Below are 57,671 nucleotides of genomic sequence, written 5' to 3' on the forward strand. Positions count from 1 at the left end.
AACTTTCCTGAATTATGTGAAAAACTTGAGGATAATCTTGAAAAATATATACCCATAGATTCGAGTAAATACTATGAAAATTATATTTATAAAGTTGATATATCTTTTGATAAGGACAATGAAAATTATTTAATATTAAACGAAAGTGAATCTTTCGACCTTATCAGTAGAACAAAAAAAGATATTGAATATAATTCATCCTGTGTATTTGAAAAAGAGGACTACAAAGAAGAAATTTCTGACTACATAATGAAAGAATTTAAAGTAAATAAAAAAGTAATTGATTGTAAGGAACCACAATTAAAAATCGACAAAAATTATAAAGGCAAGAAAATTGTAGTACAACATATTAGAAGTTTAAGCGGTGAGAATAAATACTCTATAGAAAAAGAAGAATACAAAAGATATTCTCTAAAAGTTGAAAACACAAAAGCACATACTTGTTCTCATATATTTCACAACTATGTTTTGGAGGTTACGCATCCAAAAAATTTAGAAGTAAAATTTTATGAAAACGGAACATTAAACAATTTTGAGAAAAAACCTAATAGAGAAATTGGAAACTCTATTTTTCAAAGATTTGAATATCAAGGAATTATGTTTAAAAATCAAGGAACACGAATGATTTTTAGAGATTTAAGAAAATAATTATATATTTACATCGTTATTTAAAACAAAAAATTATGACAACTTACAGCATCAAAACAAATTATTCTTTAATAATTGAAGAAGAAGAATTCACTGGATAAATAACATTTTAAAACAAAATCACAAAAAAAAGTCTCTTAATTGAGGCTTTTTTAGTTTTAATAAATAAAAAAAAGCGTTGCCCAATAACCAAGTATATAACCTTACAATAAGTCAACCCCATATACCTTATTATCTAATCCATTCCTAAGAATAAGCATAAAACAACCGTTCGAGTATAATTCACAATCTTACAAATTCCTTCTGCTTTAAGTATTCTATACTTTTAGGGATTTTTAAACTCAGCGGAAAAATCAAATTGATTTTACTACATTTACAAAGATCTACAAAGATTGAAAAAAAAAATTGTAACAATTATAGCTATATGCGATATAAAAGCTATTAGGATATATACTTGTTGGCAACGATTACCAATCACACTCAAAAAGAATGACTGAAAAAACGATTAATATTTTAAAATCTCTGAAAATAGGGGAAACATATCCTGCACATAAGCCATTTGGAAAACAAGAAATTGAAGAACAAAGTGTTTTGAGTAAATTGTATAATTTAGAAATATTAAAACGTGTTAAATACTCTTATTCTGTTGGAAATATAAAGTACTTATCTAAATTCATTGAATTACAAGATTTTGAAAAGCTAACTGAATATATTGGAAATGCGAATGAATCAAAAAACGGAATGAAAAGCACATTAGAATATAAGATACTTAAATTCCTTAAAGATAATGAAAACGGAAAACCTATTAGTTTAGATAATTACCATAAAAACGAAAGTCTTTTAAAGTCAAAAATAGCTGAATTAGTAAAATTAAAATACATAACTAAAGTTGCTGAATTATCTCTTGGAACTGATTTTAGCGCTAAAGGTTTAAGATGTAAAATCACTACAAATGGAATTAAATACTTAAACGAAATAGAAAGCGAAAATAAAACAACAGTTAATATTGAAAACTTTATTGGTCGTGATAATTATGGAAATCAGTCATCTAACTTTTCTAATAGTACCATAACAACTAACAATAATGCAAATAGCCAACCAACTGAAAAAAAGAATTTAATAAGCAGATTTTGGAAACTTATATCTGAAAATAAACTTATTTCAGGAATATTATTACTTGTTATAATTTATGTTTTGAAAGTGTATTTTAATATTGACTTGAAAAATCCATAGTCTGAATAACACAGTTACCATCACCAAAAAAAAACAAATTGTAAAAAAAGAAGAATGAAGTATAAAAAAATACGAGAAGAAGAACTAAAAAACAAAGTAGGTGCAGACTGGTTTAAGCAATTTGACACCACCGAAATACTTGGAAATATAGACTTTACCGTTTTTCCAAAACAAGATAGTTTATTTGGTAGAACACCGCTTTTATGGGCAGAAGCCAAAACAGGCAATTTTGATATACCAACAATGTTTGTGCAACTCGTTTTAACCATTGGCAAAGCACGAACTTTTGATAAAACCCTGCCACCTGCTTTTTTAGGTGCTTTTGACTTCAAAAAAATAACCTTTGTAGATTATATAAATATTCAAGATATTTTTTATCTAAACGACTTTAACTGGAACGTTACACCAAGCAATCACGAAACCAAAGAATTTCAAATCATTAAAGAGCGTATAGTGACTGTCTTAAAAACTAAAACGTATGTTTTTGACTATCAAAAAGACGAAAAACTACTCAATACGTTTATTAAAAATAATGTAGCCAAGGCAACCACAAAAAGTAAAATAAAAATTGATAAAAACAATTTCATCCCCATTTATTTACGTTGGATAGAGATTGTTAAACCGATCATCGATGTTAATTGGGACGACTTAAAAAAAGCAAATATTTTTGATAGTGATTTTTATTTAGCAGACATTTTTGTTGATGACAGAGGCACACAAAATATTGACGATGATTTAACCATAAGAGATAGTTTATTTGTTGTCTATGAGAATCAAGGCTATAAAATAGCCAAAGAAAACATCAAGCAAATGTTTGATGCTACTATAAACATTAGAAATAAAGATGCTTATTTGCAATTCTGGAAACTCTACAAAAGACCACCTATAAAAGAGTTTCAAGATTACATTATTGAACGTAGAGATTTATTAGCTCCTCAAGATATTAGAGAACGCAAAGGAGCATTTTTTACCCCACGTATTTGGGTAGAACTTTCACAAAAATACTTAACCGATTATTTGGGCGAAGACTGGCAAGACGACTATTACATTTGGGATTGTGCAGCAGGAACCGGAAACCTTTTAGCAGGTTTATCTAATAAATATAACATTTACGCAAGTACATTAGACCAAGCCGATATTAATGTAATGCACGAGCGCATTGACCACGGAGCCAATTTACTAAAAAACCATGTTTTTCAATTTGACTTCCTAAATGATGATTTCATTAAATTACCACAAAGCCTTCAGGATATAATCAACGACCCAGAAAAACGTAAGAAACTGATTATTTATATGAATCCACCTTATGCAGAAGCAGATAGTCGTCTTGGTGATGGTAGAAAAGGAGTTGCAGAATCTTTAATTCATAAAAAATATTCTGACTTAATGGGATATACAAAACGTGAAATTTATATTCAGTTTTTCACAAGAATTCATTGTGAAATACCAAACGTTATTATTGCAAATTTTTCAAAGTTGAAAAATTTGCAAGCACCAAAATTTTCTCAGTTTAGAGCGTTTTTTAAAGCAAAACTTGAAAAATTATTTATCACTCCTGCCGCTACATTTGATAATGTTAAGGGAAAATTTCCAATCGGTTTTTTTATATGGAATACGAATAAAACAGAAAGTTTTAAGTATTTTAAAGCAGATGTTTTTAATAAAAACAAAGATTATTTTGGAGAAAAAAATATTTGGTCTTTTGACCACCTTAAATTGATTAATGATTGGGTTAAAACATTTCGAATTACAAAATCAGAATCTATTGCCACAATTATTGGAGTGGGCAGTGATTTTCAAAATCAAAGATTAGTTCGTTTTGGAGAACCATTTATGAAAGTTCCCGCTTCAAATCATAATTGGCAAATTTCAAAAGATAATTTAATTGAAAGTTCAATTTATTATACTGTTAGACACAATATAGATTCTAATTGGTTAAATGACAGAGATCAATTTTTATTTCCCAATGATAAATGGAAAAATGATGAAAATTTCAAAAATGATTGTTTAGCAAATACACTATTTAGTAATAATATATCTAGTTCTTTTGGAACAAACAACTGGATCCCCTTTACCGAACAAGAAGTAAATGCACAAGAAAAGTTTGAAAGCAACTTTATGACCGATTTCATTAAAGGTAAAATCAAAACAGAAAGCAAAGCCAACTTGTTTGGAACTGACACTAATGAAACATTAAAAAGAGAATTTTCAGAAGAAGCCAAAGAAGTTTTTGATGCAGGTAGAGAACTTTGGAGATACTATCATAGCCAACCAAACGTAAATGTAAATGCAAGTTTCTATGACATTAGAGCGCACTTTCAAGGCAGAAATGCTAAAGGCAGAATGAACTCAAAAAGTGATGACCTAAAATACATGGAACTTATCGGCGAATTAAGAAATACACTAAGTTTTTTAGCAGACAAAATAAAGCCGAAAATATACGAATACGAATTTTTAAAAGAATAAGAACAATTACTCACTTAAAATCTAAAAACAAAAATTATGAACGAAACCAAACCATTAAGACCAACTCCTAATACTAAACCTCAATCGCCACCAGGAGAAACTCACGGAATGCCAAGAACACCAAGACCTGTAAGACCTGTAAAACCTAAAAAATAAATAGGAAATATGTCATAATTAAAATTAACCCTAAAAACATAAATCCAATACTTAAATAGTTAAAAATATCCGTCCACTTTGAATACTTTTCGGAATTATTATCATAAGTATCTATTTGAATTTGTTCTTTTTTGGAAACTTTTTTACCTGCATCTATTTTGACTTGACACATTAAAAAATCTTGCTGATTTGTCTTATAACCAAAAACTTGTGAAAGAAAATTTATGATTATGCCAAAAAGGAATAGACCACCTGAAATTCTAATTAACAAATTCACGTCTAAAGATTTGTCTGAAAGGTATTTTATAGTTTCTAAACACACGTATATTCCAGCACCCGAAATAGAAACTATTAATAAATCTATTCTTTGAATACTATAAAACATTCCTTCCCAAGAAAGTTTTTGTCTCTCTTTTACTTCATTCATTAGTATATAATTTTTCATCGTAATTTACAAAATTATTTATTACTAAAAATTCCCCTCAGCAACTTGCAAGCATTTCAAACCTAATCTTCTCCATTTTTTTACCATCGAATTTCTATCTTCAAGAATAAAAGCTATTTCTTGCAATAAAATACCTTGATTGCTTAATTGCTCTGGCTTTACTTCTACATCGTGCCTTTTATCGCCATCGGGGCGCATAATTAATTTACCTGCAGGTAAATTATGTTTTAAAAGCCAGTCGGCTGTGAGCTTTCTTACCTGTTCTCTTCTGCCTGTGCAATATACAATTGTGTATTTCGATTTTAAAATAGTAACCAAATCTATCATTTCCTGAATAGGGTCATCATCAAAGCACGAGGCGTAAAACTTATCATAGTCTGGTTTTCCTTTTAAATATTTTAAGCGCTCTCCTGGTGTAGCGATGGTACCATCAATATCTACTATTACTATTTGTTTCATCCTATTTATTTTATCAATTTAAAACGAAGTCCATTTTACAACATTCAATAAAAAAAATTAAAACGTTTTTTTATTTCGGTGTTCTAAAACAAACCTACCCAACACTAGGCGCTCCCAAACTTAAAGGACCTCGTTGTCTTGTTAATTTTACCCATTCGGGTCTAAAGAAAAAATACTTTCCGGCATCCGAAAAATTGGTCGAATACATTGGCAATTGTACCAGGGGTAATTTTTCTGAAGATTTGTCTTTCTGTATAATGGTAGATCCTGTAGATCTGTGTTTGCTCAACTTTAATTTTGCCAATTTTAAAGACGAAATATAATTTTTGAAGCCAAATTAAGAATTCTAATTTTTGCCACATCAGCATTAGAAATTCCGAAAAAATGCTTCATCAAATTCAATTCTTTTTTCTCGAAGATGGTTGTTTGGTGCTTGTCCATTAAATTTAAGACCAACCTTCTTTTTTCTAATTCCTAGATTGGCCACAAGTGTGTAAACATCTTCTAGGCTTTAAATTCTAGAAGATTTTTGCTATTAACAACAGGAATATGATTAAAATCATATTTATCGTTTATCATTTTTTTAATCTTTGACAAAGAAATTTAAAATTAGGTACCATGAAAAAAAGAGTTGAGGTTTCAGAAATAATGAGTCGAAAATTAATTACATTAAATATTAGTAACACATTAGAGGATGCAAAAAAAATTTTTGAAGAGAACTCCATAAGACATATTCCTATTGTTGATGAAAAAAAAATTGTAGGAATGTTAAGTTATTCTGATATTTTAAAAGTGGGGTATGCAGATGCCACTCAAGATGAAAAAAATATAGAATTGACTGTTTTTGATTGGTTTACCATAAAACAAGTCATGACCAAAGAATTATATTCAGTGCCTTCAAATTCTACCGTTAAAGAAGTTGCGCGTATGCTTGCCGATAAAGAGTTTCATGCATTACCAGTGGTAGATGACGGAGAATTGGTTGGTCTGGTAACGTCTACCGATTTTATTCGTTTTTTAGCAGATAAATTATAATACTATAGCGATATTTTATAAAAAGAAGATTTTTAAAGAAATCTTCTTTTTATTGATATTCAGAGGTTAATTCATCTACAATGAAGCCATCTTCTAGCGTTTGTATAACGCCCAATGCAGCTCTCTCTCCAGAAATCATAGCCGCATTTAAGGAACCATTTAAGAGTTGGTCTCCTGCTAAAAATAGGGTAGATTTTAGTTTTGTTTCTGAACTCGAAATTTCATATTGCAAGTTGGTTAATTTCGGCAAGGCCTTTTTAATTTGATATCTTTTTAAGAAAGTAGTATCCGTAATGTTACAAAATTGACGGAGTTCATGCTGTACTTTTTGAATCAAATCTTCGGTATTCAAAGCATGGTTTTTTACAACCGTTACAGAAAGTAACTCGTTTTTACCTTTCGATGAAGTTTTGATACTTGTAGGATAAAAAATATTATTAATCAGCGAATTTTCATCAGCAATTAAACCGATTAAAGGTTTGTTAAGAACGCGATTTTTAGTCTCAAAATAAAGGGTGTCACAACTTTTCCATTCCGTTTCTTGATTGTTAAGATTCGAAATTAAAGCGCTCGCTTCTGTAGCAATAATGGTAAAATGAGTTTTAATTTTAGAACCATCCTCTAAAGTGATTATTGTGTTTTTTATATCTTTTACACGGGCATTAAATATAATTTGGGTATGCTTTAAATTGTTTTTTAGTTGATTCGAGATGGCTTGAATTCCGTCTTTTGGTATAACAGCCAATCCGTCGCCAAACATTTTATAGACAAACTCAAACATTCTACTAGATGTTTCGAGATTCGATTCTAAAAATATCCCACTAAAAAAAGGTTTAAAAAAGGTCTGAATAATTTGTTTTGAAAATCCGAAATCTTTTAAATATTGAAGGGTCGTTTTTTCATCCTCTTTAAAAATAGCAACGATTTTCTTCTTTTTAAGAAGGGTATTTAATTTCAATATTTTAATCTTATCAGAAAATAATCCTATAGATGACAACAATGTAGGCAATAATAAAGACAAGCTTCTTAAAGGATCTCCAATAGTTTGTTGTTTGCCATTTTTAAAAATTGCAGCGCCAGGTAATAATTTTTGAAGCCCTAAGGCATCATAATTTAAATATTTTTTTGCAGCTGGATAAGAAGTTAGCAAAACTTGAAAGCCATGATCTAAAACATATCCTTGCACACTATCAGATTTTACACGACCACCAATGGTGTCAGAAGCTTCTAGGATTGTTGGATGATACCCATGGTTTTCTAAAATTTGAGCAGCAATTAAACCACTAATTCCTGCACCAATAATATGAATTTTATATGCTGATTTTTCCATCTTCTATAGCTTTTAAATTTTCCTGTTTTTTGAGGTAAGCACCTATAATTCGTTGAATATCCTTGTTGTCTTTCTTAGGTTGCACAAAAAACTGATACTCGTCTGGATTGTCTAATTGTGCTGCTTGTAACGTATCTATATATCCAAAACCTCTGTAAATTCCGTCTAAAATTAAGGCAAAACCAATTTCGTTTTTAGTTCTTCCTTTTTCTTTGATGACCAAATTTTCGGCGCCGATTCCCACAGATTTTATCGCTTGTCTTACACGCTTATTATAATCTTCTACCGCTTCTTTATCGCAGCAAACACCTTTGCATTCTTTTAGTTGAAAATGAAAACAGCTAGACACATTGGTTTGCAAATGACAATATTTAGGACATAGTTCGAACTTTTTACATAAATACTCTAAATGATTTCTACATTCTGCCACAGAGTAATATTTCATCATAGCATTTGGGGCTAGTTTTAATCGGTTATATGCCAAATGAATAATCCCTTTTTGATCCTCATACGAAAATAAACCCACAGCTTCACCCGCTCTTCTTTGCGCTCTATTATATTTGGGATATCGATGTTTAATTTCAGCGGATTCATGCAAGAGTGCTAAGAGTTCGCTACCCGTTTTTGTAAAAGAAATATCGGCAGTTTCTAAACACATGTTCTGCTCTTTTCTTTTTTTGTCATAAAAATGACTAATAACGCGTTGTTTTATATTATTGGCTTTCCCTACATAAATAACTTCTTTCGCCAAATTTTTAAAGTAATAAACGCCATGTTCTTCGGGTAAGTTGTCCACTATTTTTTTATCTAAAAGTGGCGGTAAAGTGGCTTGTCTAGAACGTGGATTTAAAAATGAGTTGATGATAAAATGATCATCTCTTTCAATTAATCTTCTAAATAATTCTGTTGTGGCCTCTGCATCGCCTTTGGCTCTGTGTCTGCCGTTAATAACGATATTTTCATCAACACAAATATTTCCTAAACTATAGGATTTTAATCCTGGAATTATTTTTCTCGTTAACCGAACGGTGCACAGTTTTTTCCGTTTAAAATCAAATCCTAAACTCTTAAATTCAGCCTGAATTATATTGTAATCGAAGTTTACATTATGGGCTACAAAAACAGTGTCTTTGGTAATTTCTTCTACCTTTTTTGCCACCTCATAAAATTTAGGAGCATTTCTTACCATGGCATTGGTAATACCTGTAAGATTGGTGATAAAAGGAGGGATATTTTGTTCTGGATTTATGAGGGTTGTATATTCATCGAGTACTTTTTTACCATCAAAAACAAAAATAGATATTTCAGTTATTTTCTGACCTTTATAGCCATTTCCTGTGGTTTCTATGTCTACAACGGTATACTTCAATTACTCAATAATATTTTTTAAATCTGCAATCGTTTCTGTTGGATTTTCAGCACCAAAAACATAACTTCCTGCTACTAAAACATTGGCACCAGCTTCTATTAAAGCATTGGCATTTTTATTCGTAACGCCGCCATCAATTTCTATTTGGCAAGAAGATTCAGAGAAATCAATTAAATGTCTTAATTGATTTACTTTTTTATAGGTGTTTTCAATAAAAGATTGACCACCAAAACCTGGGTTTACACTCATAATACACACCAAGTCGAGATCAACAATAATATCTTCTAAAACAGCAATAGGTGTATGCGGATTTAAGGCAACCCCAGCCTTCATTCCGGCTGCTTTTATACCTTGAATTGTTCTGTGTAAATGCGGGCAAGCTTCATAATGCACTGTTAAAATATTGGCGCCTAAATCTGCAAAAGTTTGTATGTATTGGTCAGGATTTACAATCATTAAATGCACATCAATTGTTTTTGTAGCGTGTTTGGTAATTGCTTTTAAAACGGGCATTCCGAAAGAAATATTGGGTACAAAAACACCATCCATAATATCAATATGAAACCAATCTGCTTCACTATTGTTGACCATTTCGATGTCTCTTTGTAAATTGGCAAAATCTGCTGCTAATATTGAAGGTGCAATTAAGTTATTCATGCTATGATGCTTTTTTTTGTTGATTGTACAAAGATACTTAATTCGTTAATGACAAATTGGTGGAAGAAGTAATAAATTTTATGGACAGTTTTAGCCCTGATTGCAGCGGCATCCTTTTTGTTTTTCACAAAAAGATATAGCGGAAAGCAGGAAATAGCTTCCAATAAAAAACTCCCAAAAATAAATTTGAGAGTTTTTATAAATACATACTAAACGATTTCTTTTTCTTAAGATTGAAATACCAAAAGTAATCTGAGATTACTAGCCTAGGTATGTCATTAAGATTTTACTTCTAGAGGTATGTTTTAATCTTCTAATTGCTTTTTCTTTTATTTGACGAACACGTTCACGAGTTAAATCGAATGTTTCACCGATTTCTTCTAAAGTCATGGGTTGGTGTTCTCCTAAACCAAAATATAACTTTACAACATCTGCCTCACGAGGCGTTAATGTTTCTAAGGCTCTGTTAATTTCGATACGTAAAGATTCATGTAATAAAACTCTATCAGGATTTGGAGATTCTCCAGAATTTAAGACATCATATAAGTTAGAATCTTCACCTTCAATTAAAGGCGCATCCATAGAGACGTGGCGTCCAGAATTCTTCATAGACTCTTTTACGTCATTTACCGTCATGTCTAGTTTCTTCGCAATTTCTTCCGCACTTGGTGGGCGTTCATTTTCTTGCTCTAAAAAGGCGTACATTTTGTTAATTTTATTGATAGAACCAATTTTATTTAACGGTAAACGTACAATTCTAGATTGTTCTGCTAATGCTTGTAAGATCGATTGACGAATCCACCATACGGCATAGGATATAAATTTAAAACCTCTCGTTTCATCGAAACGTTTAGCGGCTTTAATTAAACCTAAATTTCCTTCATTTATTAAATCGGGTAAGGTTAAACCTTGGTTTTGATATTGTTTTGCAACAGATACAACAAATCTTAAATTGGCTTTCGTTAATTTTTCTAATGCTCTTTGATCACCTGCTTTAATTAGCTGTGCTAATTCTACTTCTTCATCTGCAGTAATTAAATCTACTTTTCCAATTTCTTGTAAATATTTGTCTAGGGATGCAGTTTCTCTATTGGTAACCTGCTTGGTAATTTTAAGTTGTCTCATCTAAATTGTTGTGCGTTTTAAAAGATTCATGTATGCCTACAAGTTCTTATACGTATAAATTTGTATTAATGTTACAAAAAGTATTATTTTTTTTAAAAGTGAAAAAATACACGTTCAACGAGGAGAACCTACAGATTAGCTTTTTTTTACTATAATATGTGACGTATTCCCTTTTTTTGTGTCTTAAAATTAAGAAGGATTGGAAGCTATTGTTTTACAGAAATTATCGGATGAAGAATTAGTCTTTGAAATTGCAACAACAAACAACGCAGCATTATTTGCTGTTTTATATGACCGATTTTCTAAACTAGTTTACAATAAATGTTATGGCTTTGCCAATAGTAAAGAAGAGGCAGAAGATTTAACACACGATGTTTTTGTAAGACTGTTTGTAAAATTGAAAACGTTTCGGGGAGACTCAAAGTTTTCCACTTGGTTGTATTCTTTTACTTATAATTTTTGTGTGAATTACGTACAAAGAAGTCATTATAAAAAGAAAGAAAAAGTTACGGTGGTCACAGATCAAATAAAAGAAGAAGATGTCTGGGAGGAAATAGAAGATGCACAGCTATATGAATTAAAATCTGCGAAATTAGCAAAGGCGATGTCTTTAATAGCACCTAAAGATAAAATGATCCTTTTAATGAAATATCAAGATGAAATGAGTATTACAGAAATCAAAGAAGCTTTAAATATTGGAGAAAGTGCGGTTAAAATGCGTGTTAAAAGAGCCAAACAAAAAGTGATTAGTGCTTATGAAGAATTGTAAAAATGAGTAATCCTTTTAAGAAAATAGTTTTGCAATATGAAGTGCCAAATGCATTAAAGCAAAAGGTGTTTGATGATATTTATAGGATGCAATTTGCCGAAGATACTACTCAATTAATGGTAGTAAAACACCTGAATACGATGGGTGATTTTTAAAGAAGAATACAGTATAGAAGATCTTTTTTTAAAAAAAAATTGATAAATTTAAGATTGCTTTTATAGAAATTGTAAACAGTGTATTAAAAATGTTGAATTAATTTTAATACAGAAAATATGATAGATACGTTGGGGGACTAGCTATCATATGTGATTTTTGATCACAAAAAAAAGAGACCGTTTTTCGGTCTCTTTTCTTTTTATTTTTCAAAGTATTAAAATAATCCATTAATTTGAGAATCTATTCTATCGATTACAAATCCTAAATCTTCTTGATTGGTTACAAAATCTAAATTATCTACATCAATAACTAATAGTTTTCCTTTTTTATAGGTAGAAATCCAGGCTTCATAGCGTTCGTTTAATCGGCTTAAATAATCGATGCTAATTGAGTTTTCATATTCTCTGCCTCTTTTATGTATTTGACCCACTAAAGTAGAGATGTCCGCACGCAAATAAATTAATAAATCTGGCGGCATGACCAAGTTTTCCATCAAATCAAAAAGCGAGCTATAATTCCCAAAATCTCGATTGGTCATTAAACCCATGGCATGCAAGTTGGGAGCAAAAATATGCGCATCCTCATAAATCGTTCTATCTTGAATAATGTTTTTACCCGTTTCTCTTAATTCTAATATCTGACGAAAACGGCTGTTTAAAAAATAGACCTGTAAATTAAAAGACCAGCGTTCCATTTCTGCGTAAAAATCGTCTAAATAAGGATTTTCATCTACCGCCTCAAAATGTGGTTTCCATTTATAGTGTTTGGCTAAAAGTTTGGTTAGTGTGGTTTTGCCAGCACCAATATTACCTGCAATTGCAACGTGCATATTATTTACATTCTTAAATTAACGAGAGACACAAAAGTAGTGAAAAATATAAGGTATCAATTATGAACAGATTAATTTATATCCGAAACCTCGCACATTTAAAATTTGAATGTTTGGATCTTCTTTTAATTTTTTGCGAAGTTTACTGATAAAAACATCCATACTTCTTGCAGTAAAGAAATCGTCATTTCCCCATAATTTATTTAAAATAAACGTTCTGTCTAATATTTTATTTTTATTTTCAACAAGATAAAAAAGTAGCTGAGCTTCTCTGTGAGTTAACGTTTCTAAAACATCAAAATAGGCCAATGTTTGTTTGGTATAATTAAAAATATACACCCCAATTTTTATCCTATCTACATTTATTTTTAATTCAATTCTATTCAGTAAAGCTTTAATTCTAACAATTAATTCTTCCATAGAAAAGGGTTTTTTTAAATAATCATTTCCACCATGCTTAAAACCTTCTAAAACATCGGAAGTTTGCGATTTTGCCGTGAGAAAAATAATCGGAATTCTTTTGTTTTCTAAACGGATTTCTTTCGCTAATGTAAAACCATCTTTTACGGGCATCATTACATCTAACACTAAAATATCGGGTGCTTCTTTTTGGTATATTTCTAAGGCTTCTTCGCCGTTTTCAGCATGAAAAACCTCGAAATTTCTAGATTCTAGACTCTCTTTTACAATCATGCCTAAACTAGCTTCATCTTCTGCTAAAAGTACTTTTATCTTACTCATTGGGCATTGTTATTTTAAAAACGGTTTGTTTTTTATCAGAATTTAAAGTGATGTTTCCAGCATGTTTATCGATTATTTTTTTACAGTAATACAAGCCAATTCCAAAACCTTTTACATCATGTGTGTTTCCTTTTGATACTCTGTAAAATTTATCAAAAATCTTTTCTTGTTGATTTTTTTCAATGCCATTTCCATCATCAGCAATCGTTATTTCTGTAGATTTTAAAATGGAATTTATATTGATTTCAATCCTATTTCCACCATATTTAATAGCATTATCAATTAAGTTAGAAATCACATTTTCAAAATGAAAAACATCAATATGCAAATAAATAGGTTTTAAATTTGATGAAAAAACAAGCTCTTTTTGATTGGCTAACATTTTATGCTTGTTTACCAATCTTTCGGTCATTTCAACAACATCAATCGTTTCTTTTTTTAAGAGTAATTGTTCACTATCTAAAGTTGCGGTTTCTAGTAATTTTTCCACCATTTGATGCAGTTTTTTCAACTGAACACCAGACATTGCCAAGTATTTTTTTGTTTTTTCTTTATCCTCTAAAACATTAAAATTTTCGATGGCTTCAATAGCTGTAGAAACGGTGGCAATTGGTGTTTTAAATTCGTGTGTAATATTGCTAATTAAATCGTTTTTTATGATGGCCAGTTCTTTTTGCTGATTGATAATTTTTAACAAATAAAACAAGCTAGAAATAATTAAGAGTGATAACAAAAGAGAAAGTGAAATGCCACCAAAACTTCTTTGTAAAGCCTCAAAATTCGGGTTATTATAGACCAATTCAAATCCTTGATCATCTTTCACATAAGTAGATTTTGATGTTACCACAAAGGTTTCCGAATCTAAAACTGAATCTTTGGTTTGATGAAAAAGTGTATCTTTTTTTATGTGGTGAAAACTTGTTTTTACGTCAATTCCTTTTTGTTTTAGTTGTAATGTTATTAAAGAATCTACTTTCTTATAGTTTATAGAATTATTAAAATAAGAAATAAACATGGGTTTTAAATTTTTAATCAACTTTAAACTATCCGCAGATTTTTTTCCTTTAAAATATTTTACAGAATTTTTTTTACCATTTTTATGAAGGTTAAACCCGTTTCTTGCATCTATAAACTGTGTAAATAGCAACGTAGAATCGCTTTTCTTTTTAGTATGATTTTTGGCAAACTCATCAGAATTTAATTCAATCGCCAATTTTTTCATATCAATCATCATCGAATCTAACTGCTTTTGAGATAGGTTTTCATCCGAAGTCATTTTAATACTATTAATGGTGAATTTTGGTTTTACACCTTCATTTTTCCCATTTTTAATATTCTTCATTAAAGAATCGAAAGGTGTCTCAGCAGAAAATTTAATGTCGATATTATCTTTACCAGGTTGTAAAATTGTTAAAAAGTCTTTTTTAGCCAAAGTTGCATAATATTCTTCTACAGCATTGTCTAAACTTAACTGAATTTCATTCCTAACTCGTTGTTTATTTTCTTCGTAATTTTTGAAGTTCCAATAGAATTGCACGCCAATTGTTGCAACTACTGTAACAGCAATTAAATAGAAAATCCAAGTATATTTTTTGTTTTTCATGGGTCAAATATAGGTAGTAATTTTAATAAAATTACTTGGTTAACACTCGTTAACGTTCGTTAACTTTAAAAAGTAAGTTGATGTTGCATCTTTGTAGTGTAATCAAATGAAAACAATATATCATGAAAAAAGTAACAACAGTATTCCTTTTATTATGTACCTCAATAGTATTAGCACAACATAAAAGTGTTGCAATAAATGAGTCTATAAAAAATACGAATACAGAGGTAAAAGTAACTTCTATGTCTTATAAAGTAGATTCTGTTAAAGAATTAAAAAATATAGATTGGGATGAGGTAAAAACGATCTTTGAAACAAATAAAGATGAGGAACTTATTAAAATGAGTTTTGGAATCGATTTAAAAAAAACTGAAAATCAAAAAGTTTCTATTGCTGGTAAATTTACTGTGGAAGGAAAATCAAAAAATTTAGATGATTTAATAGCTAAATCTAAAAAAGGAATTAATGGACTAATAAAATTATATAAAAAATACGAAAACGAATAAATTATGAGAGCAATTATAACAACACTGGCATTAGTATTTGCAACAGCCTTAAGTGCACAAAATTTTAACGGAAAAGCTACCTATAAAACAAGTAGAAAGTCCAATATACGTTTTGGCGATAACCAAAAAGGTGTTACCGATAAAATGCAAGAAGAGCTGCAAAAAAGAATGCAGAAGATGAATCAGAAAACTTTTATCTTAGAGTTTGATAAAACTACATCAATGTATAAAGAAGATGTAAAACTAGACGATCCTACTCCTCGAGCAGGTAGTCGTAAAATGGTTGTAATGTCTTTTGGTGGTTCAGGAAGTGCAGATTTATATTATAAGGATATAAAGGAAAATAGATTTGCCAACAAAACTGAAATTATGGGAAAACCATTTTTAGTGAAAGATGCATTAGAAAAATATGAGTGGGAATTATCTTCAGAAACAAAGAGTATTGGTACTTATACTTGCTATAAAGCTACTTTTTCTAAAGAGGTAGAAAATATTAACATGAGTATGATTAATGGCGAATCAAAAGAAACCAAAACGACAGAAAATGTTACTACGACTGCTTGGTACACTACTGAAGTGCCAATAAGTAATGGACCTGCCGATTACCAAGGGTTGCCAGGTTTAATTTTAGAAATAAATGATGGTAAAAATTTAATTGTCTGTACAGAAATTATCTTAAATCCAGAGAAAACAATAACCATAGAAGAGCCCACAAAAGGTAAAGAAGTTTCTAAGAAAAAATTTGATAAAATTCAGAAACAAAAAAATCAAGAAATGATGGAAAAAATGAAAGGTAGAAAAGGAATTGATTTAGGAAATGGCATTAATATAAAGATGGGCGGATAGATATGTTAAACTTTTCCCAAAGCCTTTAAACTTTTATGTTTTTTTTAAGTCCTACAGAGTATTAAAAAGATAATTTTGTCTCAAACTAATCTAAATTAAACTTAATGAAATCAATTATTACTGTATTAATCGCGCTGGTTGTTACCCTTACAACGTTTGCTCAAAAAGATTTTCAGGGGAAAGCCACTTATATGTCTAAAACAACAATGGACATGAGTGTGTTTGGCGATCAAATGAGCGAGCAACAAAAAAAACAAAGGATGGCTCGTATGAAAAACTTCTTAGAAAAAACATATACATTAACTTTTACGAAATCAACTTCTTCTTTCAAAGAAAATGTTGCTTTAGAAGCTCCTGGAGCTTCTGGTCCAAGTTGGGGAAGAAGCAATGGACAAGGTTCTATTTATAAAAGTACAAAAGATAAAAAAATGATTGAGGACGTAGAGCAATTTAGCAAACGTTTTTTAATTGTTGAAGAAATGGAGCAACCTCAATGGGAAATGGGTACAGAAACTAAAAAAATAGGAAACTATACTTGTTATAAAGCAACCTTAGTTATAGAAGATAAAAGTATAGATTGGGGAGGTATGTTTAGAAGAGGAAATCAAAAAGAAAAAGATTCTACCAATACTAAAAAGGATGAGAAAAAAATGCTAAACGTTACCGCTTGGTATTCTCCACAAATTCCTATAAGCGCAGGTCCGGATAAATACTATGGTTTGCCAGGTTTAATTTTAGAAATCAATGCAGGTAGAACAACCATGCTTTGCACCGAAGTTTCAATTAGTTCTGATGAGGTTTTAGAAATAGAAGAGCCAACCAAAGGAAAAGAAGTTTCTAGAGAAGAGTATAATGAAATCATTAGAGTAAAAACAGAAGAACTAAGAGAGCGCTTTCAGAACAACAGAAGAAGTGGCAGAGGTAGATTCTAATCTTACAAAATAACCAAATAATAACATGAAAAAAATACTACTTATCGCCATTTTTATGGTGACATTCATTACTAGTGCTCAAATTAAACTTTCCGGAATTGTAAAAGACTCTATCGGAGCGCCTTTAGAAATGGCAAACGTAATAGCTATAGACACCGTAGCAAAAAGAATTAGTTCTTTTGGTTTTACAGATGCTAATGGGAATTTTAAATTAGATTTACAGAAAAATAAAGTCTATAACATTAAAATTAGTTATGTTGGCTTTAAAGAAATAAGCGAATTTATAAAATCAAAATCAGAGAATATTACAAAAGACTATATCATGTTAGAAGATAACATGTTAGATGGTATAAATATAGTGTCTAAAATGCCAGTTACTATTAAAGGGGATACCATAATTTATAACGCAGATTCTTTTAAAAATGGTTCAGAAAGAAAGTTAAAAGATGTGCTTGAAAAATTACCTGGAGTAGAAATTAATGATCAAGGGCAAATAGAAGTAGAAGGTAAAGCTGTTGAAAAAATTATGGTGGATGGAAAAGAATTCTTTAGTGGTGATACAAAATTAGCTACAGAAAACATTCCTTCCAACGCTGTTGATAAAATTCAGGTTTTAAGAAACTACTCGAATGTTAGTCAATTAAGTGGCGTTCAAAATAATCAAGATCGAGTTGCTATCAATATTAAATTAAAAGAAGGTAAAAAGAACTTTTGGTTTGGAGATGTTTCTTTTGGTGGAGGTCAATCTCAAGATGAAACCCTTTATTTATTTCAACCTAAATTATTTTATTACACACCAAAATACACCATTAATATCATTGGTGATGTTAATAATTTAGGTGATGTTGTAATCAGTAGGAGAGATGCAAGAAGTTTTGGTGGTAGTTTTCAAAGTCAAAGTCCATCTAACGGAACAAATATTAACATTGCAGATGCCGGAATTGGGTTTTTAAATGCTGGAGCGAGAAATGCAAACAGAATAGAAAGTAAATTATCTGCTTTAAACTTTAGCTACTCACCAAATAAAAAATTAGATTTAAGTGGTTTCTTAATTTGGTCTGGTAATAGTAACGGCCAAAGAAATATATCTGATATTGATTATGTAGACCCTAATATTCCAGATGAATTTAGAGATACTAAAACAGACCAAACGAGTAATACAGGTTTGTTTCGTTTTAGCTCTATCTATAAAAAAGATTTTAACAATCAATTGAATTATAATGTTGCAGGACGTTTTTCGAATGAGTTTAGCAACCAAAGTATAGAGTCTAGAGTTTTAAGCGATATTGTTCAAGATGAAAATGCAACACCTTACACTATTAATCAAGACTTTAGTTATTTCTACACAGCAAGTGAAAAAAGTATTTTTGCCTTAGAAGTAAAGCATTTGCTACAAGACGAAGATCCGTTTTATGTAGCTTCTTTAGAAAATGACCCGAACAATAATGATGATGCCGATAATGATGGCTTTGATGATGCCGCAGAAAATTTAGGTTTAGACAGAACAAATATGTTCTATACATTAGAGCAAGATCGTAAGGTGAAAACCAATCAATTAGACGCAAAATTGGACTACTATTATATCTTAAATCAAAAAAGTAATTTAAACTTTGTGACAGGTACTATTTTAAGTTCGCAAAATTTTAATTCACGTTTTTTCCAAATTTTGGATAATGGTGCGGAATTAGATCCAAACCCAACAAATATAACCGGAATCGAAAATCCGGAAATAACAAACGATACCCAATATAATTTTACGGATATTTATGCAGGATTAAGATATCGTTTAAAAGCAGGTATTTTTACTTTTACACCTGGTTTTACTGTACATTCTTATAATTCGAATAACACACAATATGGTTTAGAAACTTTTACTGATGAATTTTTTAAATTTCTTCCAGAATTTGAAACGATTGCTCAATTTAAGAGAAGTGAAAGTTTAACGTTTACCTATAGACAAGAGGTTAATTTTACAGATGTAAATCAAATAGCTAGAGGTATTGTGGCAAATAATTATGATTCTTTTTTTGCAGGAAATCCAGAATTAATAAATTCAAGTTTTCATAATGTAAGTTTAAGATACAGTAGCTTTAATTTGTTTAACAATAGTAATGTATTTTCTAGAATTAATTACAGAAGAACGATTGATCAAGTAAATAGAAATACAAATTTTGCGCCAGGTTCTGTAGTTGCTAGTAGTACATCTATTAACTCTCCATTAGATAATGAAAGTTTTTCTGCGTCTTTATTTGCTGGCAAAAGAATTGGTAAAATACAAACTCGTTTAGGAGGTAGTTATAATTACAATAAGAGCTATCAATTCATTAATGAAGATGAAAACACAAACATTAATACGGGTTATGGTTTTAACACCAGAATTGGTACGAACTTTACAAAAGCACCAAATGTGACTTTAAGTTACAATGTAAACTTTAGTAATCAAGAAAACAGCTCAAGAGCGCAAGTTTTCAAGTCTGTAAATCATAGGCCCTCTATAAATTTTGATGCGTATATCTGGAATTCTGTAACCTTAACTTCAGATTTTTCTTTTAATGAACAAAGACAAAATGGCGTAACTACAAATACCTTTAGTATTTGGAATGCTAAATTAGCGTATAGAAAAGACAGAGATGCAAAATTGGAATATGAAGTTGTGGGTAACAACTTATTAGCAACAGGATCTGAAGCAGCTGTAAGTCAAAGCGTTTTTGCTTTTACTTTAAATGAACGTTTTATTTTACCAAGATTTATAAGTTTTAGAATTCGTTATCAATTGTAATACGTACTTTTTTGTATTTGTTAAAAATGGCTCAATTTTTTTGAGTCATTTTTTATTTACTTTATTTATTTTAGCCAAATGAGTGCAGTAACTTCACAAACTTTTTTTTCAGCATTCTTTAAAACGCTAGGAGTTTTATTTTTCTACATATTTTTCGGTCTTCTTATAGACAGTGTTTTTATGGTAGAGAATTATCAAGACTTGCAATGGTTTGCAAATTGGCTGATGGTGGTTATTTTTTCAATTACCTTTTTTAAAGGAAGTCCAAGAATTAAAGAGCAAATGCTGTATATTGTACTTATTGCAATCATCGTAGAATATACTTTTTCTATAGGAACGGGTATGTATACATATCGATTAGAAAATGTACCCCATTATATCCCTATGGGACATGCTTTGGTCTATGCAGCGGTTATCTATTTTACAAAAACACCCTACGCTAAAAACAATAAAAGGTTCTTAGAAAAAGTATTTACACTATTAATTATTGTAATCGCTACTACTTTTTTAATTTTTAAAAATGATGTTTTCGGATTTGTTTTAACAATCGCTACTTTACTGATATTAAGAAAGAAACCCAGAGAGAGAATGTTTTACTTAACCATGTTTATAGCCGTATCGTATTTAGAAATTGTCGGTACCGCTTTTGAATGTTGGTGGTGGCCAACTACCGCTTGGGATAACATTCCTTTTTTACCAAGTGCAAACCCACCAAGCGGTATTAGTTTTTTCTATTTTGGTTTTGATTTAGTTACTTTATGGTTGTATAAAAAGCGTCATAAAATAGCATGGCGAAGAATGAAAAATATTCGGAAGATGAGGTTACAAACATTAAAAATTGTAAACTAAATCAGCATAAAAAACGTTAATTACAAAACCAAATGTCAGGTTGAACCTTTCGCCTAAGCTAAATATATACGCTGTCGAAACCTAAAATATAAATAATTAAAATGTCTATAAAAGTTTCATCTCTTAGTAAAATTTACAACACTCAAAAAGCAGTATCGAACGTTTCTTTTTCTGCGGATAAAGGACAAATAATTGGTTTTCTAGGTCCCAATGGTGCTGGAAAATCAACCATAATGAAAATTCTAACAGGTTTTATACAACCCAACGAAGGTGAGGTTTTTGTGGATGAGATTGATGTTTTAAAAAACCCCATTGAAGCAAAAAGAATTATTGGGTATTTACCAGAACACAATCCTTTGTATAAGGAGATGTATGTGCGCGAATATTTGCAATTTCAGGCGGCTATTTATAAAGTCGATAAAAGTCAAATAGAAATTTGTATTGAAAAAGTGGGTTTAACGTCAGAAGCCCATAAAAAAATACATCAATTATCTAAAGGATATCAGCAAAGAGTAGGCTTAGCAGCAGCGATTTTGCACAATCCATCAGTATTAATTTTAGATGAACCTACAACAGGCTTAGATCCTAATCAATTGGTTGAAATTAGAGAACTAATTAAAGAGTTAGGTAAAGACAAAACAGTGTTGTTTTCTACGCATATTATGCAAGAAGTAGAAGCGGTTTGCGATCGTGTCATCATCATTAAAAAAGGAGAAATTTTGGTGGATAAAAAACTATCTGAACTCCAAAATAAGCAACAACAAATCATTGAAGTTACTTTGAATACTGGGGTTGATAAAAAGATATTCAATCAATTTAAGCATTTAGTTTTAGCAACAAATAGCGCGGAAAATACTTGGCAGTTAACGTTTAATTCTAAAGAAGATATGCGATCTACAATTTTTGATTTTGCTCAAGAAAACAATTTGAAAATTTTAGGATTAACGGCACAAACTAAAAATCTAGAGACCCTTTTTCGGGAGGTAACGACATTATAGTTTTTAAAATATTTCAATGCAGATTTGGTGTTATCTAGAAAGTAGAAAATAAAAAGAAACCTCTACAAATATATTTGCAGAGGTTTTACTTTTAATACTTACGAAAAAAACATTATTTTGATAAATACTGATAGGCTTCCAAAAGGGTTGGAAAAACCATTGTGCTTCCCGCTTCTTTTAATTCTTGTTCATCATATTGTGTTAGAATTCCAATGGGGTTCATGCCTGCTAATTTTGCTGCGGTTGTGCCGGTTAAACTATCTTCAAAAACCCATAGATTTTTAAAATCATCTTCTATAAAATCTAAAGCTTTTGCTAACGATATATAAGCTTCTGGCGCAGGTTTAGGTTTTTCATAATCTTGAAGTCCGAAAACAGTATTAAAATCTAATTCTAAATGATGAATGCTATTTTTTAAAAATTGTTTCGTGGCATTGCTTGCAATTCCATTAGGTATTTTGTTTTTATTTAAAAAAGCAACAATTTCATGCACACCTGGCAATAGCTTCGGAGTTTTAAAATAAATATCTAAATGGTTATCTTTTAATAAAAATAAATCTTCGGTTTGATTTCCTTTGCCAATAACACTGCAAAAATAATTCGCAATCACCATAGGTGATTTTCCTGACAAACTTTTAGGAAATGATGCGATCGGCTGCTTAAACAATTCTATAAAAGCAGAAGACCAAGCACTATTATGGCTTTCTGCACTGTCTACAACTACCCCATCAAAATCAAATAATACTCCTTTAGGCAATGACTTTTCTTGCATTCATTTTGCTTTTTTCGTTAACTAATTTGGCCAAATACGGATTTAAAAACTTATTAGTGGGATCTAATTCTCTTCTTAATTCTTTAAAAGCTTCCCATTTTGGATAAATTTTAGACAATTGTGCATCTTTTGCCTCAAAGCGTTTTCCCCAATGTGGCCTTCCGCCGTGCTTTAAGAAAACTTTTTCTACACTTTTAAAGGCTTCATAAGTATCTGCAGTGGCTGCATTTCTAGAAACACAACCCATGGTAACCGTGTCTTGCTGGTAAGCGTAACTTAACCAAGAATTATCTTTTTGTACAAAACGCACATCCATAGGAATATGAATAAAAGATTTATTAGACCATTTGTTAATTTCTGTTTTTAGTTCCTCAAAAACTTGTGGAAATTTATCTAAGGCGATGGTCCATTCTGCCAATTCTAAAGTAGAACCTCTAGATTTTGTAACCGTTGCTTGGTATAAAGATCCTTTATGCTCTTTTTTAGAGTTAAAAAATCCTCTGTATAGTAATTTATTGGCTATGGCAGTAATCCAAGGAAAAACGTGTGTGTACTTGTATAAAATTTTTGATGCCGTTCTTCGATGTTTCAAATAACTTGGCCCCATATTTTCTATAACTTCTTTGTTAGGATCAATTTTATCACCTGTAATTACATAGCCTTTATCTGTATGAGGTAACCATAAAATTCTTAAGAAATCATGTGTTTTAAGACGCTCTTTAATTTTTGGTAACCATTCTGAATCAGATTCTGGTCTTTCTTTTACATGCAGAGTGTATTCGGTTTCACACTTAAAAGTGATGGTAGACATAACTCCTAACATCCCCAGAGAAACACGAACAGCATCCATTAATTCATCTTTATCCGTAATTTTTTTTATGCTGCCATCCGCTAAAACCAAAGTACATTCCGTCATATACTCACAAAGTAACTTTCCACTTGTTCCATGAGTTCCCGTTGCTAGAGCACCACCAATTGTTATTGTATTGATGTCTGGTAAACACGGAATACACCAGCCAACCGCCTCGATTGCCTCTAATAATTCTCCTAATATCAATCCAGATTGAACAGTAATTGTTTTTTCATCATCATCATAGGACACAATTTTATTATATCCTGTCATGTCAATTAAAGAGTCTGTGCCCGCTGCAATATCAGATGAGGACTGTTTACTTCCAAAAAATCGAATTTTATCGTTTGTTGCTATTACTTCGCGAAGTTCTTCTTCTGATTTTATCTTGTAAAGCTTGTCGTAGTTATATTTTAAATTCTCATTCCAACTAACCCAAGTATTTTCTTTTTTTTGTTTCATGGTAACTTTAAATTGTTAAACAAAAGTAAATATTTATCTCGTTTAATCTTTACAAGATCTTGCTTTATTTTCTTTTTTAAAGTGAATTTAACGTATAATTAACTAGGAAAACGTTTTCGTAACAACTCTCAAGGTGCGTGTTTTCTTAAATGACAATAAGTTTTTAGAAATTATTGATGTTTCTGAGATGGAATCTTTATCAATTTAAATTTGGTAACGCAGAAAATTGAATTTGAATGGCTGATTTTACGGAATTCAATTTTTAGACAGACTCTTTAAAGCTATGGATAAATAAAAACAAAAATATAAGGACTCTAATAACCAAAATAAGAAAAAAACCTACTCATGGTATGATATCCATAAGAAGATCATTAACCGCAGTAGTAAAAGTTCATCTTTAGTTCAGTTTTAGTTTAGTTTAAAATTTATTTGCTGATTCTCTAACGTTGCCAACAATTCATTAGACACTTTTATTTTTGTATTTCTACTAGGCAAGCTTACTTCAATTTTTTCTTTGGCATCCCAAACGGTAAAGTTTAGAGATTGCTTTCCTGGATTATTTTTTAAAATGGTTTCTAAATTTAAAATCGTATTTTCCTGAAGGTCCTGTAATTGAATTTTAATGGTTATTTTTTTGCAGAGTTCATCCATAATATCGTGCAATAGTTTCATTTCTGTAAATTTCATTCTTGGTTCTCCAGCAATTCCTGTTTCTTTATTTGTCCATCCAGGCTGAATGGTGCAGCGCACAAATAAGAAGGAATTTGGCACTAAAAAGTGTTTCATTCTTAAATATTCTTCGCCAAAAATTCTAAATTCATGACTGTCACCATAATCTTCAATCGTAAACATTGCCCAACCTTTTCCGGCTTTAGAAACTCGATGTTGTACATCAGAAATTATACCTGCAAAAGACAAATTCATGTTCACATATTTACCAATATCACCCTTAAAATGTTTTAAGGAAGCGTTGCAGAAAATCATTTCATTTTTAAAATCGTCTAAAGGATGCGCAGAAATATAAATTCCGATGACTTCTTTTTCTTGTGATAAAAGTTCCATGGTTCCCCAAGTTTCACATTCAGGAATGTCTGGTTCTGGAAATTGTACGGTAGATGTTTCGCCAAACATAGAAACCTGTGCAGAATTTTTGTTTTCTTGATATTTACTTCCGAATTTCATGGCACGTTCTAAGAAAGTCAATCCCTTTTCATCGATATGAAAATATTGTGCTCTATGTGTGTCTGCAAAAGAATCAAAAGCACCAGCTTTTATCAAACTATCAAAAGATTTTTTGTTTGCAGCACGTAAATCTACTCTTTTTGCCAAATCAAAAATGGACGTATAATTGCCATTTTCTTCTCGTTCCTTAATAATAGCTCTTACCGCACCAGCACCCACACCTTTTACTGCCGCCATTCCAAAACGAACAGCACCATCATTATTTACAGAGAATTTTAAGAAAGATTCATTTAAGTCGGGTCCTAAAACTTGCAAGCCCATTCGTTTACATTCTTCCATAAAAAAGGAAACCGATTTAATGTCATTCATATTATTAGAAAGCACAGAAGCCATATATTCTGCAGGATAATGTGCTTTTAAGTAGGCTGTTTGATAGGCAATCCAAGCATAACAAGTAGAGTGAGATTTGTTAAAAGCATAACTTGCAAAAGCCTCCCAATCTTTCCATATTTTTTCTAACTTTTTTTCATCATGCCCATTTTCACCTGCTTGCTCTATGAATTTTGGTTTCATTTTATCTAAAACCGCAATTTGTTTTTTACCCATGGCTTTTCGTAAAACATCGGCTTCACCTTTGGTGAAATTTGCCAACTTTTGTGAGAGCAACATTACTTGCTCTTGGTACACTGTAATTCCGTAGGTTTCTGCCAAATATTCTTCCATGGCAGGTAAATCATATTCAATATCTTCAGTACCGTGTTTTCTGTTGATAAAACTCGGAATATATTCCATAGGTCCGGGTCTATACAAGGCGTTCATGGCAATTAAATCAGCAAAAACAGTTGGTTTTAGAGAGCGCATATGTTTTTGCATTCCTGGAGATTCGTATTGAAAAATACCCACTGTTTCTCCTTTTTGGAATAGTTCATACGTTTTTTCATCATCCAAAGGAAAACTATCCGGATCTAAATCTATATCATGTTTTGCTTTTACAATTTTAACAGTGTCTTTAATTAAAGTCAGCGTTTTTAATCCCAAGAAATCCATTTTTAACAAACCTGCAGATTCCACGACAGAGTTGTCAAATTGCGTAACATACATGTCAGAATCTTTTGCGAGTGCAACAGGAACATAATTGGTAATATCTCCTGGAGTAATGATAACACCACAAGCGTGAATTCCTGTATTTCGAACAGAGCCTTCTAAAATAGTTGCTTTGTTGATGGTTTCTGAAGTTAGATCATTTCCATAAGATAAATTTTTTAACTCTTCGACCAATTGTTTTTCTTCTGCTCTTAAATCAGCAACTTTACCTTTACTTTTTGCATCCTCCCCAAAAATATTTTTAAGTTTAATTAACGGAATTAATTTGGCAATTCTATCTGCTTCGAACAGTGGTAAATCTAGAACTCTAGCCGTATCTCTTATAGAAGATTTTGCAGCCATGGTGCCATAGGTAATAATTTGTGCAACCTGATTGGCACCATATTTATCGATGACATAATCCATGACTCGGCTTCGGCCTTCATCATCAAAATCAATATCGATATCGGGCATGGAAACACGTTCTGGATTTAAGAAACGCTCAAAAAGTAAATCGTATTTAATAGGGTCTATATTGGTAATCCACAAGCAGTACGCAACCACAGAACCCGCGGCAGAACCACGACCAGGACCTACGGAAACATCCATTTTTCTGGCTTCTCGAATAAAGTCTTCAACAATTAAAAAATAACCAGGATACCCAGTTTTTTCAATCACAGAGAGCTCAAAATCTAAACGTTCTTTGATACTTTCGGTAATTTCTCCGTAACGTTTCTTAGCACCCTCGAACGTTAAGTGTTTTAAGAAATTATTTTCACCACGTTTACCTTTGTCTTCCTCATCTTTTGCATCTTTAAATTTATCAGGAATATCAAAAGCAGGTAGCAAAACGTCTCTTGCCAAAGTGAAAATCTCAATTTTATCAACAATTTCTTGAATGTTACTAATGGCTTCGGGCAAATCAGCAAAAAGCGTTTTCATTTCAGCCGTCGACTTGAAGTAATACTCATCATTAGGCAAACCATATCGATAACCACGGCCTTTACCAATAGGAGTTGCTTGCTTCTCACCATCTTTTACACACAATAAAATATCGTGGGCATTGGCATCTTTTTTCTCTAAATAAAAGGTGTTGTTGGTCGCAATAATTTTAACATCGTGCTTTTTAGAAAATTTTAATAAAGTTTCATTGACAATATTTTCGTCTTGTTGATGATGGCGCATCAATTCAATATAAAAATCATCTTTAAATTGCTCTTTCCACCAAATTAAAGAATCTTCTGCTTGTTTTTCTCCAAGATTTAGAATTTTACTCGGAACTTCACCATATAAATTTCCCGTTAAAACAATAATATCTTCTTTGTATTTTTTGATTATTTCGCGATCAATTCTTGGAACATAGTAAAATCCGTCAACAAAAGCAATCGAAGACATTTTAGCTAAATTATGATACCCTTTTTTGTTTTTCGCTAATAAAACAACTTGATATCCATTGTCTTTTACGGATTTGTTCTTGTGATCTTCACACACATTAAACTCGCAACCCACAATCGGTTTCATGGGAGTTGCTGCAGTTTTATTATGGTTTAAAACAGCACTCACAAAATGAAAAGACGCCATCATATTCGCAGTATCTGTCATGGCAACTGCTGGCATATTATCTTTGGCAGCGGCTGCTACAATATGACCAATTTGCATGGTAGATTGTAAAACAGAATATTGTGTATGATTATGCAAATGCGAAAATTGTACGTTTTCTAATTCCGCTAAACCTACAGAAGTAGATTTAGTCGTTACGTTGTCTTTTAATTTTTCTAGACGTTTGCGAATTTTGTCACTTTCTTTCTTTAGGTTGATATGTTTTAAACCAATAACCTGAATCGGTTTTGGATTGATTTCAGAGAAATTTTTAAAATAATCTGCATCAACATCTAATTGTTCTTTGGTAAATTCTCGAAGACGAATTAACTCTAAAAAACAGCGGGTAGTTGCCTCTACATCGGCGGTTGCATTATGAGCTTCACCAAAATTAGTACCGAATAAATGTTTGTGTAATTCTGTTAAGGTTGGTAATTTAAATTTGCCGCCACGACCTCCAGGAATCTGACACATGGATGCCGTTTTTTCTGTACACGTATCTAAAATTGGGAGGGAGGTTAGGGTGTTTTCAATGCCTAGTCTATGAAATTCACAGCCCATAATATTGATGTCGAAATTCAAATTCTGACCTACAATAAATTTGGTCTTGCTTAAAACTTCATTAAATAAGCGTAAACTTTCGTCTAAAGTAATTCCTTGTTCTTCAGCTAATTCAGTAGAAATTCCGTGAATTCTCTCGGCATCATAAGGAATGTTATAGCCTTTTGGTTTAATGAGAAAATCATTGTGTTCTAAAACATTTCCCATTTCATCATGCAATTGCCAAGCAATTTGCACACACCTTGGCCAGTTATCTGTATTTGTTATAGGAGCGTTCCAACTTTTGGGTAAACCAGTAGTTTCAGTATCGAAAATTAAGTACATTTCTATGGGTAATTATTGAAGTGATTAATTGTATAAATGTTCTGTAAAAATAGGAATTTGTTGTTAAGAATGGTACAAGATTTTTTGGTTGTTGTTAACAACGTGCTTTTTAATTTTGTCATTTAATTTTGTCATTTTTAATGTAGAGAGAAATCTTTTAAAGTTCCTAAGCTTTGTGCTGGCCTCTTTATGAGATTTTTCCTATTGTAGAAGTGACAGTTTTGTAGAATTTTCTTGTTTAGTATTTGCATTCAATTTTGCCGTTTAGTGTAATCATTTCTAAGTTTTTCAAATAAAATAGTAGCAACCATAAAATTCTAATTGACAACAGTATTGATATGGCGTTAAAATGAAACAGATAAAATGGAATTCAAATTTGAAATGCTAGAAAATTAGGAAAAGTAAATCCAATTCTAAAGTTAGACTTGAAGTATTTAATCAGTCTGGTATAAACATTTATTTTATATTTGTTTGAAAAAAAGAAAGTTGTTAAATCAAAAATCCATAGCAGTACTTCCCTTTGTTAATATAAGACCCAAGAAAAAAATTTTTATAAGCGTAGAAGATGACGTAAATTGGTTTTAAATATACTGAATTGCAAAATAATCGTAAAAATAATCGTGTTTTTATACCTGTGTTTGAGTATGATTTCCAAAAAAGAGTAAGCGAATTTAGTACTCAATTTCTAAGTACATGACAAAAATTGATAGATTTCTACATTTGTTTTATTTTCAGAGTTTAAAAGCGTTTTTGCTAAGAAGTTAAGCCCATATTTGAATATAGATTTGGCTTTTCTTCCGGGTTTTTTAATTGGTATAGGCTTTTTTAGATGCAGATATATTCCAATTTTATAGCACCATACAAAAGCAATCATTACCAGTAAAATTAAGTTTTCAATTCTTTGAATATCTTTTAAATGGGTGTTTTCTATATCAAATCCACTAGATTTCATCGCTTTAAAACACATTTCAATTTGCCCTCTTTGCGCATAATTTTGTTGTGCTTTTTCAGGTTGATTAAAAGAGATAAGAATTAAAAAATCAAGTTTTCCATTTTTATTTTTTAGTTTACATCCATATAATTTGTTTATTGTCAATTAATTATATTTTTTTCATGTACTAAAAAGGATGTTTTACAAATTCCTAAAAAGTAATACCACATAATCTTTAAAATTAGGCATAGGCTTCGTTACGGTTTGTTCTTATATTCAAATAGAAAGGAAAAAAAGGGCGTTTTATTACGGTTATTTCAATGCAGCATTGGTATTAATTGTGATTGTAGATTAAAATATATAATTACTAAAAGTTGCATCTTAAAATTGTAGTGTAAAGTATTTTTTTATTTTTGATGAGCTTCTTATTTTTAAAATTATTCCTTAAGAAATCTTAAATTTCTTAAATCTCCAGATTCATGAAGTATGGACATGATGTAGACTCCCTTTATTTTTGGTAACTGAAAATTAGTAAGCTCAAGAAAAGGATTTTGCTCACTAATTAATAGTTGTTGATGATACAATGTTTTCCCTAAGAGATCCTTGATGAGCAAATTACTTTTTCCGGTCATTTTAAGAGGAAACTTTAGGTATAATTTCTGATTTACAGGATTTGGATACAGTACAATGTTTTCAGAATTAAATACTACAATATTGTCAGGGTTAGAAAGAGGTGCGTCGCAATTGATAACCTCAACTGTTTTTCTATTTGCTGATTTTGATACTATTGGACGGCCGAAAATATAAATTTCGTTTACTGATACAAATTCGTTTTGATCCATAGAAAAACGTAAATACCTTGTTGAAATAGCTGTTTTAGTTTCATTCTGATGATTAAAATTAGTATATGGGTCTATAAATAAAGTGGTCCAATTTGATGCAGAGCCATAGGCTAGAGTAAATTTTTTTGTTTGCTGCATATCATGTAAATTTATTTTAGAGATATAATATTCTTTTCCTAAATCAAAAATTATATCATGGGATTCATTATTGACTGCATCGGCTAGTTTCCAAGAATTACTGGATGCGTTCATTTCTGATGTATACTCTAAATGCTCCTCATTAAATAAAAGTCTGGCGGAACGTACACTACCTTCTTTAACAGAATTTTTTATCATATTTGATGTGATGATGATCTGCTTATCTTCGCTACTTTTTTTTTTACTTACTTTCAGGAAATCAATTAAAGGATATCCATAAATTATGATTTCATTTACGGCTGCATAAGGATTTTCTAACATCGATAAACGTAAATATTGTGTAGAAATATCTGTATTATGTGTATTCCAAGACTGAAAATTATCTAAAGAATCCACGAACAAAGGAGACCAATAATTGGGATTTCCATATTCTACGGTAAAATCTTGTTTATCATTCATATCATGAAGATTGAATTCAGAAATGTAATATTCTTTTCCTAAATCTATAATAGCATAATATGGAGCATTTAAGGCATCATTGGCTGGTTTCCAAGAATTACTTACAGCAGATTCTTCTGCCACTAAATTCAAATCTTGTTCATCAAACAAAAATAAAGGTGAATTTAAGCTTCCTCCTTGCACCAGATCGGTTACCATAGTGGGTAAAATAACAATTTGTTTAGATTCTTTAACTACTGGATATCCATAAATAATGATTTCATTAACAAACGCAAAAACATTTTGATACATGGAAAATCGTAGGAATCTTGTGGTTACATCAGTTTCATTTTTACTCCAAGTATTATAAGTGTCACAAGGGTCGGTAAATAAAGTTTCCCAATTTGTTTCATTGCCATATTCTACTGTAAAATCAGCACTATTATCCATATCATGTAAATTTATTTCTGATATGTAATAGTGTTTTCCTAAATCTATCACTACATGATACGAAGAATTATTCATTGCGTTAGCAGGCTTCCATGAAACACTTTGGGCATGTTCATCGATTGTTATATTTAAATTTTGTTCATCAAATAAAAATAAAGGCGAATTTATACTGCCTCCTTCAACTAAATCGGTTACCATTTCAGAGGTAATTTTAATTTGTTGAGGTGCTGTTTCAAAATATTCGGGTCCGCTCGGTGCTCCTATTTGCTGATATTCAGTCGGATTATTATTTGTAACGGAATAATCATTCTTAGAAGGATCTTCAAATTCAATTTCTGGAATACGTGCTAAACAATTATTTGCTACCGTAAAGTTATTTGCATTGCCAGATTCATTTAGGAAGAAGGTAATATCTGTATCATAGTAATTATTTTCAGCAGTTATATAATTAATTTCATTATAATTTTTTATAATTTCGGTACCATTAATTTCTCTAAAATAATTTTGGTTAATATTCACAGGAGCTAGTTGATCACTTACAGACCGGTTATCAACAAAAACTCCTAAATTGGAAGCGATATAGTTATTGGTAAATGTGCAATCTCCTTTTCCTAAAGCAATAATTCCATTAGAAGGTGCGCCTATGAGAATATTATTATAGGCATTTACAACACTGTTGTTCCCTATTTGAAGTATATTGGTTTGGTGGGGTATATTTTCTAATCCTGCATTTAAAAGTGTGTTATTATAAATTTCTATATCTTCTACCATATTGGCTATTTGTATAGATTCTCTTAAAGTGTTTCGCACAATATTATTGTAAATTCTTACCTGCTTAAACTCCATTCCGGGTGTTTGAGTTTCACCTAAATACATTCCTTCAGATACATTTTCAATAAAACAATCATGAATTATTAAATTTTTAAAAACCGGATATGGAAAAGGAGGATTTCCTTCATAATCTTTTTTAGCCACGATACCGAAAAAACCATCGTGATCTATTTTTATGAATTCGGCTTCACAATCAGAACTCAAATCTGCAAAAGCCAAACCAGATTCAACAGCCGAGAGTTTAAATCCGTATTTATAATTTGGATGCCCAGCTCCGCTAATTTTAATGTATCTACAATTTTCAAAGGTTATGGCACCCCAGATACCAGTATCGCCACTATCAATTTTTACTTGCCCGCCTTTATTAATAATCACAAGCGGGGTATTGGCATCTCCATTTACAAATTGAAATCTTAACGGATTGGTTCTAGAAGAAGAAATAAATATAGTGTCTCCGCCAATAGTTGCGCTACCTAAAGTTTCTTCATTTACATGATAAGGAAAAGTATGATCAATAATAAAGTTTTGGTTTTGACAAAACGCTAGAGAACTAATACACAAAGTTATAAGGAATAAACAAAACTTTTTCATGGGAGAAATGATCATTGTAAATAAACAATTAAGATACAAATTTATTCTTTAGTATCGGTGGCAATTCCAAAATAAATCCAAGTTGTATCGATTTTATAGGGGTTATTCATGGAATGATATTCTCCGGGTTCAATGGTTATACAGTCACCCGAAACTACGATGTTCTTTTTATTGTTTATCATAAAGTCGGCTTTACCAGATTGAATATAAAAAACTTCGGTCATGGTTTCGTGTTGATGGGTTGCTACCGTTTGGCCAGGCTTAAAAGTGGTAGTGCCGAACATCATTAAATTAGGGACGCTTCCCTTGCCTATAAAGACTTTCTTTTTGATATCTGTATTATGACTTACTCCAATTTCTGGAAGTAATTGAGTATGTGTTAGTTTCATTATAAAATGATGCTTTCAAAATTATGTAAAATCGCTAAAAAAAAAATGAATGCCATTTTTGTTAAAAGTAGGCATTTTAGATAAATTCTATCAGATGTTTTAGAAATCCTTTTCACACCAATTTATACGTACAATTTCGTGTACATAAATTGAATTATTTTTTGATTCATTGAAATTAAAAAAGAATTAGCGTAGCCTTCATTGCGATCATTTTTTTTAAAAAGTAAGCGAAAAAGGAAACGATTTATTACGGCATTAGATGTCTATAACGGTATCAGTCCCAATTTTATAGCATTGGGGCTTGTCATGTAAATACAAATTTTGTAAAAAAGAAATCAATTATAAAAACTTAGTTAACAATTAACTTTACCAATATTTTTAATGGATGGGGTACAACTTAATGGCAATCTATAATTCCTAAAAATAGTGCGGAGTATATTGAGATATTTATGGTATTTTCGACAAATGAAACAGGTGAAAATTGTGCCCCTCTTTTTTCTGGTAATATTCTTTTTATCTTGTAAAGAAGAAGTTCTGAAAAATGATGGGCTTCCGAATCAAAAAACTCAAGAAGAAAAATTTGTTCCTGTCGATTTTTCTCAATTTAAAAATCTTAACAATAAAGAACAGCTTCAACTATCAAAAAAAATACTTAACAAAAGAGCGATTAATAGTTCAGACAAATACAGGCTTTTTAATCTCAATAGATTTTTATATAGCAAGCTTAACGAACCCGATAGTGCTATTGGTGCTTGTAAAAAGATGTTAAATTTAGAGATTACCAAAGAGAGTGATGCCTATTTAGGTCATGTTAATTTTAGATTAGGCTTATATTTTAATCAAATAAATTTAAGAGATAGTGCTTTTTATTATTACAATATCGCAAAAAAACATTTTTTTAAGACAAAAGACAGTCTGCAATTGGGAGCCTCTTTTCTAAACATTGCATACATAGAATCTAATTTTGGAGATTATACAAAAAGTGATTCTTCGGCAGTAGCTTCTATAAAATTTATCAACGGAAAAAAAGCAACCACCACGGCATCTGCTTATAATATTTTAGCTATAAATTCAAAACAGAGATCAATCTATCAGGATGCCGTAAACTATTATAAAAAAGGGATTGCAATAACAACAAGGAAAAGCTCTAAGATTATTTATAAAAATAATTTGGCAAACGTTTATAAAGAATTTAAAGACTATTCTAAAGCTATTTTAATTCTTGAAAACTTGCTAAAGGATTCTATCGTTAATTTAAAAACAAAGGCAAGAGTTATAGATAATTTGGCATATATAAAATGGTTAAATAATGCTAATGAGCCGGTTGAAAAAGATTTATTATTTGCCAAATCCATTCGAATTCAAGAAAAAGACACATACGGACTTGCGGCAAGTTACACTCATTTATCAGATTTTTTTAAAGAAAAGGATACTGAAAAGGCTTTATTGTATGCAATGAAGATGTACGATGCTACAAAAGAATTAGTGAACCCAAAAGGGCAAATTGAAGCGATAGAAAAAATTACAGCTCTCGTAACACCCTTAAAAGCAATTAAATATTATGAAGAGAGTATTCGTTTAAGTGATAGTTTACAGAAAGTAGAAACCAATAGACAATATAAGTTTGCTAAAATTAAATATGATTACGAAGAAGAAGAGAAAAAAAAGCTAAAATTTAAAACACTTGCAACAGAAAACAAACTAATTGCAGAGCAAGAAAATAATCAAAAGAAAAATATTTTAATCATTACTGTTATTTTGGCTTCTAGCTTACTGTTTTTATTGTATCGAAGAAAACAGCAACACAAAAAACAAGTTTTACAGGAAAAATATAATACGGAAACCAGGATTGCTAAAAAATTACATGACGAATTAGGGAATGATATCTTTAAAATTCTTACTAAAGTTCAGGCTTCAACGTATAAACCAACGGATATTATAAACGATTTAGATAAAATATATCTCCAAACTCGAGCTATTTCTCATGAAAATGATACTATTGAAACAGGTGGAGATTTTGAAAATCATTTTAGAGAACTCGTAGCTAGTTATAATTCAGATACTTGTAAAATTATTCTAAAAGATTTGGCTTCTATAGAGTTAAATAAATTAGATAAAGAAAAGCAAATTGTAATTTATAGGGTGTTTAATGAGTTTTTTGTGAATATGAAAAAGCATAGCGAGGCTACTTTAGTTGTTGTTGCTTGCAAAAGAATAAAAAATGAGTATCAAATAATTTATTCGGATAATGGAGTTGGATTTAAAGAAAATAAAATTATTTATAAAAATGGACTCAAGAATACGAAAATCCGTATAAAGAATATGAATGGAACTCTTAATTTTGAAAATAATCCTATAAGAGGGATAAAAATTATTTTTAATTTTAAAAATTAAGAAGGTTTTAAAAAGGGCTAGTTAGAAGATTTTGATTTTTTTAACAGTGCTATAAGTCTCAATTTAAAGAGATTTCTTTAAACGAAGAACCTTATCATTTAATATTTTCTGATTTATCATTTAAAAATGATGGAAGCCTGAGAAGATTAAAATTCAGAAAAGATTTAATCCAAAAAATTCAGGTGATTTTCCTGATTTAAAAATAATTATTTTTTCAATCGAAGATAAATCGTATCGAATGCAGCACCTATATAGCAATCTGAAAATTCAGAGATATGTTTAGAAAAACAGCAACGGATTGCAAAAATTCAAAAAAGCAATTCATTCAATTTTTACTTCGGATGAGTTTTCTACTTCACCAGATTTAAACATGACCATTCATCTCAGAAAGTCTTTATAAATTGCAGATTGTAAGTTTTTTAAAATTTATTCAAAGATTTTCTTCAAAAAAAATAGTAAAAAATTAAAGCAAAACGGGGATTAAATTTTCAAGTATAAGTGTTGTAGAAAAAAGAGTAAGATTTTTTGAGAGTACATTTTTAGGTCAAAAATTCTACACATTTTGTGTCTATTGCTAAAAATTTAGGAGTTATTTAAGGGATTTTTTAATTTTTTTTGCCAGATTACGGAAATCCGTAAAGTTTTTCCATTTTTTGGGTTTAGTTTTGGCAAAAAAGAAATAATAGGAGGATAAAAAAACGAATATACAATATAATTTTAGAAATGTACTCAAAAAGTGGAAGCCCTCATAAAGTTAACGAAAGGAGTTCTTAATTTCGAAAATATACTAGGTAGAAGGTTAAAAGTTATTTTCATTTTTAAAAAGAAAAGATGTTTGAAAAAGTTTTAGTTGTAGAAGATTTTGATTTAATGAATAGTGGAATAGAAGCTGCTTTATATGAACTTTCCATAAGAGTAGTAGATTCTATTGCTTATTGTGATGAAGCTTTTTTAAAAATTAAAGAAGCGTCTTTAAAAGGAGAACCTTATCATTTAATAATTTCTGATTTATCATTTCAAAATGGTGGACCTCCGCAAAAATTAAAATGCGGAGAAGATTTCATTAAAAAAATACGCTATGATTTTCCTGATTTAAAAATAATTATTTTCTCAATAGAAGACGCATTGCATCGAATTCAGTATTTATATAACAATCTAAAAATTCAGGGATATGTTTGGAAAAATAGAAACGGATTGCAAGAACTCAAAAAAGCAGTGCATTCAATTTTTACTTCGGATGAGTTTTATGTTTCACCAGATTTAAACATGACCATTCATCCTAGAAAAGCTTTAGAAATTACAGATTTTGATGTTTTTTTAATTTTAAATTTATCCAAAGGTTTTCCTCAAGAAGAAATTAGTAAAAAATTAAAGCAAAACGGAATTAAACCTTCAAGTATAAGTGTTGTAGAAAAGAGGTTAAAATTTTTAAAAGGACATTTTAATGCCAAAAATCCTACACATTTAGTATCTATTGCCAAAGATTTAGGAGTTATTTAAAGAATTTTTGATTTTTTTTTTCAAATTACGGAAACCCGTAAAATTTTTCCATTTTTTGGGTTTAGTTTTGACATGAAAGAAATAAAAAAGGAAAGTAGCTAAAATACAATATCCTTTTAGAAAGAGACTCAAAAATACGAAAACCCTTTTAAAATCAACAAAAGGAGGTCTTAATTTCGAAAATAAACTTAGCTAAAGATTAAAAGTTATTTCATTTTTAAAAAGCAAAGATGTTTGAAAAAGTTTTAGTTGTAGAAGATTTTGATTTTATTAATAGCGGTATACAAGCGGCTTTAGATGAGATTTCCATGAAAGAAGTAGACTCTATTACGTATTGTGATGAAGCGTTCTATAAAATTAAAAAGGCTTCTTTAAACGGAGAGCCTTATCATTTAATGATTACTGATTTATCATTTCAAAATGATGGAACGCCACAAAAATTAAAATCTGGAGAAGAATTAATAGAAAAAGTACGCGAAGAATTTCCTGATTTAAAAATAATTGTTTTTTCAATCGAAGATAAATCGCATCGAATTCAGCATTTGCATAGCAATCTAAAAATTCAGGGATATGTTTGGAAAAATAGAAACGGACTGCAAGAACTCAAAAAAGCAATTCATTCAATTTTTACTTCGGATGAGTTTTATATTTCACCAGATTTAAACACTGCCATTCACCCTAGAAAAACTGTAGAAATTACAGAGTTTGATATTTTTATAATTGTAGGTTTATCTAAAGGTTTACTTCAAGAAGAAATTAGTAAAAAATTAAAGAAAAATGGAATTAAACCTTCCAGTAGAAGTGTTGTAGAAAAAAGATTAAGATTTCTGAAAGAACATTTTAATGCTAAAAACCCTGCGCATTTAGTTGCGATTGCTAAGGATTTTGGACTTATTTAAAATTTTTTTGGTTTTTTTTACCAAATTACGGAAACCCGTAAAGTTTTTCCATTTTTTGGATTTAGTTTTGCTGAAAGATAAATAGTAGTAAAGAAAATGAAATTTTTTAATCAATTACTAAAGAAATATTAGCCGAGATTTCTTTAGAAAAATTTAATAAAGATATAAATACTTATGATGTTCAAAGGTATTGAGCTCATAAAGTTTTTTAATAATATTATGGAAAAGAAGGATGTTGTTTTAAAACCTTACAGTGTTTGTAAGGTTTTAATTTTTATTGAATTGCTTTTCTGATAACAAAAATAATGGATACCAAGTATTTCAAATAGTATGAAATACATTTTTAAACGTTTATAAATTTAACTTCATTTATTATAATTGTCAGTTTTTTTCTTGTTGGGGGGCAAGCTTCAAAAAACTACATTATTTTATTTGAAGTTATTTTTTATTGCCTAGGATCAATAGCAATACTCATCTTTTTAGATTTGATGATATTCATACTGCAAAACCCAAAACGATTGGTAATTTTACCGTAACAAGCATAAATTCCTATTCCGTTTATTGGATATAAATGAACAACATCTGTAAAATGAACTGCATCAAAATAAAAACCATCTTGGTCTATAAAAGTGCTTAAACGCATGAGTTTTCCTTGTGAAGTTTTGTTAAATCTAGTAGTGACTAATTTACCATACAACAATATATTTTTATTAGAATAGGCTTCCATTTCTTTTGCTTTTGTATGGGGAAGAAATTCTTCGGTAACCAAAGAAAAATAATCGTGAATAGTAAACCCTAACAGTGCTATTTCATCATAAACATTTTCTAACCAATGGGTATGTAATGCTGGAATTTCAAATTTTTGATGTTGCAAGCGAAACAGCTTTTCTTGTGTTGTTTGATGTTTTATTTTTGTGGCATTCAATTTAAAAGTAGCTTGCCAAAGTAGCGCTGTTTTTGGTTTTAGTGTAAAACGGAACGCATCAATACGAATTAAAATGGTGAGTTGCTCTATCGAAATGGTTACTCGATCGATAAAATCATCCAAAGAAAAAAAAGCACCTTGTATTTGACGTTCTGTTAAAATTCGTTGAATCACCAAATCTTCTAAATTTTTTAGGTAACCAAAACCCAAATAAATAGTTTTTCCTTCTACGGTATTTGCATGATCGCTTTTGTTGATGCAAGGCAAGGCTATTTTTGCACCACACATTTTAGCTTCATGAATATAATGTTCAGCCGAATAAAAGCCACCACCATTATTTAAAACTGCGGTCATAAATTCAATAGGGTAGTAGCATTTTAAAAATAAACTCTGGTAACTTTCTACTGCGTAAGAGGCAGAATGTCCTTTTGCAAACGCGTAGCCTGCAAAACTTTTAATTTGATTCCACACTTCAAAAATTAATTCGTCTTGGTATTCTTTTTTTCTACAATTTGTAATAAATTTATGTTCAACGGCTTTAAATTCTTCTACAGAGCGGTACTTTCCGCTCATTCCTCTTCGTAAAACATCGGCTTCTCCCAAGGTTAAATCGGCAAACTGATTGGCAACTTTCATCACATCTTCTTGATAGACCATTACGCCGTAAGTTTCGGGCATAATTTGTAATAAAATAGGATGTGCTTCTTTTCTTTTTTCAGGAAAACGATGCCGTTTTATAAACTCCTCTTTCATTCCAGAACCCGACACGCCTGGCCTAATAATAGAACTTGCAGCAACCAAACCCAAATAATCTTGCGTTTGTAATTTTTGCATTAAGCCACGCATGGCAGGCGACTCTACATAATATGCACCAATAGCACCACCTGTTTTTAGCAAGTTGTTAATGTTTTTATCATTCTTAAAACGCTCCACATTGGTAATATCAATTTCAGGAGCTGTCGGATTATTTTCTTTGATAATTGCTAACGCATCTTTAATTTTTGCCAGACCCCGTTGTCCTAAAATATCAAATTTAAAAACACCTACATCATCAGCAATATTCATATCAAACTGAACGGTAGCAAAGCCTTTTGGAGGTAAATGAGTAGCGGAATAATAATGAATGGGTTTGTCTAAAATTAAAATACCGGCAGAATGAACACTCACATAATTCGGAAACCCTTCAATGAGTTTTCCGTATTTTAGAACCAGTTTAGAGATGTCGTCTAATTGTGTATCGGCAACTTTTTTGCTTAGTTTATCAATTTCTTCTTTTGGCAATCCAAATACTTTACCTAATTCGCGTACAACGGCTCTGTATTTAAAAGTATTATAGGTTGCTAATAAGGCAACATTGTCAAAACGATTAAAAATATATTGGGTTACTGTATTTCTATCTTTCCAAGAAAAATCAATATCAAAATCGGGTGGAGAAGCTCTAAACGGATTGATAAATCGTTCAAAATACAAGTCTAATTCAATAGGATCTACATCGGTAATGCCTATAATATAGGCTACAATACTATTGGCGCCACTTCCTCTACCTACATGAAAAAAGTTGTTTTCTTTCGCATAGCGGATGATATCATAATTGATTAAAAAGAAGGAGACAAATTTCAAATCGATAATTACTTTTAGTTCTTTTTGAAGTCGTGCCTTTACTTTTTCTGTAGGATTTTGGTAGCGTTTATGCATGTTATCATCACACAATTGTAGCAACATTTTACAATCTTCCTCAAAACTATTGCAATACAAATTCAGATTCTGATTTTTACGTTCATTGTTAAATCCGAAGTAGATTGTACAGTTTTGTAAGAGCTTTTTTGTGTTGGCTATGATATGGGGGAATTCTTTAAACGATTCTTCTAGTTTTTCTGTAGCATGCATGCTATCAGTGGCTAAGCATTCTTCGGTAGTGGGTAGTTTGCTTAATAATGTGTTGTTATCAATGGCTCGTAAAAGTCTGTGTGCATTAAAATCTTTCTTATTTCGGATGGTAACTTGTTGCTGAATGACCAATTTGTCTTTGTATTTTTTTAGATAAGAAAAACGGAGTTTATTAATTTCTGCAATCGAAATTCCGATACATTCGTTTTCAGCAAAAGAAGTTAAATTTAATTCCAGTACTTTTTCAAAAGGATAAATAATATAGGTGTTTTCTAACGTTTTGGGTTGATCCGGAATTTTAGTTTTAGCGGTTAAAAAAGAAGACAAATACCGATTGATGTTTTCAAAACCGTCATTATTTTTTGCGATAGCCACAAATTGCTGTGTGTTACCATTTCTAAAATCAATGCCGACAATCGGTTTTATATTAAATTTTTTAGCTTGCTGCACAAAATTCATACAAGCAGAGGTATTGTTGATGTCTGTAAGTGCAATACCATCGACATTATTTTCTACAGCAAGTTGCAATAAGGCAACTTCAGAGAAGGTACCATAACGCAATGAATAATAGCTATGACAATTTAAATACATACATGCGTTATTGTTTTCTATGCGCTAAAACCAGTGGAGGTTCGCCGTTAAACGGATTGCTAAATCTGCCAATCGATTTTGCGCCCATGGCGGATGCTCTCATAATACTCAATTCGCCATACTTATTCCGAACGGTGTCCATGGCGTTGTATAGCGATAATAGTTGTTCGGTATCATCAAAAAGATTTATTTGATAATTTCCGCTAACAAGGTCTGATACTTTTACACCGACCAATCGGATTAATAATCTTCGTTGATATAATTTTGTAAAGAGTTCTAAAACCTTAGGGATAATAATATGGTCTGCACTTGTATACGGAATTTTAAGTTGTTTGCTGTAGGTATTGAAATCTGAATAGCGAATTTTTACACTGATGGTTCCTGTTAATTTATCGCCTTTTCTTAATTGATAAGCCAAGTTTTCTGCCATGGCAAACAAGGTTGCTTTTAGTTTTACCATATCAATCGTGTCTTTATTATAGGTTCTTTCTGTAGATAAAGATTTACGTTCATGAAAAGCAATAATAGGCGGATTGTCAATTCCGTTTGCCCGTTTCCAAATTGTTTTTCCATTGGCACCTAAAACGCTGATCATCATTTCTAAAGGCATTTCTTGAATTACTTTTACTTTATCTACGCCAAGATTTCTTAAAATTTGATAGGTTTTATTTCCTACAGACGGAATTTTACGAATCGATAAGGGTGCTAAAAAATCTTTCTCAAAACCTACATTGATCAATAATTGATTGTTAGGTTTTGCTTCGCCAGTGGCAACTTTAGAAACTATTTTATTTTGAGACATTCCAAAAGAGATGGGCAATCCGCTTTCTTTAATAATTCGCTGACGCAATTCTGAAGCATATTTATAACTTCCAAAAAAAGCATCCATACCAGAAAGGTCGGCATAGAATTCATCAATACTAGCTTTTTCGAAAATGGGTACTTTTTCTTTGATGATTTCCGTAACAAGATTAGAGTATTTAGAATAGGTACTGGTATTGCCTCTAATGATAATAGCTTCTGGACACAATTTTTTGGCAATTTTCATAGACATCCCAGAGTGCACTCCAAAACGTCTCGTTTCGTAGCTACAAGCGGCAACAACCCCTCGGTCTCCTGTTCCGCCAACTAACAAGGGCTTTTTTTGCAACCTGCTATCAATCAAACGCTCACAAGAGACAAAAAAAGTATCCAAATCGAGATGTAAAATATTTTTTTTCACAGTGTAAAATTAGCTACAAATTCATACATTTGTTGCTTATTATTGTAGCAATATGAAAAATTTATCAAAAAACATCAAACATTTAAGATCTCTTAAAAAATTAACACAAGAAGCTTTAGCAGAAGAATTATTAGTAACAAGATCTAGAATAAGTTCTTACGAAGAAAATAGATCTTCACCAACTATTGAGTTTTTAGTGGCGTTTTCAGCGTATTTTAAAATCCCTATTGACATTATTATTAAAAATGATTTAACAAAGGCTAAAGATGTTTCTTTTATTGAAGTTGGTAATAAAAGAGTCTTGTTTCCGATTACCGTTGATAGTGAGAATGAGAATTTAATTGAAGTGATTTCGGCAAAAGCATCCGCAGGGTATTTATTGGGTTATGACGATCCTGAATATATAGAACAATTAGAAAAAATAAAGCTGCCTTTTTTACCTACCGGAAAACATAGGGCTTTCCCGATAAAAGGAGATTCTATGTTGCCCATGAAAGATGGCTCTTATGTGGTGGCAGAATTTGTGGAGGACATTAAAGAGGCAAAAAGTGGATGCTCTTATATTGTAGTTACTAAAGATGACGGAATGACGTACAAAAGAATCTACAATCAAGTAGAAGAAAAACAATCTTTTTTGTTAAAACCAGACAATACAAGTTATCAATCTTATGAGGTTCCTGTTACTGAAATCTTAGAGTTATGGAAATTTACATGTAGTATTAACACACAAGAATATGAAGAGCACGAATTAAAATTAAGTAGCATCATAGAAATGTTTCGTGGTTTAGGAGTAGAGTTGGAGGCTTTGAAAAAATCACTAATTTAAATTATAACTCTTAGATAAAGCTATTATGAACATACTTTTTCTAGTTTCATTTTCGCCGAAAAGTCGTTTTTGGGAATAATTATTTTACAATTTTAAACAATCATAAAAGAATATTAAATCAGTTTAGTATTTATGTTAAAACTGTACGTTTAAAAGGAATTATTCTTTTTAAATCAATATATTTGGGAACTTAAATTTTATGAGGTTTTAATGGAGCTATTCTATGTTAGATTTTATGTGTTATTGCTACTTCTTTTTTCATTAAAGGGAATATCTCAAGAGACTTTACCCATTTATCAAGATTATCTGTCGGATAATGTGTACCTATTACATCCATCAGCCGCTGGTATTGGTAACACAAGTAAGTTAAGGTTTACATCAAGACAACAATGGGCGGGTATTCCAGATGCACCTTCTTTGCAAACGTTAAGTTTTCATTCAAGGTTTGGAGAGTATTCTAATGGTGCTTATGGTCTTGTTTTGTTTAATGATAAAAACGGATTTCATTCTCAGAAAGGTTTTCAAGGAAGTTATGCTTATCATTTGCCTATGAGTGATGGTAAAATATTTAATCAGCTTTCTTTTGGTTTGGCATTTACACTTGTTCAGAACCAATCAGATCAAAGATCTTTTACAGGAGACGCTGCCGTATCTTCAATTATTGAAAGTACAAGTTACTACAATTCAGATTTTAGTGTTGCTTATCATTTACGCGGATTATCTTCTTATTTTACCATTAAAAATTTATTACTAACGCCTAAAAACAATTTAAATCTTCAAGAGCCTTTAGACTTAAGAAATTACATTGTATCCTTAGGATATTATTTTGACAAGAATCGTTTTGGGCAGGATTTATTTGTTCAATTTGAGCCTTCAATAATGTTACAATTTAAACAGGGAACAGGAGAACGTGTAGCTGATTTTAATTTAAAAGCATATAAAGACTTTTATAAAACGCAATTATGGGCGGCTATTTCATATAGAAGAAATTTTGATGTAAATGCCATAGAAAATGCCCAGTATTTAACACCAATAATAGGGATTAACTATAAAAATTTAATGTTTTCTTATACCTATACAAATCAAATGAATGAAACTGTTTTAACAAATTCAGGATTTCATCAAATCTCTTTAGGGATCAACTTATGGACAAGAGAGCCTAGAGCAGCAGGTTCTCCTAATCTTAATCAATTATGGTTTTGATCGTTTTTAAAAATCTCTTTCATCAATTTTTATAAACTTTTTTTCTTTAAGAATAAGCTTTTCTAAAACCCTTTTATTTTTATTGATGTAAAATTGATGTGTTCCTTTTTTATGATCCATATTTAATAATTGATATTTTTCTAAAATAGCGTTGGTTTGCTTTGCAACCGCTTGTCCAGAATCTATGATCTGTATTTTATTACCCACTATTTCTCTAATTTGAGGTATTAAATAGGGATAATGCGTACATCCTAAAACCAAACAATCTACTCCCTTTTTTAGCATAGGATTAAGGTATAGATGAAGTAGTTTTTTTATTTCTATAGAATCAATTTTGCCTTCTTCAATAAGTTCTACCAAGTCTTTACCAATAGCTTCTACAATTGTTATTTGTTTATTGATTGTCTTTGAAGTTTTTTCGAATAATTGGCTGTTTAAAGTCCCTTTTGTAGCGAGAATACCAATCTTATTTGTTTTTGTTTTTAGGGCAGCAGGTTTTATTGCGGGTTCTATGCCAATAAAAGGAATACTATAATTTGCTCTTAAAAAATTAATGGCATTTGTGGTGGCTGTGTTACAAGCAACAACAATTATTTTGCAATTTTTATTGATTAGAAAATCGGTGTTTTTAATCGATAAATTAATAATTTGTTGGCTACTTTTCTCACCATAAGGCGCGTGTTTACTATCAGAAAGATAGATGCTATTTTCGTGAGGTAAAAGTTCAGTAATTTCATTCCAGATAGAAGTGCCCCCAATACCCGAATCAAAAATACCAATAGGAAAATTGTTTGATTTCATATACCTGTAAAAATAAAAAAACCTACTTGAAAAAGTAGGTTTAAGATAATTTTAAAAAGGGTTTTTTTAGAATCCTAATTTAGCTTTTACTGCCGCATAAAGATCTTCTCCTTTTTTAACTAGTAATCCTTTACCCATAGATGCATCAAATACATATAAAATACTTTTACTAGCAGCAACCTCGTCTATTGCTTTTTGTGCTGTTTCAATGATTGGTTGTAACCCTTCAGCCTGTTTTTTCTGCATGTCTTGATAAGCAGTTTGTCTTAACTGCTCGTATCTTGCATTTTCTTGTTGTACCTCTTGCGCTCTAATTTCGTTAATCTCTTTAGTTTGCGAAGGTTGCTCTGCAGTATACTTTTTCATTTTGGCATCTAATTTCTTAGCCATTCCTTCAACTTCATCTTGGTAAGTTTTTCCTAACTTCTCAATATCTAACTTTAATTTTGTTGTTTGCGGCATTTCAGCTACTAGTTTTTCAAAGTCAATATGACCCATCTTTTGTGCATTTGCAACACCACCTAGCCCTAAAGTAAATACAGCAATTAATAGTAACGTTTTAAAATTCTTCATTTTTGTTTTAATTTAATTTAATTATTGTTCTTTGTTTAATTGTTTTCTTTTTGATTCGCTTTTTTTTCTTCTTCTTTTTTCTTTTTAGCAGCTTCTTGTTTTGCTCTTAATATTTTTCTTGCTTCTTCTCGTTGCTTTAAACGTTCTTTTCTTTTCTCTTGAATTATCTTTTGTTGTGCTTCTTTTTCTGCTATTTTTTTTGCTAAAGCTGCTGCTTTTTTGTTTTTGCTATCTTCAATTAGCTCTTTTTTATCAGCAATTGCTTCTTTCTGTGCTTCGGTTAACTCTTTTTTAGGAGTGTTTGTCTTGTTTCTTTTTTTATTTAATTGCTCCTTTTTTTGTTCTGATAATCTTGTTCTGTCTATGGTAGATAAAACGAGGTCGCTAATATCGTATTTTTTATTTGAATAGAGCATTACTAAATCACTAGATTTTTCAAAAACAAAATCGTATTTTTTTCTTGCTGCGATGCTTTGAATGGCATTATAAACTTGATCTTGAATTGGTTTTACTAATTGCTTTCTTACCAAAAAAAGATCACCATTTGAGCCAAAATACAGAGATTCTAATCTTCTTAACTCTTCTTGTTTAAGCGTAATTTCTTCCTCTTTTTCTTCAATTAAATCTTTCGTTAAAATTGCCTTTTCGTTTGCTAGATCAGATTTTAAAACTTCTATAAAGCGCGCCTGTTCGTCTAATTTTTTTCTCCATTTTGCAACTTTTGAGTCTAAGGTATTTTGTGCTTGTATGTATTCTGGAACATTTTCTAAAATATATTCCATATCTACATAGGCAATAATTTGACTTCTTTGTGACCAAGAAGATACACCGATAAATAAAAGAACGACTAATAAAAATATTTTTTTCATTTGTATATTGTATTTAGAAAAAACCGTGCCAAAAAAACTTTGACATCACAAATGTACAGTTTCTCTAGAATTGTCTTCCGATAATAAAATGTGTTTGCCAGCCAGATTTCTCAGTAAAACCAGGCAATGGGTCAAAACCATGTGCAAAGTCGATACCTAATAATCCAAAGGCAGGCATAAAGATTCTAACACCTACGCCCGCTGAACGTTTTAATTCAAACGGATTAAATGTGTCAAAATTGTCATAAGAATTACCTGCTTCTAAAAAACCTAAAGTATAAATCGAAGCAGAAGGCGCATCTGTAATAGAGTATCGCAATTCTAATTGGAATTTATTATAGATAGAACCTCCTTCTAAAGGAGATAATCTATTATTTTCATATCCTCTTAAACCTACAACTTCTCTACCATCTAATTGAAAAACGGCAATACCATCTCCACCAACAAAATATCTTTCAAAAGGAGATAGCCCTACTTCAGAATTATAAAAGCCTAAATAACCCATTTCTGCATTAGACATTAAAACTAATTTGTCTGTAAATGCGGTATACCATTTTCCTTTAAAACTTAATTTATAATATTCTAACCATTTATATTTTTCTGCAATTCTCGCGCTAGTTTCTGCTGCCGATAAACCACCAGGAATGGTATAATCTTTATCGTTTACCAAAGAATATGGAAAGGTTGCCTTTACGCCAATGGTAAATTCTGATCCATACGTTGGAAAAATTAAACTAGGTCCTGCAGAATTTCTGGTTAAAGTTGCGTTATAGGCTAAATTGTTTAAAGTACCATTATCTAAAATATCTGCACCAACTCTAAAGCCATAATCATTTAATTTAAAGCTCTGGTAACTTATGGTTTGTGATAATTGGAAATAATCATCGGGCCATTTTAAACGTTTTCCTAAACCGATAGAGGCTCCGATGATTCCTAAACTTCGATCTCTATCAACATCAAATGTTTGTGGATTTAATTGATATTGATTTGATGAATAGATAGAAAAGGACAAAGATTGAGGAGTTTTACCGCCCAACCAAGGTTCTGTAAACGAAAAACTATACGTACTAAAGGTTCTACTTGTTTGTAAACGTAGCGCTAAATTTTGACCATCTCCCATGGGTAACGGTTTATAAGCTTCTTTATTAAAGAGGTTTCTGATAGAAAAATTATTAAATGATAAACCTAAAGTACCAATAAAGGCACCACCACCGTAACCCCCTTGTAATTCTATTTGACTTCCTCCTTTTTCAATAACAGTAAAGTCGATGTCTGCAGTTTTATTTTGATAATCTGGAATTACATCTGGAGATACATTTTGATCAAAGAAACCTAATTGACCGATTTCTCTAATAGATCTTATGATATTGCTTCTACTAAATAAATCTCCTGGTTTTACACGTAATTCTCTAAAGATTACATGGTCATTTGTTTTGTCATTACCAGATACCGTTACTTTTCTAATTCTTGCTTTTTCATCTTCTCGAATTCTAATTTCTACAGTAATAGAATCATTTTCAACTTTTGTTTCTACTGCATTTACTTGCGAAAATAAAAATCCTGTATCTTGATACATGGTTGATAAATCTTCCGATGTTGGTGAACCATCACCTTTCACTCTTTCTTTTAAGACAGCTCCATTATAGACATCTCCTTTATCAATTCTTAAAACTGCCATTAATTGTTCGTCAGTATATTCTTTATTTCCGACAAATAAAATTTCTGCAAATCGATATTGTTTTCCTTCTTCTAAATCGATGTTTACATTAATTGTATTATCGTCATTCCAACTAATGCCTTCACTTAAAATACGTGCATCTCTATAACCAAGTCTGCTATATTTATCGAGAATAGCTTCTAAATCTTCTTGATAATCTTCTTCTATATATTTTGATCCTTTCCAAAAACGACCTATTAATTTTTCTTTGGTGTTTTTCATCGCTTTTCTGAGTTTTTTACCAGAAAGTGCTTGATTACCCGTAAAAACGATTTCTTTTACTTTTATTTTAGAACCCTTGTCAATATAAATATTCATATTAACAATATTAATATCCGAAGTATCTTTTTGAATATCTAAATTCACTTTTGTTTTTAGAAAACCTTTATCTGTGTATTTTTTTGTAAAATAGTTTTTGGTCGTTACAATTAAATTGTCTGTCACCATGGCGCCTAATTTTAATTCGGCTTCTTTTTTTAATTCTTTGGCTTTAGATTTTTTAATTCCGGTAATTTTTATCTCATTTAATTGAGGTAGTTCTTGTACATCAAATTGAAGATATACAGAGTTACCATCTAATTTGGCTAAATAAACATCTACATTGCTAAATTGTTTACTTTCGTATAGTTTTTTGATAGCACTCGTAAGTTTATCACCCGGTAATTTAATTACTTGACCATTTCTAAGACCCGTAAATACTTTTACTGTTTCTTCACTAAATTTCTTTAAACCCGTAACGGTAATACCCCCTAAAATGTACTCTTTTCCTCTTTCAAAGGAAGTGTTTGTTTTAGAAATAGTATCTTGTTTTGTTTGTGCATTTGCACTAAAAGTAAAAAATAGTGCAAATAGCACTACTGTTGCAGAAATTAATTTCATGTAAAACTTATTCTGTAATTTGTTCGCTTGTTTTTCCAAATCGTCTTTCTCTATTCTGGTACTCTATGATTGCATCATAGAAATGTTCTTGTCTAAAATCTGGCCAAAGTATCTCTGTAAAATACAATTCGGCATATGCTATTTGCCATAATAAGAAGTTACTAATGCGTTGTTCTCCACTAGTTCTTATCAATAAATCTACGTCGGGCAAATTAAATGTATATAAATGGTTATTTATAGTATTTTCGTCTATTTTTTCTAAATCGAGCTCTTTATTAACAACTTTTTTAGATATGTTTTTGAATGCGTTAACAATTTCTTCTCTTGAGCCATAGCTCAGCGCAAAAGTTAGCACAATATCCGTGTTGTTTTTAGTTTTATAAATAACATCATTTAAAACATTTTGAGCATTTTTTGGTAAATTTTCTATAGATCCAATAGAATTTACTTTGACTCCATTTTTCATGAAGTCTGGCAGTTCTTTTTTTAATGAATTAATTAGTAAACTCATTAATGCATCCACTTCTAATTTAGGGCGATTCCAGTTTTCTGTAGAAAAGGCATATAAAGTAATGGCTTCTACATTTATTTGAGAGGCTGCTTTTACAGATTCTCTAACTGCAGTGAGTGCATTTCTGTGGCCAAAAATTCTACTCATGCCTCTACCTTTAGCCCAGCGCCCATTACCATCCATAATAATGGCAACGTGTTTAGGAACTCTCTGTAGATCGATAAGTAATTTTTTATCCATATGCTAAAATCCTTTTGTGTAACAAGGAGGTCTACCAAATGTGTAGATTAGAGACACTCCTGTAAACATGTACCAATCGCTATTATTACCTCCAAAATCTAAACTAGGAATTGTGTTTGTAGTATAATCTAAATCGTCATCAAAAGTATATCTAAATTTTGTTTCTACCGCAAAGGCGATGGGCCCAGTTAATTTAGATTTAAGTCCGATGCCAAAAGGTATCGCGAAAGAAGTTTTAGTGCCAAGTTCGTATTGATTTGCCAAGGTTTCTCTGGTAACATAATTATAGTTAAAGGCAGCCAATTCTATCAAGATATAGGGAGTCCAATATTTATCATCAGAAGAGATGTCGTACTCATAAAAATTATATTCTATACCTAGTGCCAATTCGTTTATTGTATTTGAGAATTTATAACCAATATTATTTGGTCCTCTAGTTCTTCTGTAATCTGTGTCTGCATCTAAATCATCTCCTTTTATAGGTAAATAACTATAAGTTGCTCTTACTGCTATTCTAGGATTCCAATTATATTTAAAAAAAATAGCACCAGCCATGGTATTTGGATATATATAATTGGTTCTGCCAATATCCCCAACATAATTAGAGCCTCCAATAAATACGCCAGCTTCATATTCTTGCCCTAACAAAATGCTAGAGATGCTTATAAAAATGAGTAATGATATTTTTGTTTTCATCCTAAAAATAGCGAGCAAATATAAGGTTTTCCATTTGCTTTTTAAAGTTAATATTTAGTCTTTTTTGAATAACTATTATTTTAGAGATTTATTGCATTTTGAACGTTAAAGATTGGTTTCATTTCTGGTATCTTCTCCCCACAATAATTTAGTGCGAAGCGTTTTTAGAAAAGATTGATTGTTTGGAATGATACTCTGAATGGTAAAGGTTGCTTTTTTAATAGAAACTAGCGTGTTCTTAGGTACGGTTGTAATTCTAGAATCTAATGAAATTAAAAAATCTTTTTCTCTAGAATCTATGGTTAGTTGAATAGTAGTTTCATCAGAGATTACCATGGGTCTTGCGTTTAAGTTGTGAGGTGCAATTGGTGTAATAATTAAGTTTTTAGAGTCTGGAGAAATTACAGGACCGTTGCAGCTTAAAGAATATCCTGTTGAACCCGTAGGAGTGGCTATAATTAAACCATCTGCCCAATAATTAGTTAGATATTCGTTGTTTAAACTAGTTCTAACACCAATCATAGAAGTTGTGTTTTTTCTGGCAATAGTCACTTCATTTAAGGCAAAATTAAGTTCTTCAAATTTAGCGGTTTTTGGTGAAGTTTTTACAGCTAGTAAAGTTCTTTCTTGAATAGAGTATTCACCATTTAAAATCAAGGCAATGCTTTCTTTAATGGTTCTTTTGTTGATAGTTGCTAAGAATCCTAATCGACCCGTATTGATTCCTAAAATAGGAATGTCTAAATTTCTGATATAGGTTACAGCTCTTAAAATGGTGCCATCTCCACCTAAAGTGAAGAGTACATCAAAAGAATTATTTAAATCAGAAAAATGAGAAAAAGTTGGATATTTTTTAGCTAAAATATTACCTGCTACTAATAAATTATAAAATTCTTGTTCAATAAAAATATCGATATTATTTTCATGAAGTACCTCCAATAAAATTTGAATTTCTTTTTCTGCAGAAATGGAATAAGATTGACCGTAAATTGCAACTTTCTTCATTTTGTTTTAGATTTTACTATTTTAAAAATACACAAGTTGGTTTTTAATATAACCAATTGAAATGGCTACATTTCTAAGTATTTTTGTAAGTATTCAGATCTATTTTTTAAATCTTCTAGGTAGATATCATTTTCGTGCATAGAAATAACTTTATAATTATAACGTCTAAAGGTATGCATCATTTCATTAATTTCTTTCGTTACAATTTTTAAGGTTATTTGCACAAAGTCGCTCCTTTTTTCTGAAATATACAAGCCTAATAATTGCCCGCCATTAGATTCTACAATCTGTGCTACTTCACTCATAGAATAATCATCTTCTAATTTTTCTATAATTAAAGTTTCACTTTCTTCAATCATAAAAGGGCTTGTAGAAAAAGCGTCTAAAACATCTCGTAAATCATAATAACCAATATAATTTTTATCATCATTTATCACAGGGATTATGGTGGTGTCGTTATCAGCAAAAATTTTTAACAATTCTAAAACAGTTGCTTTTTCATCCGCAAAAAAAGAATTTAATAAATGTACATAATTTACTAGCTTATTTTCTTTATGTTCTATAGTTTGTAGATCATTTTCAGCAAAAGACCCTAGTAGTTTTCCGTTTTCAATTAATGGAAAATGTGTTATAGGATAATTTTTAAACAGTTTTTGAGCACTCTTTACAGTGTTTTTAAGTGTTAATGCTTTAATTTCTTTTAGGATGTAATCGTTTATGTTCATTCTGCACGAATATAGGATAAAATGATTAAATGAATTATCTTTGCCAGCTAATTTTATACAATGACAAAGTTAAGCGTAAATATTAATAAAATTGCAACTTTACGAAATTCTAGAGGAGGTAATGTACCTAATTTATTAAAAGTAGCAGCAGATATTGAAGATTTTGGGGCACAGGGAATTACCATACACCCAAGGCCAGACGAACGTCATATTCGGTATCAAGATGCTAGAGATTTAAAAAATACGGTAAGTACAGAATTTAATATCGAAGGCAATCCGATACAATCTTTTATGGATTTAGTGTTAGAAATAAAGCCAACCCAAGTTACTTTAGTGCCAGATGCTGTAGATGCAATTACCTCAAATGCAGGATGGGATACCATTACACATCAATCTTTTTTACAAGAGGTTATCAAAGAATTTCAAAACAACGGAATTAGAACTTCTATTTTTATTGATACCGATGTAAACTTGATAGAAGCCGCGGCAAAAACAGGGACCGATAGAATAGAATTATACACAGAATATTTTGCTAGTGAGTTTGATAAAGGCAATAAAAATGCTGTAAAACCCTATACCGAAGCAGCTATTTTAGCACACAAATTAGGATTAGGAATTAACGCAGGGCATGATTTAAGCTTGGATAATATCAAATTTTTTAAAGAGAACATTCCTAATTTAGCCGAAGTTTCTATTGGACATGCATTGATTGCAGAAAGTTTGTATTTAGGATTAGAGAATGTCGTAAACATGTATTTACATCGACTAAAATAAAAATCCCATCCTAACCTTCCCAAAGGGAAGGAACAAAAATCAAAAAAATAGAAATGAATAATAAATTAAATTCAGATCAAAAAAAACACAACAGTTCCCCTCTTTTGGAGGGGTTCGGGGAGGCTCTACATTCAAAAATTTTAGGAGAAGGAAAGCCTTTATTAATCTTACATGGTTATTTTGGTGCAAGCGATAATTGGAAAACGTTAGGAAATCAATTTGCTGATAATTTTCAAGTTCACTTAATAGATCAAAGAAACCACGGACGTAGTTTTCATTCTGATGAATTTAGTTATGAGCTTTTAGTGAATGATCTCTACAATTATATTCAATATCATCACTTAGAAAATATATATTTAATGGGGCATTCTATGGGCGGAAAAACTGCGATGCTGTTTGCTGTTACTTATCCAGATTTAGTGGATAAATTAATCGTTGTAGATATTTCACCAAAAGAATATAAACCACATCATCATACAATTTTAGCAGGCTTAAATTCGGTCGATTTCTCAAAACAAAATTCAAGAAAGTTGGTAGATGCACAAATTGCAAAATACATTCCAGAAGTTGGGGTTCGCCAGTTTTTATTAAAGAATGTATATTGGAAAGAAAAAGGAGTTTTAGACTATCGTTTTAATCTTAAATCGCTAACAGATAATAACCCAGAAGTTGGCAAGCCATTGCCGAAAAACGCAAGATTTACAAAAGAAACATTGTTTTTAAAAGGTGAAAAATCGGGGTATATTATTCCTTCTGAATACGCGATTATTGATGCTCATTTCCCTCAAAATAAAATTGTAGAAATTAAGAATGCAGGCCATTGGTTGCATGCAGAAAATCCGAAGCAATTTTATAAAGAAGTTTGTGAGTTTTTAGGGGAATCTTCTTGAATCGTTTAAATTTACTTTTTTCAATTATTAAAAAAGGAGTAATTTTATAACCAAATAGCATGAAAAAAATTATATACTATTTTTTGTTTGTTCCTTTTTGTCTTGCTGCGCAAATTAATGAAAGTGATACGCTTAACCTAAGAGCTAACCTTTCTTTAACAGGTTTTTGGCAAGGCGGAAATGTAGAAACTTTAATTTTTAGGGCAAAATCAGAAGTTAGTTTTAAGCCTTCAAAAAAAATGGTTTTCAAAACGATGAACTCATATGTGTATCAAGCATTCGGAAAAACAAAGGCCGACGAAGATATTTTAAGTCTTAACTTTTTATACTTTAATCCAAAGAGGAAATTGTATCCCTTAGTATTGGGTTTTGTGAGTACCAATTTTAGAAGAGAAATTAATTTGAGGTCTCTTTTAGGGGTTGGCGTTACGTATCAAGTTTTAGAAAATAAGGAGTATTGGCTTAAGTTTTCGATTTCAAGTGAATATGAACAAACAAAATTTGATAAAACAAGATTTAATATTTCCGAATATAATGGGAACCAATCAATCAATACCTTTCGGAGTACTTTTTGGGTAAATGGAAAGTATAACTTGTTTAAGAAAAAAGTAATTATCAATCATGAAATTTATTTTCAACCTTCTTTAGAGCAGCGTGATAATTTTCGCTGGCAAGCAGATGTAGGTTTAGAACTGCCTGTTTGGAAGTTCTTAAATTTTAAAATAAATTACCGACATACTTTTGAAAGTATCGTTATTGAAAGTCAAAAACAAGAAGATGGTATGATGTCTTTTGGCTTTACCTTAAAAAGTTATTGATGAGGATTTTATCATTTTTGATGTTTTAAGTCCATTTATTTACACAAGATTTAAAATTAAATGGATGTTAGGTTCTGTTGCTTAAAATCATATATTTCTGTAAGTTAAACTATAAATTGCCATCAACTTAAAATAGGTGCTAAGTTGTTGATACAGTATTATTTAAAAAATGAACTACACATTACAATAAAATTACACGCCATTATTTTCTTAACCTATTAATAATTTCTTCTAATACACTTACTTTCATGGGCTTTGTAATAAAATCTGAAATTTCAGCATATTGCTTAGAACGTTCAAGATCTATCGGGTCTATAGAAGAGGTAACCATAAAAATAGTAATTTTCTTTTTGATGGCTTTATGTATGTTCATGTATTCATCCATAAACTGAAAACCATCCATAATTGGCATGTTAATATCTAAAAAAATAAGATCGGGCAGATTTTCGGGTATTTCTTTGTTTTTATTTATAAACTCATAAGCTTCTTCGCCATCAGCAAATGTTATAACATTATCTGCTAATTTCTTTTTATTCAAGACTCCTTGCATAAAGAATTTATAAACCCCGTCGTCGTCTATAAAACAGATGCTATATTTTTGTTGCATAATTTTAATTTTAAAATAGTATGGTAAACGTTGTTCCTTTATCTACTTCGCTGGTGCAAGTGATTGTTCCTTTTAAAGATGTAATTTGATTTTTTAGAATATACAAACCAACACCTTTTGAGTCTTTATGTCGATGGAAAACTTTATTGAGTCCAAATAATTTATGACCATGTCTTTTCAAATCAATGCCAAGGCCATTATCTGTAACTATTAATTGAGTTCTACCTTCTTTTATCGAAGTTTTTATTTCTATTCTTGGTGTTCTTTCTGGTGATGCGTATCGCAAAGAATTACTAATCAAATTAAAAATGATACTTTCTAAATAAGGTTCATTATATTTTATGGTATCTGTCGCAGAGAAATCTGTGTAAATTACTGCCTTTTTTTTAAGGATCTCTTCGGATATTACTTCTTCTATTTTCTTTAATATTTTACTAAAAGATAACGTTTTGGTTTCTATTTCAGATCCTTTTTTTCCTCGTATTTTTATGGCTTCAATTAAAGTATTAAGCGTTTCAGATAAATGAGCAATTACAGTTTTGAATTTATCAAATATAAATTTTTTCTCTTCTGGCGTATCACATAGATCATAAAACTCTAATAAAGAACTTAAATTAGCAACGGGGGCTCTTAAGTTATGTGAGGCAATTTGAGCAAAATTTGCCAATTGTTGGTTTTGTTCTGTAACTTTTGTAATGTCTGCACCTACTGCCAAAAAAGCAACGATATCGCCATTATCATTTTTGATGGCATTCATATTAAGTTGCACATAAAAGTAACTTCCGTCTTTTCTTATATACGTCCATTCTCTGGAATCTTCTTTGCCTTCTTTTGCTAGTTTGGTAAAGATGTCAATACCACTAATTTCTTCGTTGTATTCTATAGAAAGTTCTTTTCCTCTTTTTCTAACTTCTTCTTTATTATGAAATATGGCAGGTGTTTTTTTATTGATTAATTCTTCACTTTTATATCCTAACAACGTTTCTGCACCTTCATTAAAATAGGTAATAATACCATTTGTATCTGTTCGTATAATTGAAATGGTCACTGAATTAAAAATAGCGCTCAACTCTTCATTTACGTTCTTTAATTTAATTTGTGCTGTTTTAACAGTATTAATATCTTGAAAAGTTCCGTACATTCTAACGCATTCGCCGTTTACAAATTCAGGCTGACCAATGGTTCTAATCCATATTAGATTTCCTTTTCCTGTTACTATCTGTAATTCCTCGTCCCAAGAAGTGTTGTTTTTAATAGAATTAGCCACAACCTCTTTAATTTTATCTCTGCTGTAACCTTCTCGGTAGAAATCTATTCCGGTTTCTAATTCGGGAACAAAGTCATCATCAGTATCATGAATTTCTCTGGTTACTTTACTCCAAAAAACATTTTGATTTACTAAATCGAGTTCCCAGGTTCCAATTCGTGCTATTGAGTTTGTTCTTTCTAAAATTTCCTCAACCGTTTTTTTATCTTCTTCTTTTTGTTTTACTTTTTTTTTGAATTTTTCTAATTCAATATTTAAAGAAGTTAGTTCCTTATTTTTTCTAAATATGGGTAAAAACATAAAGAAAATCATGCCTAAAAGTAAAAAGGATGTTAGCGTGATAAAAAAGTATTGCATTTTTTTTAGAAAGATTAATTTTCTTTCAGAAATTTGTTGATACTCATTTACGATGGCATCCATTGTTTTTAAAAACGGAGCTTCGTTACTTTTAACAGTTTCTAAAAATTGATTAAAAACA

General features: G+C 30.6%; 48 protein-coding genes (2 of these 48 running past the window's edge). 20 read left to right on the forward strand and 28 right to left on the reverse strand.

Going from position 1 to position 57,671, the window contains the following annotated elements:
- The 3 genes from K8354_RS00705 to K8354_RS00715 form a co-directional block, all read left to right on the forward strand.
- Positions 1-648: the 3' portion of a hypothetical protein gene (locus K8354_RS00705; protein ID WP_223444623.1), read on the forward strand. Its footprint begins 330 nt before the window's first position; only the last 648 of its 978 coding nucleotides appear in the window; the start codon falls outside the window, past its left edge; it ends in the stop codon at positions 646-648.
- 489 nt (positions 649-1,137) lie between these two features.
- A complete protein-coding gene (locus tag K8354_RS00710; protein WP_223444625.1) occupies positions 1,138-1,881 on the forward strand; it encodes a hypothetical protein in 744 nt (247 codons plus the stop codon).
- 54 nt (positions 1,882-1,935) lie between these two features.
- Positions 1,936-4,347, forward strand: coding sequence for a hypothetical protein (locus K8354_RS00715; RefSeq protein WP_223444627.1), 2,412 nt, complete (start codon positions 1,936-1,938; stop codon positions 4,345-4,347).
- A gap of 145 nt (positions 4,348-4,492) precedes the next feature.
- On the opposite strand, the gene K8354_RS00720 is transcribed toward K8354_RS00715, so the two are convergent.
- From K8354_RS00720 to K8354_RS00730, 3 genes are all read right to left on the reverse strand, one after another.
- A complete protein-coding gene (locus tag K8354_RS00720) occupies positions 4,493-4,930 on the reverse strand; it encodes a hypothetical protein (RefSeq protein WP_223444629.1) in 438 nt (145 codons plus the stop codon).
- 42 nt (positions 4,931-4,972) lie between these two features.
- Positions 4,973-5,407 (reverse strand): phosphatase domain-containing protein, encoded by a 435-nt coding sequence (locus K8354_RS00725; RefSeq protein WP_223444631.1) that lies wholly within the window; start codon positions 5,405-5,407, stop codon positions 4,973-4,975.
- Between the two features lie 94 nt (positions 5,408-5,501).
- On the reverse strand, positions 5,502-5,711 hold the full coding sequence (locus K8354_RS00730) for a hypothetical protein (protein ID WP_223444633.1): 210 nt from the start codon (positions 5,709-5,711) through the stop codon (positions 5,502-5,504).
- 314 nt (positions 5,712-6,025) lie between these two features.
- Between K8354_RS00730 and K8354_RS00735 the strand changes: the two genes are divergently transcribed.
- Positions 6,026-6,442: a CBS domain-containing protein gene (locus K8354_RS00735; RefSeq protein WP_223444635.1), complete on the forward strand. Its 417-nt coding sequence runs from the start codon at positions 6,026-6,028 to the stop codon at positions 6,440-6,442.
- A gap of 49 nt (positions 6,443-6,491) precedes the next feature.
- On the opposite strand, the gene K8354_RS00740 is transcribed toward K8354_RS00735, so the two are convergent.
- From K8354_RS00740 to K8354_RS00755, 4 genes are all read right to left on the reverse strand, one after another.
- The gene (locus tag K8354_RS00740; protein WP_223444637.1) at positions 6,492-7,772 is read right to left on the reverse strand and encodes an FAD-dependent oxidoreductase; all 1,281 of its coding nucleotides are present in this window, start codon (positions 7,770-7,772) and stop codon (positions 6,492-6,494) included.
- The gene (locus K8354_RS00745) at positions 7,753-9,141 is read right to left on the reverse strand and encodes an exonuclease domain-containing protein (RefSeq protein WP_223444639.1); all 1,389 of its coding nucleotides are present in this window, start codon (positions 9,139-9,141) and stop codon (positions 7,753-7,755) included. The genes K8354_RS00740 and K8354_RS00745 overlap by 20 nt, the downstream gene beginning before the upstream one ends.
- The gene (gene rpe, locus K8354_RS00750; RefSeq protein ID WP_223444642.1) at positions 9,142-9,798 is read right to left on the reverse strand and encodes a ribulose-phosphate 3-epimerase; all 657 of its coding nucleotides are present in this window, start codon (positions 9,796-9,798) and stop codon (positions 9,142-9,144) included.
- 261 nt (positions 9,799-10,059) lie between these two features.
- The gene (locus K8354_RS00755; RefSeq protein ID WP_018942691.1) at positions 10,060-10,923 is read right to left on the reverse strand and encodes a sigma-70 family RNA polymerase sigma factor; all 864 of its coding nucleotides are present in this window, start codon (positions 10,921-10,923) and stop codon (positions 10,060-10,062) included.
- A 199-nt stretch (positions 10,924-11,122) separates the two neighbouring features.
- On the opposite strand from K8354_RS00755, the gene K8354_RS00760 reads away from it, so the two are divergent.
- Both K8354_RS00760 and K8354_RS00765 read left to right on the forward strand, forming a co-directional pair.
- Positions 11,123-11,692 carry an RNA polymerase sigma factor gene (locus K8354_RS00760; protein ID WP_223444644.1) on the forward strand — a complete coding sequence of 190 codons (570 nt, stop codon included), beginning with the start codon at positions 11,123-11,125 and terminating at the stop codon, positions 11,690-11,692.
- A 2-nt stretch (positions 11,693-11,694) separates the two neighbouring features.
- Positions 11,695-11,847 carry a hypothetical protein gene (locus tag K8354_RS00765; protein ID WP_223444645.1) on the forward strand — a complete coding sequence of 51 codons (153 nt, stop codon included), beginning with the start codon at positions 11,695-11,697 and terminating at the stop codon, positions 11,845-11,847.
- Between the two features lie 215 nt (positions 11,848-12,062).
- On the opposite strand, the gene K8354_RS00770 is transcribed toward K8354_RS00765, so the two are convergent.
- From K8354_RS00770 to K8354_RS00780, 3 genes are read right to left on the reverse strand one after another with little or no spacing between them, the layout of a single operon-like run.
- Positions 12,063-12,677 carry a deoxynucleoside kinase gene (locus K8354_RS00770; protein ID WP_223444647.1) on the reverse strand — a complete coding sequence of 205 codons (615 nt, stop codon included), beginning with the start codon at positions 12,675-12,677 and terminating at the stop codon, positions 12,063-12,065.
- A 60-nt stretch (positions 12,678-12,737) separates the two neighbouring features.
- The gene (locus K8354_RS00775; protein WP_223444649.1) at positions 12,738-13,418 is read right to left on the reverse strand and encodes a response regulator transcription factor; all 681 of its coding nucleotides are present in this window, start codon (positions 13,416-13,418) and stop codon (positions 12,738-12,740) included.
- Positions 13,411-15,021, reverse strand: coding sequence for a sensor histidine kinase (locus tag K8354_RS00780; protein ID WP_223444651.1), 1,611 nt, complete (start codon positions 15,019-15,021; stop codon positions 13,411-13,413). The genes K8354_RS00775 and K8354_RS00780 overlap by 8 nt, the downstream gene beginning before the upstream one ends.
- A gap of 122 nt (positions 15,022-15,143) precedes the next feature.
- Between K8354_RS00780 and K8354_RS00785 the strand changes: the two genes are divergently transcribed.
- From K8354_RS00785 to gldA, 6 genes are all read left to right on the forward strand, one after another.
- Positions 15,144-15,527: a hypothetical protein gene (locus K8354_RS00785; protein ID WP_223444653.1), complete on the forward strand. Its 384-nt coding sequence runs from the start codon at positions 15,144-15,146 to the stop codon at positions 15,525-15,527.
- A gap of 3 nt (positions 15,528-15,530) precedes the next feature.
- Complete coding sequence (locus K8354_RS00790; protein WP_223444655.1) at positions 15,531-16,373, forward strand: GLPGLI family protein; 843 nt, start codon at positions 15,531-15,533, stop codon at positions 16,371-16,373.
- Positions 16,374-16,477: 104 nt separating this feature from the next.
- Positions 16,478-17,305 (forward strand): GLPGLI family protein, encoded by an 828-nt coding sequence (locus K8354_RS00795; protein ID WP_223444657.1) that lies wholly within the window; start codon positions 16,478-16,480, stop codon positions 17,303-17,305.
- Between the two features lie 25 nt (positions 17,306-17,330).
- Positions 17,331-20,084 (forward strand): carboxypeptidase-like regulatory domain-containing protein, encoded by a 2,754-nt coding sequence (locus K8354_RS00800; RefSeq protein ID WP_223444659.1) that lies wholly within the window; start codon positions 17,331-17,333, stop codon positions 20,082-20,084.
- Positions 20,085-20,162: 78 nt separating this feature from the next.
- Positions 20,163-20,933: a hypothetical protein gene (locus K8354_RS00805; protein ID WP_223444660.1), complete on the forward strand. Its 771-nt coding sequence runs from the start codon at positions 20,163-20,165 to the stop codon at positions 20,931-20,933.
- Between the two features lie 101 nt (positions 20,934-21,034).
- Positions 21,035-21,931 carry a gliding motility-associated ABC transporter ATP-binding subunit GldA gene (gldA, locus tag K8354_RS00810; RefSeq protein WP_223444661.1) on the forward strand — a complete coding sequence of 299 codons (897 nt, stop codon included), beginning with the start codon at positions 21,035-21,037 and terminating at the stop codon, positions 21,929-21,931.
- A 112-nt stretch (positions 21,932-22,043) separates the two neighbouring features.
- Here the strand turns inward: gldA and K8354_RS00815 are convergent, their stop codons facing one another.
- The 6 genes from K8354_RS00815 to K8354_RS00840 all read right to left on the reverse strand — a co-directional run bounded on the left by K8354_RS00815 (position 22,044) and on the right by K8354_RS00840 (position 33,374).
- Entirely contained in the window at positions 22,044-22,703 is a 660-nt protein-coding gene (locus K8354_RS00815; protein ID WP_223444662.1) for an HAD family hydrolase, read from the reverse strand.
- A complete protein-coding gene (locus K8354_RS00820; RefSeq protein ID WP_223444663.1) occupies positions 22,681-24,015 on the reverse strand; it encodes a D-arabinono-1,4-lactone oxidase in 1,335 nt (444 codons plus the stop codon). The genes K8354_RS00815 and K8354_RS00820 overlap by 23 nt, the downstream gene beginning before the upstream one ends.
- Before the next feature lie 408 nt (positions 24,016-24,423).
- A complete protein-coding gene (dnaE, locus tag K8354_RS00825) occupies positions 24,424-28,764 on the reverse strand; it encodes a DNA polymerase III subunit alpha (protein WP_223444664.1) in 4,341 nt (1,446 codons plus the stop codon).
- 685 nt (positions 28,765-29,449) lie between these two features.
- A complete protein-coding gene (locus K8354_RS00830) occupies positions 29,450-29,860 on the reverse strand; it encodes a transposase (protein ID WP_223444665.1) in 411 nt (136 codons plus the stop codon).
- A 272-nt stretch (positions 29,861-30,132) separates the two neighbouring features.
- Positions 30,133-32,985: a discoidin domain-containing protein gene (locus K8354_RS00835; RefSeq protein WP_223444667.1), complete on the reverse strand. Its 2,853-nt coding sequence runs from the start codon at positions 32,983-32,985 to the stop codon at positions 30,133-30,135.
- Between the two features lie 41 nt (positions 32,986-33,026).
- Positions 33,027-33,374 (reverse strand): cupin domain-containing protein, encoded by a 348-nt coding sequence (locus K8354_RS00840; protein ID WP_223444669.1) that lies wholly within the window; start codon positions 33,372-33,374, stop codon positions 33,027-33,029.
- A 465-nt stretch (positions 33,375-33,839) separates the two neighbouring features.
- On the opposite strand from K8354_RS00840, the gene K8354_RS00845 reads away from it, so the two are divergent.
- The 3 genes from K8354_RS00845 (at position 33,840) to K8354_RS00855 (ending at position 38,167) form a co-directional block, all read left to right on the forward strand.
- On the forward strand, positions 33,840-35,768 hold the full coding sequence (locus K8354_RS00845; RefSeq protein ID WP_223444671.1) for a sensor histidine kinase: 1,929 nt from the start codon (positions 33,840-33,842) through the stop codon (positions 35,766-35,768).
- 831 nt (positions 35,769-36,599) lie between these two features.
- A complete protein-coding gene (locus K8354_RS00850) occupies positions 36,600-37,268 on the forward strand; it encodes a response regulator (protein WP_223444673.1) in 669 nt (222 codons plus the stop codon).
- Between the two features lie 230 nt (positions 37,269-37,498).
- Positions 37,499-38,167, forward strand: a complete 669-nt coding sequence (locus K8354_RS00855; protein ID WP_223444675.1) for a helix-turn-helix domain-containing protein — start codon at positions 37,499-37,501, stop codon at positions 38,165-38,167.
- 445 nt (positions 38,168-38,612) lie between these two features.
- Here K8354_RS00855 and K8354_RS00860 read toward each other — a convergent pair whose 3' ends face one another.
- Together K8354_RS00860 and dinB are read right to left on the reverse strand one after the other, a co-directional pair.
- A complete protein-coding gene (locus K8354_RS00860) occupies positions 38,613-41,570 on the reverse strand; it encodes a DNA polymerase III subunit alpha (RefSeq protein ID WP_223444677.1) in 2,958 nt (985 codons plus the stop codon).
- A gap of 7 nt (positions 41,571-41,577) precedes the next feature.
- A complete protein-coding gene (dinB, locus tag K8354_RS00865) occupies positions 41,578-42,792 on the reverse strand; it encodes a DNA polymerase IV (protein WP_223444679.1) in 1,215 nt (404 codons plus the stop codon).
- A 52-nt stretch (positions 42,793-42,844) separates the two neighbouring features.
- On the opposite strand from dinB, the gene K8354_RS00870 reads away from it, so the two are divergent.
- Complete coding sequence (locus K8354_RS00870; RefSeq protein ID WP_223444681.1) at positions 42,845-43,618, forward strand: XRE family transcriptional regulator; 774 nt, start codon at positions 42,845-42,847, stop codon at positions 43,616-43,618.
- Between the two features lie 210 nt (positions 43,619-43,828).
- The gene (locus K8354_RS00875) at positions 43,829-44,821 is read left to right on the forward strand and encodes a PorP/SprF family type IX secretion system membrane protein (RefSeq protein ID WP_223444682.1); all 993 of its coding nucleotides are present in this window, start codon (positions 43,829-43,831) and stop codon (positions 44,819-44,821) included.
- 6 nt (positions 44,822-44,827) lie between these two features.
- On the opposite strand, the gene murI is transcribed toward K8354_RS00875, so the two are convergent.
- From murI to K8354_RS00915, 8 genes are all read right to left on the reverse strand, one after another.
- Complete coding sequence (gene murI / locus K8354_RS00880) at positions 44,828-45,622, reverse strand: glutamate racemase (protein WP_223444683.1); 795 nt, start codon at positions 45,620-45,622, stop codon at positions 44,828-44,830.
- Between the two features lie 66 nt (positions 45,623-45,688).
- Positions 45,689-46,195, reverse strand: coding sequence for an OmpH/Skp family outer membrane protein (locus tag K8354_RS00885; RefSeq protein ID WP_223444684.1), 507 nt, complete (start codon positions 46,193-46,195; stop codon positions 45,689-45,691).
- A gap of 35 nt (positions 46,196-46,230) precedes the next feature.
- A complete protein-coding gene (locus tag K8354_RS00890) occupies positions 46,231-47,064 on the reverse strand; it encodes an OmpH/Skp family outer membrane protein (RefSeq protein ID WP_223444685.1) in 834 nt (277 codons plus the stop codon).
- Positions 47,065-47,128: 64 nt separating this feature from the next.
- Positions 47,129-49,660 carry an outer membrane protein assembly factor BamA gene (gene bamA, locus K8354_RS00895; RefSeq protein WP_223444686.1) on the reverse strand — a complete coding sequence of 844 codons (2,532 nt, stop codon included), beginning with the start codon at positions 49,658-49,660 and terminating at the stop codon, positions 47,129-47,131.
- Between the two features lie 7 nt (positions 49,661-49,667).
- Positions 49,668-50,411: an undecaprenyl pyrophosphate synthase gene (gene uppS, locus K8354_RS00900; protein WP_223444688.1), complete on the reverse strand. Its 744-nt coding sequence runs from the start codon at positions 50,409-50,411 to the stop codon at positions 49,668-49,670.
- A 3-nt stretch (positions 50,412-50,414) separates the two neighbouring features.
- The gene (gene porG / locus K8354_RS00905; protein ID WP_223444691.1) at positions 50,415-51,107 is read right to left on the reverse strand and encodes a type IX secretion system protein PorG; all 693 of its coding nucleotides are present in this window, start codon (positions 51,105-51,107) and stop codon (positions 50,415-50,417) included.
- A gap of 105 nt (positions 51,108-51,212) precedes the next feature.
- On the reverse strand, positions 51,213-52,112 hold the full coding sequence (locus tag K8354_RS00910; RefSeq protein WP_223444693.1) for an NAD kinase: 900 nt from the start codon (positions 52,110-52,112) through the stop codon (positions 51,213-51,215).
- 65 nt (positions 52,113-52,177) lie between these two features.
- Positions 52,178-52,837 carry a CBS domain-containing protein gene (locus K8354_RS00915; RefSeq protein ID WP_223444695.1) on the reverse strand — a complete coding sequence of 220 codons (660 nt, stop codon included), beginning with the start codon at positions 52,835-52,837 and terminating at the stop codon, positions 52,178-52,180.
- 60 nt (positions 52,838-52,897) lie between these two features.
- Between K8354_RS00915 and K8354_RS00920 the strand changes: the two genes are divergently transcribed.
- The 3 genes from K8354_RS00920 to K8354_RS00930 are packed head-to-tail and all read left to right on the forward strand — an operon-like array spanning position 52,898 to position 55,319.
- On the forward strand, positions 52,898-53,611 hold the full coding sequence (locus K8354_RS00920) for a pyridoxine 5'-phosphate synthase (protein ID WP_223444698.1): 714 nt from the start codon (positions 52,898-52,900) through the stop codon (positions 53,609-53,611).
- Between the two features lie 53 nt (positions 53,612-53,664).
- A complete protein-coding gene (locus K8354_RS00925; RefSeq protein ID WP_223444699.1) occupies positions 53,665-54,501 on the forward strand; it encodes an alpha/beta fold hydrolase in 837 nt (278 codons plus the stop codon).
- 59 nt (positions 54,502-54,560) lie between these two features.
- Entirely contained in the window at positions 54,561-55,319 is a 759-nt protein-coding gene (locus tag K8354_RS00930; protein ID WP_223444700.1) for a DUF481 domain-containing protein, read from the forward strand.
- A gap of 202 nt (positions 55,320-55,521) precedes the next feature.
- Here K8354_RS00930 and K8354_RS00935 read toward each other — a convergent pair whose 3' ends face one another.
- Positions 55,522-55,926 carry a response regulator gene (locus K8354_RS00935; RefSeq protein ID WP_223444701.1) on the reverse strand — a complete coding sequence of 135 codons (405 nt, stop codon included), beginning with the start codon at positions 55,924-55,926 and terminating at the stop codon, positions 55,522-55,524.
- Positions 55,927-55,936: 10 nt separating this feature from the next.
- Positions 55,937-57,671, reverse strand: the 3' portion of a protein-coding gene (locus K8354_RS00940; protein ID WP_223444702.1) for a PAS domain S-box protein. It continues 389 nt past the right edge of the window; 1,735 of the gene's 2,124 nt are visible here — the last part of the coding sequence; its start codon lies off the right edge, out of view; the stop codon is at positions 55,937-55,939.

The organism is Polaribacter litorisediminis, assembly GCF_019968605.1.
Taxonomy (GTDB): Bacteria; Bacteroidota; Bacteroidia; order Flavobacteriales; family Flavobacteriaceae; genus Polaribacter; species Polaribacter litorisediminis.

Excerpts from the sequence above, each read along its gene's own strand:
- K8354_RS00890 (WP_223444685.1), bottom strand. The coding sequence starts at position 47,064 with ATGAAAAAAATATTTTTATTAGTCGTTCTTTTATTTATCGGTGTATCT.
- K8354_RS00780 (WP_223444651.1), bottom strand. The coding sequence starts at position 15,021 with ATGAAAAACAAAAAATATACTTGGATTTTCTATTTAATTGCTGTTACA.
- rpe (WP_223444642.1), bottom strand. The coding sequence starts at position 9,798 with ATGAATAACTTAATTGCACCTTCAATATTAGCAGCAGATTTTGCCAAT.
- K8354_RS00790 (WP_223444655.1), top strand. The coding sequence starts at position 15,531 with ATGAGAGCAATTATAACAACACTGGCATTAGTATTTGCAACAGCCTTA.
- K8354_RS00710 (WP_223444625.1), top strand. The coding sequence starts at position 1,138 with ATGACTGAAAAAACGATTAATATTTTAAAATCTCTGAAAATAGGGGAA.
- K8354_RS00930 (WP_223444700.1), top strand. The coding sequence starts at position 54,561 with ATGAAAAAAATTATATACTATTTTTTGTTTGTTCCTTTTTGTCTTGCT.
- K8354_RS00850 (WP_223444673.1), top strand. The coding sequence starts at position 36,600 with ATGTTTGAAAAAGTTTTAGTTGTAGAAGATTTTGATTTAATGAATAGT.
- K8354_RS00935 (WP_223444701.1), bottom strand. The coding sequence starts at position 55,926 with ATGCAACAAAAATATAGCATCTGTTTTATAGACGACGACGGGGTTTAT.
- uppS (WP_223444688.1), bottom strand. The coding sequence starts at position 50,411 with ATGGATAAAAAATTACTTATCGATCTACAGAGAGTTCCTAAACACGTT.
- K8354_RS00800 (WP_223444659.1), top strand. The coding sequence starts at position 17,331 with ATGAAAAAAATACTACTTATCGCCATTTTTATGGTGACATTCATTACT.
- K8354_RS00860 (WP_223444677.1), bottom strand. The coding sequence starts at position 41,570 with ATGTATTTAAATTGTCATAGCTATTATTCATTGCGTTATGGTACCTTC.
- K8354_RS00840 (WP_223444669.1), bottom strand. The coding sequence starts at position 33,374 with ATGAAACTAACACATACTCAATTACTTCCAGAAATTGGAGTAAGTCAT.
- K8354_RS00785 (WP_223444653.1), top strand. The coding sequence starts at position 15,144 with ATGAAAAAAGTAACAACAGTATTCCTTTTATTATGTACCTCAATAGTA.
- K8354_RS00925 (WP_223444699.1), top strand. The coding sequence starts at position 53,665 with ATGAATAATAAATTAAATTCAGATCAAAAAAAACACAACAGTTCCCCT.
- K8354_RS00820 (WP_223444663.1), bottom strand. The coding sequence starts at position 24,015 with ATGAAACAAAAAAAAGAAAATACTTGGGTTAGTTGGAATGAGAATTTA.
- dnaE (WP_223444664.1), bottom strand. The coding sequence starts at position 28,764 with ATGTACTTAATTTTCGATACTGAAACTACTGGTTTACCCAAAAGTTGG.
- K8354_RS00855 (WP_223444675.1), top strand. The coding sequence starts at position 37,499 with ATGTTTGAAAAAGTTTTAGTTGTAGAAGATTTTGATTTTATTAATAGC.
- K8354_RS00740 (WP_223444637.1), bottom strand. The coding sequence starts at position 7,772 with ATGGAAAAATCAGCATATAAAATTCATATTATTGGTGCAGGAATTAGT.
- K8354_RS00770 (WP_223444647.1), bottom strand. The coding sequence starts at position 12,677 with ATGCACGTTGCAATTGCAGGTAATATTGGTGCTGGCAAAACCACACTA.
- K8354_RS00795 (WP_223444657.1), top strand. The coding sequence starts at position 16,478 with ATGAAATCAATTATTACTGTATTAATCGCGCTGGTTGTTACCCTTACA.
- K8354_RS00875 (WP_223444682.1), top strand. The coding sequence starts at position 43,829 with ATGGAGCTATTCTATGTTAGATTTTATGTGTTATTGCTACTTCTTTTT.
- K8354_RS00910 (WP_223444693.1), bottom strand. The coding sequence starts at position 52,112 with ATGAAGAAAGTTGCAATTTACGGTCAATCTTATTCCATTTCTGCAGAA.
- K8354_RS00805 (WP_223444660.1), top strand. The coding sequence starts at position 20,163 with ATGAGTGCAGTAACTTCACAAACTTTTTTTTCAGCATTCTTTAAAACG.
- K8354_RS00720 (WP_223444629.1), bottom strand. The coding sequence starts at position 4,930 with ATGAATGAAGTAAAAGAGAGACAAAAACTTTCTTGGGAAGGAATGTTT.
- K8354_RS00885 (WP_223444684.1), bottom strand. The coding sequence starts at position 46,195 with ATGAAGAATTTTAAAACGTTACTATTAATTGCTGTATTTACTTTAGGG.
- bamA (WP_223444686.1), bottom strand. The coding sequence starts at position 49,660 with ATGAAATTAATTTCTGCAACAGTAGTGCTATTTGCACTATTTTTTACT.
- K8354_RS00815 (WP_223444662.1), bottom strand. The coding sequence starts at position 22,703 with ATGCAAGAAAAGTCATTGCCTAAAGGAGTATTATTTGATTTTGATGGG.
- K8354_RS00755 (WP_018942691.1), bottom strand. The coding sequence starts at position 10,923 with ATGAGACAACTTAAAATTACCAAGCAGGTTACCAATAGAGAAACTGCA.
- K8354_RS00765 (WP_223444645.1), top strand. The coding sequence starts at position 11,695 with ATGAGTAATCCTTTTAAGAAAATAGTTTTGCAATATGAAGTGCCAAAT.
- K8354_RS00835 (WP_223444667.1), bottom strand. The coding sequence starts at position 32,985 with ATGAAAAAGTTTTGTTTATTCCTTATAACTTTGTGTATTAGTTCTCTA.
- porG (WP_223444691.1), bottom strand. The coding sequence starts at position 51,107 with ATGAAAACAAAAATATCATTACTCATTTTTATAAGCATCTCTAGCATT.
- K8354_RS00725 (WP_223444631.1), bottom strand. The coding sequence starts at position 5,407 with ATGAAACAAATAGTAATAGTAGATATTGATGGTACCATCGCTACACCA.
- K8354_RS00915 (WP_223444695.1), bottom strand. The coding sequence starts at position 52,837 with ATGAACATAAACGATTACATCCTAAAAGAAATTAAAGCATTAACACTT.
- K8354_RS00715 (WP_223444627.1), top strand. The coding sequence starts at position 1,936 with ATGAAGTATAAAAAAATACGAGAAGAAGAACTAAAAAACAAAGTAGGT.
- K8354_RS00735 (WP_223444635.1), top strand. The coding sequence starts at position 6,026 with ATGAAAAAAAGAGTTGAGGTTTCAGAAATAATGAGTCGAAAATTAATT.
- K8354_RS00775 (WP_223444649.1), bottom strand. The coding sequence starts at position 13,418 with ATGAGTAAGATAAAAGTACTTTTAGCAGAAGATGAAGCTAGTTTAGGC.
- murI (WP_223444683.1), bottom strand. The coding sequence starts at position 45,622 with ATGAAATCAAACAATTTTCCTATTGGTATTTTTGATTCGGGTATTGGG.
- K8354_RS00845 (WP_223444671.1), top strand. The coding sequence starts at position 33,840 with ATGAAACAGGTGAAAATTGTGCCCCTCTTTTTTCTGGTAATATTCTTT.
- K8354_RS00920 (WP_223444698.1), top strand. The coding sequence starts at position 52,898 with ATGACAAAGTTAAGCGTAAATATTAATAAAATTGCAACTTTACGAAAT.
- K8354_RS00870 (WP_223444681.1), top strand. The coding sequence starts at position 42,845 with ATGAAAAATTTATCAAAAAACATCAAACATTTAAGATCTCTTAAAAAA.
- gldA (WP_223444661.1), top strand. The coding sequence starts at position 21,035 with ATGTCTATAAAAGTTTCATCTCTTAGTAAAATTTACAACACTCAAAAA.